Raw genomic sequence first — 57,671 nt, 5'->3', positions numbered from 1 at the left:
CGGCGAAGCTGGCTATGGCAACGACAAAGAAAAACCAGGCGACATTGTCGAACCCTCTATCAGCTGCGAATAATGCTACAAAAGACATGATGGAGCCAGCGGCCACTCCAACGAGCATAATCAGCAGTGAAGGGAACAGTACCTTCTTTTCGATCAGCTTGACAGTTGCAATCGGAAGTTCGGAGTTGTCGCTGCCAGGCAACGGTTTAGGCTTTCTGGATACAAAAACCGCCATCAGAAGCGCTAGCAGAAGGATACACATACCACCCATGAACAAGCTCTGATAATTGTATGTAAACAGAAGGCTCGTTCCGATCAATGGACCGATGGATATGGCTACGGTCTCCCCTACCCCAAAATACCCCATGCCTTCTCCCCGGCGATCCCTTGGTATGTTTTCCGTGGCAATCGTTGCGAAATATGTCGTTGCCAGACCAAACCCGAATCCATGGATAACACGGAATACGAGAATCATCCAAATACCTGACGATAGGTAGTATGCGCCTGTCATCAATGCACAGATGCTTATACCGATAATCAACAGATATTTTTTGTCTATTCGGGTCGCTAACACGGACGTGAAGGGTCGAATCAAAATGGCAGAAAACATAAACATTCCGGTAACAAGCCCAATCTGCGAAGCTTCTCCACCCAAGCTTGAGACGAATAGGGGCAAGGTGGGAAGCAACATTTCAAAAGCCATAAACAATAATGCGTTGGCTAACATGATAAATATAAATGATCTTCCCCAGAGTTGCTGAGGTGTATGGCTGACTGTCGAAGTACTCATGGTTTTCCTCCGTAAATGTTAATTTCTGTCGCGCGACATGTTGAACTGATTTTACCTGACGATAGTCAGATTGTAAAGAGGTGTGTTTATATCGTTGGTTCGCATATCCCAACATTTTCCAGTATATTACTCGAATAGATTAATTCAAGTGAGCACTACCTCAGAGAGGTGATATGGAATGACGATGGATGTGCTTGTCCGTAACAATGTAAAGGTGGTCGGTTCAGGTAGCCAAACGATTGTATTTGCTCATGGTTTTGGATGCGATCAGGACATGTGGCGTTACATTGTTCCAGGATTTATAGAGAACTACCGTGTGGTTTTGTTTGATTATGTTGGATCTGGCGAATCTCAAATTAACTATTATGATGCTGAAAAATATAGCAACCTCCAAGGATATGCCCAGGATGTGCTGGAAATTATGGAAGCACTCGAACTGAGGGACGCCATATTTGACGGACATTCTGTCAGCAGTATGATTGGCATGTTAGCATCCATTCAGGACGCTAAATACTTCAAACAAATCGTCATGCTGGGGCCTTCCCCGCGTTATGTGAATGATCTTCCGTATTATTATGGAGGTTTCGATCGACATGATATTGATGAATTGCTTGAGATGATGCAGATGAATTTTATTGGCTGGGCGAGTTATCTGGCACCCATCGTGATGAAGAATCCGGAACGGAAAGATCTGACGGAGGAAATGGAAAAAAGCTTCTGCTCCAGAGACCCGCATATTGCGAGACAATTTGCCGAAGTAACGTTTTTATCCGATTGTCGTATTGATCTGGAGCAGGCTTCCGTGCCAACACTGATTCTTCAGTGCTCTGATGACAGCATTGCCCCGGTTGAAGTAGGAGATTACTTACACGCTCATCTGAAGAACAGCAGGTTGCAACAGATGACGGCGAAGGGACATTATCCGCATCTAAGTCAACCGGAAGAAACGATCCGAATGATTAAGGATTATTTGTCGAGCGCATAAAGCTTGGAAGAGAGGCAGTTATTCGATGGACATACAATTAGATCTGGCCCCCTGTGGGTACTTCTCGATCTCTGATTTGGGCATCCAATCGGGGATCTGGTGCAGGGTAATCTGGCGGGTTTGCTGCAAGCGGTATCTAGGAGTACGGATGTGGTGGCTCGTTATGGGGGAGAGGAGTTCGTCTTTATTCTTGCCGATTGTGATCAGGAGCAAGCGTTGCTCACAGCAGAGAGATATCGTTCAGAGGTAGCTTCTGCCGATTGGGGCGAGTATAACATTACGGTTAGTATTGGTGCGGCTACTGTAATGCAGGAAGATACAGACCAGTCCATGTTTCAAAAAGCGGACACTGCCCTGTATGCCTCCAAAACCGGAGGTAGAAATCGGGTAACACATGCCGCCGAGCTTGTAAGGCGCTAGGTACAGCGGATAGAAGACAAAATGTTGGAGCTAGAGGTGAACTGGAAGTGAATGATAGAAACGGTGAGAACGGCAAAATGGCAAAGAACCTGCGTAGTGTAAGCAGGTTCTTTGTTGTGAGTTGGAGGATGATTATAAATGGGCCAACTCACCAGAATCACGGGTCTCACGTTCCTTTATTAACGTGGTGCAAGATAGCCATATCCTTCTGCGGGTGAGCCAGCCTGGGGACGAAAATTTTCGTTAGCCTCATCCAAAAACTGTGGATTGGTGTACAACGAATGTGTATCGTTGCCAGATCCCTCGGTATAGACGGTGAAGCCGGAATAGGCTGTATTTTTCCATACCCATAGTGCATCTTCTTTCATTGCAGGGGAGTAGTACACATTTTGATCAAACACATTTCCCGAATTGCTGGTGTATTCGTTATAGATCAGAACATCCGAGGTGCCGGATACCACAATGTTGTGTTGGAAATTATTGTTCTTCGTCAGAGCCTGAATGAATAGCTGTCCGTTGCCTGCATCCAGAAGGTCGTTATGAGCCAACGTATTATACATAATCGTACTATTCTCGGTTGAGCCGCGCTCCTTGTCATACCCTCCCATGGCAATGCCCGTCAGTCGATTGCGAAAAATCAGGTTATCCTGCAACGTAATGCTGCTCGTCTTACGTCCAGCATGCTCGGAAGCAATCTCAATGCCAATATCGTTGTGGTGTACCCGATTGTGGTCGATGATGTGATCTTTACCCCCATCCACATAGATACCTCCAGCTGCATTGCTGTTATTGGGAAGATCGGTTCCATAAGAAGGATTATGATTGGAAGAAATATGGTATACTTCGTTCCCTCGAACGATACCGTTACGAGCTTGATCGTAAGTGTCATCCTCGGAAGTACCTTCATAACCGATCAGATCGATGCCAATATTGTCATTGTCATGAATCCTGTTGTCCATAATGGCAAACGTATCGACATTCCCGTTCACCGCGAGTGATTCGCTTGAGCCGAGAACGAGGTCATACAATTCATTATCCTTGATCATGATGTCACGTAATGAACGGGGATGCTCTGTGCCATAGATGGCGATTCCATGAGCATCCCTGCCCAATAAATCAGGTCCAGCAGGTTGTGCATGATTCGCAATGGAGTGTACTGTATTTCCCAGTATTTGAATGTGCTCCCCTGCGCCGTGAACATAGATTCCCACAGGTACCTGACCTGTTTCTTGGGTGGTGAAGTTACGGATTTCGAGATTTTGAACCGTGATATAGCTGACATTGTCTAGTTCAATCAGACCTTGAATGCCCCGTACAGACTGACCTTTACCATCGACAACAACCTTTTCATGAGGGTAGCTGGAAAATACGGTAGGATCATCGGAGGAATTGCCGCTCCGGGTTATTTTGACTTTTTGTTTGTACACACCTTCACGTAAATAAACGGTACTTCCCGGCTTGGCGTGATCGGATGCATACTGCAACGTTCTCCAGGGTGATTGAATGGTTCCTTTATGCTTATCGTTCCCGTCGGGTGATATGTAGTAGATTTCTTGATGGTTAGACTGCTGGACAGGAACAGGTGTAATCATGGACGACGTTTGATCCTGACAACCCGTTGCGAGCAGCATTAGAATTGGGATCATACGTGAAACTGCACGAAGCAAAGTGTTTCCTCCCTTACATTTAGCTTTGAAGTTAGATTATAACAGATTTGAATGGTGAAACAGGCCATGATATGCTCATAGAAAATCAGAAACAGCGTAGATCAGAGGAGATTGAACGTGCAAACATTATCTGTAGATGAATTAGTTGATCGTGAGAACCATGCTTGGGAAGAAGTAAAAGAACTATTGGATAACGGATCAAATCCATATTCACACGTTCCAGCAGCATCCAGGAAGGCTGGAGAAGATACACTTTACCGCCTTCAGGTGAGTACACGATCCTATCTGGGGACAGTTGCCTATGAGACAGGAGGCACTCTACTGGATCATGGCTGGATTACATTGCTTGGCTCTGGTGGTAACGGAATTTATGGTAGCCTCGCTTCCTGGAACGGATTTCATGAGACGTTGGTGGCACAACCGCTTAAAGGTATGTTGGTCGTTGCATATGATGCGGCGGGTGGTTTCTTTGCACTGAATACGGGAAGAAATGATCAGGACGGACATATATACTATTTTGCACCGGATACATTGGAATGGGAATCGACCGAACTGGCCTATTCAGGTTTCATCAACTGGCTGGCGAATGGCGATCTGGAGCAGTTCTATCAGACATTTCGTTGGACAGGTTGGCAGAATGATATGGGCGAGCTTCAGACAGGCCAAGTTTATGCTTATTATCCGCCACTGTGGACGCAGGAAGGTGGAGGGGAGAGCAGCCGTAAAGCGCCGGTTACCATACTGGAAGCCTGGAAGGCAGCATTGGACGGGAAATAGTCATCTTGCATCAACAGAATGGGAGTGAAGCAGGTGAGTAAGGCTAATGCAGCAGCAAATATTCAGAAGTACTACGGGATTATGCTTCCACAGGAATATCTGGATTTTCAGCAGGCGGTCAGCGATATGTCTTTCGATCTAATGCAAGGTGAAACGGTGCTGGATTGGGAGATTCGTTTCTCTGCACTCGATGATCAGTTCATAACGAATAATATTAATCTGGTGGACGATGTGAACCCTGATCCACTCCGAATCATTCCGATTGCCTGGAGTGTCAGCAGTGGCAACAACTATATGCTGGATTACAGAAAAAATGTGGATTATCCTTCTGTCCTTGTCATGGACCATGAAGAAGCGATGGTGCGCGAAGATGCGGAGAGTGAATCAGAGACGCTGGAAGAGGCGCAACGACTGCTTGATGAAAATGTAAAGGAAGTCACTGCCAATTTCACCGAGTTCATTGCACTTCTGAAAGCCAGACCCTCGCTTTCAGAGCAGTTATCATCTGATGATGGGTGCTAAGCGTAAGAAGTAATAAAAGTAATAAAAAAAACAGGCTTCCTTTGTGAGGACGCCTGTTTTTTTATTATACCATGCAAGGCTTTGGAGTCACTTAAATTTTTCTTAGGAAACGGTGGCTTGTTTGCCGCGATGGCGAACCCACTTGATTACGTCCATCAAAATTACAGCGGCCAGAGCAAGTCCGCCTGCGATCAGGAACTCATTCCAGCCAAACGTATCCGGAATGGCGAAGATGCCACGAACACCAGGCAACAATGTAATTCCATAGAGACATAAGCAGAGCAGTACTGATCCAAGCACAAATTTATTGGTGAAGAAACCAACCTGGAGAATCGTCTGTGTATTGGAACGTGCGGCAAAGGTCTGAAGCGTACGAGCCAGAATCAGTGTAGTAAAGGCCATAGCCACGCTGATTTCAGGTGAAATGCCGAGTCCAATATATTGGGACACAATGACCGCTATACCGATCAATAGACCCCGGGTGATAACAGCCTGTAATGTACCGCCTGCAAAGATACCTTCGTTGATGTCACGTGGTTTTCTCCGCATGACATCCGGTTCGGCTTTCTCCGTACCGAGTGCAATGGCGGGCAGGGAGTCGTTCACCAGATTGATGAAGAGCAACTGAAGCGCAGTAAATGGGTTAACCCAGCCTACGACCAGAGCAAACAGAATGGCGGTGATGGCGCCAAGGTTACCGGCAAACAGGTATGCAATGGCTTTTTTGATATTATCAAATACCATCCGACCTACACTCACCGCATTCACGATAGATACAAAATTATCATCCGTGAGGATCATGGCAGCTGCATCTTTGGCGACATCTGTTCCGCTCCCCATTGCAACGCCGATGTCAGCCTGTTTCAATGCAGGTGCATCGTTAACACCGTCTCCAGTCATGGCAGCTACTTTACCTTTGCGCTGCCAAGCGCGGACAATGCGGATTTTATTTTCAGGAGACACCCTCGCATACACCGAGATCTGCTCCAGCTGTTGATCCAGCTCTTCATCCGACATTTTGTCCAACTCGGCTCCGGTAATCGCCAGATCATCGGGACCGGCAAGTCCGATATCCACACCGATGGCCTGAGCCGTCGTTTTGTGATCCCCGGTAATCATGATGGTGCGAATACCTGCTTTTTTGGACTCTTCAATCGAGCCATATACCGCTTCGCGCGGCGGGTCAATCATCGCTGTCAGGCCAACAAGTGTCAGATCATGCTCGTCCTCAATGGTGACCTGGTTTTTGTCATCAAATTTTTTGTACGCATAGGCCAGTACCCGGAATGCCCGTTTGGAGAAGGCTTCGTTTTTTTCTTCAAACTGAGTGCGGATCTCCGGGGTTAATGGTTGAACTTCACCGTTTATAAATACATGACTACAGCGACTGAACAGGACATCTGGACCTCCTTTGGTCAACAACGCCGTCTGTCCCTCAAAGGTATGCACCGTACTCATCAGCTTTCGATCCGAATCAAAGGGAAGCTCGGCTTCACGCGGGAACTGGTCGCGGATCTCATTGTAATCCTTGTTGACCCGATTACTAAAGGCAATGAGTGCAACCTCAGTGGGATCACCAAGTTCCTTGCCTTCCTGGTTAATATTCGAATCATTGCAGAGCACTGCAATATGTAACAATCGGCGTTCCTCTTCAGACCACTGATCCGGATCATCCGGAAATTCGTCTTTGGTACCATGGGGAATGTAATAGTCCACCACCGTCATCTTGTTTTGAGTGAGGGTTCCTGTTTTGTCGGTACAGATGATACTTGCAGAACCCAGAGCTTCCACGGCTGGAAGACGTCTGATGATGGCGTGCTGCTTGGCCATTTTATTCGTTCCCAGAGACAATACAATCGTCACAATGGAGGAGAGGGCTTCGGGAATGGCAGCGACAGCTACGGCTACAGCGAACATCAACGCATTTACGATCGATGGGCCGATATTTTCCGTTCCTTCGGTTAACCAGACCCGACCTGCTTCAATGGCAAAAATCAGGATCGATAGACCAAGGATGAAAAACCCCAGTTTTTTGCTGAATGATTCCAATTTGCGCTGTAACGGTGTTTCTTTGGCTTCAGCATTTTCGATTAATTCGGCAATCTTGCCGATTTCGGTTTTTAATGCAGTACCTGTAATAACAAGGGTACCTCGGCCATATACGACCAGTGAACCACTGAATGCCATATTACGGCGATCTCCGATGGGCACTTCTTCCGGAATAAGTTTGGCGTGCTTTTCTGCTGCTTCGGATTCTCCGGTTAACATGCCTTCGTTGATTCTCAGGCTTCCTGATTCCAGAATACGCCCGTCCGCTGGCACATAATCTCCCGCATCGAGCAGAACGATATCGCCGGGGACCAATTCCCTGGCCGGAATGGTTTGTTTCTCGCCATCGCGAATGACCTTAGCTTCGGGTGCAGACATTTGTTTCAGGGCATCCAGAGAACTCTCGGCTTTCTTGGTCTGCACGACACTAATGACCGCATTTAATAGAATGACCAGGAATATGATCAGCGATTCAATCAGGTGTCCAAGGACAATTTGCACAGCGGCTGCAATCAGTAAAACGATAACCATGGGATCTTTGAAATTTTCAATGAACAGCTTCCAGATGGGTGTTGCATCTTTTCCCTTTAACTCGTTATAGCCTTCAGTCTCAAGTCTCTTCGCAGCTTCGGAGGTGGTGAGTCCATTGGTGGAACTCTGTACTTCCTTAAGTATCTCCTCTGCACTGTGTCTGTAATGTTGCAATTGACCAGCTCCTTGGATATTTAGATTTCGGATATTAGATTTCTCTGTGTATATAACCTCGCAGACGCATAAGAATCAGTGAATTTCATCATTTTTATGAACTCCATAGGTAGAATCTCCGCGTCTGGTGAATCTCATTCGTTTGCTATGAATACGTATTGTATGATATCCCGTTGCACTTTTTAGAAATGGAAAGAGATGGATGGAAGAATTTTGGGAAATGTGTGTTAAATCACACTTGGCCCCTTAAGGGTCTGCTACGCTATTCCTAACGAACAGAGTTTAATCCAGGTTTGGAGGGAAATGATATGTTTTGTTATCAGTGTGAACAGACGCCTAGTGGCGGTTGTACCGTAGTTGGGGTATGCGGCAAAAATGAAACGATCGCCAGCTTGCAGGATACCATGATTTTTGCTCTGAAAGGAATCGCTGCTTATGCGACACACGCACGGCAGTTGGGATATCACGATCCAGAGGTGGATCGGATTACACATGAGGCACTATACATGACGTTAACAAATTCGAATTTTAATGTACAGGAACATCTGGAAATGGCGATGAAAGTGGGAAATGCAGCGATTCGTATTATGGATGTGCTCGATCGTGCGCATACCGACCGTTTTGGTATTCCACAGCCAATTACCGTTAGTCAGAACCAGATCGAGGGACAGTGCATCGTGGTGACAGGACATAATCTGTATGCACTGGAGGAGCTGTTGCGCCAAACAGAAGGCAAGGGCATCAACATCTATACCCACTCGGAAATGTTGCCTGCTCATGGTTATCCAGCACTGAAGAAATACACCCATCTGAAGGGCAACATCGGCAAAGCCTGGTACGATCAGCGTAGACTGTTCGAACAGTTCCCAGGAGCTATTCTCGCTACAACGAACTGTGTTATGCCAATCAAAGGGACCTATGCAGATCGCTTCTTCTCGTACGAAGTGGCGGGTCTGGAGGGCGTTGCCAAGATCACGAACGATGACTTCTCGCCTCTGATTGAGCGTGCGTTGTCACTGCCTGCGGCCGATATTCAGTCCGAGCAAGTGTTAACGACAGGATATCATCATGAGACGGTGATTGGACTTGCACCCGAAATTATCCAGGCGGTAAAAGACGGACATATCCGTCGTTTCTTCGTCATTGCAGGCTGTGACGCACCGGGCAAAGGGGGCAACTACTATCGTGAATTGGCTACATCGTTACCAAATGACACGGTTATTCTGACCACATCCTGCGGTAAATTCCGCTTCAATGATGTGGATTATGGCACGGTCGGAGATACGGGCATTCCACGTTATATCGACTTGGGTCAGTGCAACAACTCGGGTTCTACCGTGAAAATTGCGATGGCCTTAGCGGATGCTTTTGGCTGTACCGTGAATGAATTACCTGTCAGCATCGTCCTGTCCTGGTTTGAACAAAAAGCAGTCGCCATCCTGCTCGGCCTGTTCAGTCTCGGTATTCAGGATATCCGTATTGGGCCCAAACCGCCAGAGTTCATATCGGCTGGTGTACTGGATGTACTCGTGGATATGTTTGGCCTGAAGTTGATTACAACGGCAGAAGAAGACATGAACGCCATGCTGGCATTGTCGTAAGATGGGGATCAAGTGAGACTTACGGCTAACCGGGTACAATAGATGTTAATTGAAGTGCGTCATCAGAGTGCGGAGAAAATGATTCATAATAATAAGATGAAAAAGAGCCTGTCCCAAAAGGGATGTTCTCTCGCTCCAAGCGCTAACGAACCTACCGCATTCTAATAGGTGGATAATCAAGGATTGCAACGCTTAATGAATCTCAGTAACGTTATTCCGTAATAACATGGCGTCAGAACCTATATAATTGACCCCATCGACGAAGTAACATCTCTGTGATTCGTTAAATCTCAGACCTGTGCAAATCGGAGCGAATAGCGTGTGCCAGGTTCATTAGAATAAAATAAGACTAACAGGGGTGTCCTCCGTCATGCTTATGACTTATGGGATGCCCCTTTGCTTTTTCCTTTTACTAGGTCATTATACCTTGCACAAAAAACATGAAATAAAAGGAGAAATCGTTTTTTTATCCTATTGAAGTTTTTTCGTGGGAATGGCTATATAGATAAGGACACATCACAAAACTCGGGTTTACCGCAGCATAAGGAGAAGGTACATATGAAAGACAGGTTCATCGAACAACGATTAAAGCTCGCAGGTGGAAAGGAGAATATTCGTCATGTGCAGCATGACATGAGTATAACAACGCTGACATTACATGACCATAGCTATATGGAACTGTCCGTTCCAACGGAAACGAACCTCGATACTGATATTTGCATAACCGATGGCAAGTATTGTATGAAGTTTATAGATGAAGACGCCTTTATTTACAATACGCTACTTGGTATGGGTGTGGAGCAACAGAACGGAAATTCGATGCAGGAAACAACGATTAGAGGTAAAAAAACATACTCCATCCTGTATTTTATTTCCGATGTGTTCAGGCCATTGATGCCAGTCCTTCTGGGGGCAGCAATCCTAAAAATCATACTCGGCATGATTACAGTGATTAGCTCGCTCAGCTCGGAAGATGCTTCGCTGATCAACAGTCAAACCTGGATGATCTGGAAGTCGATCGGCGACAGCGCATTTTATCTGCTGCCCATCCTAATCGCCATCAGCACAGCTTATCGCTTAAAAGGCAATCTATATGTGGCAACTGCCATTGGCGGATTGATGTTATATCCACAAATGATCACGTTAATGTCCAGTGGAGAAGACGTACATTTTATGGGTGTACCCCTCGTGTCACAGGCGCCCTTTTTTTCAGCAGCGCTTTGGGTGATTGCAGCAATAGGAGCAGCTTCCTGGCTGGAAAGGCGGGTTGAGCGAATCAGCCCCGGAGCGCTAAAAGGAATCCTTGCTCCGGCGTTAACGTTGATGATCATTGTGCCAATTGTACTGCTGGTGCTTGGTCCAGTGGGTACTTGGGTTGACGAGCATCTGCCTGGTGTCATCGATTCGCTGCTGAATCATGCTCCAGTGGTCTTGATCATGCTGCTAGGAGCGATCATGTCGCTACTTATGATCACGGGGTTACATTACTGGCTGTTGCCAATCCTGATTAACGAGCTTATGACGAATGGGTTCACCATTGTGCTTCCGGCCATGCTTGTTGCCTTTGTTGCTCAGTCGGGTGCTGCACTCGCTACAGGTCTGCGAAGCGAGCAGCCGGAGTTCAGGAAACTGGCATTCTGGGCAAGCGGGACGGCGCTATTTGGTGTGACAGAGCCTGCAATGTTCGCAGTCAATATGAGAAGGAGAGCGTCTTTTTATGCAGCCATGTTGGGTGGTGCGGTTGGAGGTTTGTATTTCGGTCTCCTGTCCGTCAAGGTATTTGTCATAAGCACTTCCGTCAGCCTGTTGGACATTCCGTTCTACATAGAAGAGGGAACCTTCAATATGTTGCATACATGTATTGGGGTATGCATTGCTTTTGTGGTGTCAGGGGTACTTGCATACTGGATGGCGGGAAGAACAGCCAGCCGCAAAAGCGTCTAAGCTCCAAGTAATGGACTATTCAGTCGTATTTCGAGATTCGAAAATGTGCTGAAATGGAACGAACAATCGCGAGTGAACACCACTGCCGCGAAATAATTCCCGATTTCGCAACCATTATGTTTCTTACTGAGGAACCAAAACAGACGATGAGAAGAAGCAAGCGGATCACACATATGTGAACTTCTTGCTTCTTTTATTTGCTTCACACTCCATAAACATATGAAAGGAATGCAGAATGGTACAATGATAGAAAATACAATGATAGAAAGTATAGTGTTAGAAAGCACATGGAAAGGATAAACCTATGGCGAACAATGCAGCATGGATGGCGCAATGGACATCAACCGAACCTTTAACCCAGGCATGGATGACTACAGGCAAGGTGCATTATTTTTCAAGCCCCTCCTTCATCCTCCTTATGGATGGGAAAGCCATTTGGAAATTAAATGGGCATCACGTCGAAGTTTCTTATGGACAGCTCCTTGCGGTTGAAAAAAATGTCGTGATTGAAGTGATGGAGGGAGGGCTTCAGGATCTGGCAGGGTGGCATATTCAGTTCCAAACGTTCGCAATGCCTCAGAACCAACAGGAGATGGTACAGCATCATTGGCATGTTCCCCACGGCACTGGATATCAGAAGGTACAACTGACGGGTGGGGCCTTAGCCAGCCTTAACCAGCATTTAAGCGGGAATGTGTCTCAGAATCCACATGCAGCATGGGTTCGCAGACAACATTTGATCCATGAATTGTTGGACGATCTGTACCAGGCTCAGCCGGATGAGGTGCATACGACAGAAGAGGGTCTTCGTCGATCCGTTCATTACATGCAACAGCATCATGATCAGGTAATCACTCGCAAGCAGTTGGCTCAGATTTCAGGTATGAGTCCATGGCATTATTCCCGCAAGTTCAGTGAATATTATGGAAAACCACCCCTCGATTTTCTGGCCCATTACCGAATCTATCGCGCACAGGAAGAGCTGGTGCTAACGTCTGCCACTTCGCAGGATATTGCCAAAAAACTCGGATATGAAGATGCACATTATTTCAGTCGTCGCTTCAAACAACTGACAGGGGTATCGCCCAGAGACTATGCACAGACGCTGCCAAAACGCAGAATAATATGCCTCTCTCCGCTCTTTGCGGAAGTCATGATTCACTTGGGAATCATCCCTCAGGCTGTGATCGTAACCTCCCTGCTGCTGCCTGAGCACCAATATGAGCTATTTCAAGCCCATCAGGTACAGATGCTGGAGGCTTCACCCTATGAAATGGATGTCGAGGCGATTCGACACATGCAGCCTGAGATCCTGATTGGCAACGTGTGGTCTGAAGAATACAGGCAGCAGTTGCGCACAATTGCGCCATGGATTGGCGGAATGAGTATGGAAATCGGAAGTGTGCTGCACCAATGTTCAATCTGGTTTCACAAGCAAGAAGAGGAGAGACAGCTTCAACTCCGGATGACAAACGAAGTGATGACTGCACGTCAGCAGTTGCAGGGTGTGATTGAATCTGGTGCAACCTTCATGGTATTGCGAGTGGAACCTTTCGGGTATCGATATTTGGGGGGCGAGTCTGGTGGGGCATCCCGATTACTGTATGGACAGCTTGGATTATCCCTTCCCGATGCGCTGATCGGCGGTAAAGCATGGTTTAACCCTTGTTCGCTCGAATTGCTGATGCAGGCCAATCCAGATTACCTGTTTGTGGAAAGGCGCGTAATGCAGCATTTTCATGTGGAAGATAGCATGAACAATCTGATGGGTAGCAGTGTATGGAATGAATTAAAGGCAGTCCAGAGCCATCGAGTGTTCGAAATTGATACTCCTCTATGGGTGGAAGGTCGTGGAATGCTAGGGCACGCGATGATCCTGAACGAAATTGTGAATCTTGTAAATGGTACAGATGAACGGTAGAGCACAATAATCCAACCGAATACGCACGATCCACTATGGAAGATACCCTTCCGATTTGATAGTATTTGATAATAATTATCATTATCAATATCGCAAAAGGGAGAGTACATCATGTCACGAAGATTTACCCGTTTGAATGTTATGCTGCTGGTACTTAGTCTGGTGCTAGCGGCTTTTTCCAGTGGTTCAGAGAAAGAAGCAGACGCAATATCAGAAGATACAGGGACGAATGCAACGAAGGTGGTTCGGGATCTGTTTGGAGACGTTACCATTCCTGTAAAACCTCAAAATATGCTTGTCATGGATTCCATCTATGCCGAATATTTGATCGAAATGGGGGTTAAGCCCCAGATGGTTGCGTTTGTACCGGAGATTGAGCCGGAGTATCGTGCCCCCTATTTTGAAGAACATACAGTACAAATGGTTCAATCGGAGCAGTATCAATACAATTATGAGCAACTGCTTGCGCTGTCCCCGGATATGATTGTTACGATGGGCGCTGGTATGGAGCAATCCGTATATGATGAACTTTCCAAAATTGCTCCGACGGTGGCATTGGATGCCAACGCTGAAATGGACGAAGCAATGCCAAAATTGGCAGCGATCTTCGACAAGCAGGCAGAGTCCGCCCAAGCTCTTGCTGAATTCAACGAGAAAGCCAAACAAGCCAGAGAACAAATCGCACAGGCCATTGGGAATAAAACCGTGCTTGTTCTGCGCGTGGAGCACAATCGTTACCGTTTCATGGGTCCCAAAGGTGGGAGCAGTAGTGTGTTTTTAGCGTGTCCTGATCTCGGGCGGCGGTGATTCGGCGGTTGACTGGGCGAATGAAATGGCTGATTTGGCGCAGGAAGTTATTGTGGTACACCGACGTCATGAATTTGCCGGACATGAGTTGCCTGTTGCCCAGATGAAAGCTTTTGCTCAAGTCATGACACCTTACAGCATATCTCGCTTATACGGTGCAGGAGACAAAATAGACCTGGTTGAACTCGTCCATGTAGAGAACGGGGAGATCAAGCAAGTAGAAGTGGATGAAGTCGTCGTAAGCCATGGCTACGATCGTGATTTTGGCAATCTTGTACAGTGGGGACTGGAGCGGGAAGATTACGGTGTATCCGTTGATCCAAGAATGCGCACAAGCATTCCAGGCGTATTTGGAGCTGGCGATTTTATCACCTATGAGAGTAAAGTTCGGCTGATCGCCGGAGCTTTTAGCGATGCCGTCCTAGCAGTGAACAGCGCTAAGCTGTATCTGGAACCGACCGCTTCGGGTATGGCAGGGGTATCGTCCCATAATGCCCGTTTTTTTGAGAAGAACAAGGCTATTTCAAACCAGTAAAACTGCATACGCAGAAGAGTTAACATGTTATAACAAGAAACCCGATCTGTGTCGAGAATGTCTCGAACATGCATCGGGCTTTTTTTCAGTGAATAGCGCAGTAAGGAAATGAAATACAAGTTGAAGTAATGTTATAATCTAATCAATAAAATATGACAGATCCGTATGGGAGGTAGCAGATGAAAAAAATGAACAAATTCATATCTTCTCCTCTTGAGTTTGAGGTTTTGGAGCATGATCGAGTGATTGCTAAGGTTAAACTGGATTATAGCAATCAGACGGTTGACGTATGGCAAGATAAAAGTGTTTTGCCTGTTTTTCTTCCTTTTCCAAACAAGCCCAAGGTGACCGTAGGGGATGTATTGGATTATTTTGAATCAAGATGTTTCCCTCGCACCAGGCACCATGCTGATAAAATTTTGCAATCATTGGGTCTGAATGATTATGTAGCTTCGGAGATCGTAAAACAAACACATGGCGTATTATATGATGATTATGTCTGGATTCGATTTTCTAATGAGGAGTTGTCTTGTGCTGATGTCCATCCCCGTTATGCAGGTGAGCAAGGATTCTCGTAAGACTTTTGTCAGTAGCAGCAAGGGTGATCAATTAAAATGGAAAATTGAAAATAAGTGGGGAAAAGCTAATAAATTTGGTTATGAAGGGCTGGCGGAGTGGGTAGCATTCGAGTTAATTAATCAATCTAATATTCCATCACGACTTATAGTTCCTTATACACAATGTGTTCTGATTGAGGATAACGTTGAATATCCGGGTTGTTATTCAGAAGATTTTCTGCAACCGGGAGAGAGTATCATTACTTTGCATCGTATTTTGGAGAGTTATGGCGTTAAATTTGATGATTTACAGGAAGGAAAGAGCACACGGGATTCAGTGCTTTTAGTTGTTGAGTTTCTCAAGGATGCATTGAAATTAGATACGCTAGAGTACTTCTCAATAATGTTACCACTGGATGCTATTCTGCTGAATGAAGACCGACACTTGAATAATATTGCATTTATACACGGTCCTAACGGATATAGACTTTGTCCACTATTTGATCATGGTCTAAGCCTTTTGTCAGATACAACAGACTATCCGCTAAGCATGCCAACAAGTATTGCGTTGCGTAAAATTAAGGCAAAGCCATTTAGTAGTGATTTTTCAAAACAAGCACGTGCGCTGGAAACAAATCTTCAATTCGATCGATCTTCAGTTATACAATTCATTGAACAACATGATCAAGATCTGGGGAGAGTTGCACAAATTTTAAGATCCCAGATTCGAAAATATGAACACTTATTTATGTGATTTAACAATCCAAATTGTAATTGACATAGATGTACACTTGTAGATAACAACGTCGATATATTCACACAACATACAAACAGCGTGTACCGTCTACTTCTAGTGTGCGCTGTTTGCATGTTCTCTTTTTTTGGGAACTAATCTTTGGCTCTGTTGAAGAAGCCAAAGATTATGGTAGCTGAATGGAATTTAGAAGAAGTATTGACGCGATGTTCCCCTGTGGTTCCTGATGTAATTCAATATATACAAAAAAACTGAAATGGTGGGGAGTTTGACAGTGAACTAGAGAAGAATGAGATGTAAATTAATCGTTTAATATAGACAACTTTTCCCAGAATGGGCACTATAATTTTCTGAATTATAGTTGATTGTCTATGCCCCCCCGTGATGATTACACATAGTATGTGGAGAAATATCACGGAGGTGAGTTCAATGTTAAATCGTCATGGGAAACGTATTTGTAGACGTAAATTCAAAAAACATTTGCATTGTGGTGTTAGGGTTAAGGTGGTAAAGGTTAAACCTAAAGTTGTTGTTCATGCACCGCAAGGCTCTCCAGGGATTCCTGGCCCACCAGGACCGATCGGTCCCAAAGGGGCGACTGGCGCTCAAGGGATACCCGGGCCAGTCGGACTGCAAGGAATTCCTGGTATACCAGGACCAGTCGGTCCAGCAGGCGCGATCGGAGCAGTGGGCCCTGTGGGTGCAGTCGGTCCAGCTGGCCCAATCGGACCAGTGGGTCCCGCAGGCCCTGCAGGAATAGTCGGTGCAACTGGCCCAGCCGGGGCTGGAATATCCGATTTCCTGAGTGTTTTCCGAGCAGATCCCGGCCCAGGTACTGACACAGTTCCAGGAAACTCACCCATAACTTTAACCGGGGTTTTGGCTAATGTTGGAGGTGCATTCACCTTTGTGCCACCATCTTCAACGATAACAATCAATGAAACAGGAAGTTACTTTATCTCTTTCACCATTCATAATCAGGGCGATGCTGATTTTAACCTCACAGTGAATGGAACGCCCATAACACCAGTACCTTTCACGGGTAATGGAGGAGGACCCATATCTGCTGAAGTTATTATTACCGTCACAACAGTTCCGACGACGATTCAGCTGGTAAATGCGAATGCAACTCCTGCACAGTTGCATAACAATTTAAATACGACTGTGACAATACTAAAACTGACTCCTTAATTCCGATTCTCAATATAGTTTATGTCAGCATGAAAATAAAAGTTTATGTCTTTTATCCAGTCAATAAGTCTATTTATTCAAAAAGATAGTCTGAATTATCGGGGGCTGGAGAGCGGCGGGGCGATGAAGCTAAAAGACATCACCGCTGCTCTCTCCTTTTCCGAAGCCAAGCCCCAAAGTTTGGTAAGAGAATCACGGTGCTGGTAGCTACCGAAGTATAAAGGTCACTGAGATTAGGACCGTCGTCACGTTCAAGCTGGACAAGATACTTATGCAAGAGGAAGCTTTGGATAAAACAGGGACAGTCTAAAAAAACATAATGAATGTTTTACTCTGAGGCATGACAGCAAAGGAGTGGTGCAATTGAAGAAAATGATTAAAATGCAAAACGGCTCGATGCTGGAAGTGGGTCTAACCGGAAATCCCGATCGCAAAGTCATTATGCTGCCCATAGTCAAAAAGTCTGTAATCGGACAGGAAGCCGAAACCTTGAAATTATGGGGAGTTGATCCTGAATTGGGCGCAAAATTTATCGACGGACTTTCGGATGAATTTCAGATCCTGCATTTTGATTATGAAGGTCACTATATGGCACATCCTTATCCGGATCATTTTACGCCCGAATATATAGCTCAGGATTTGTTGCGAATTGCAGATCAAATGAATGTGAATCAATTCAGTTATTATGGATACTCTTGGCTGGCGCTTGTCGGGTTGCAGGTCGCCATTCGAACCAATCGACTCGAAAGTCTCATTATGGGCGGATTCCCGCCATACGAAGGACCGTATGAGGAAATGCGGGTTGTTACCACAAAGACATATGAAGAAGGATTGAAGCAACATGGGAAGTTGGAACATGAACAAGAAGGACAAGGCTCGAAGAACTCGGAGCAACTATGCCCGGAAGAGGTCAACTGGGACAACATTCAAATCAAAATTGATCCGGCTCAAACCAAACAATTTGTCAGCATGTACCAAAGTTTATTGGATTTTGATGACGAACTCATTCAAGATCAGTTGAGTATCCCGAGGTTAGCTTTTGCAGGTGAGAAAGATACAATAGTATATGGTGAAAAGTTTGGAAATGTGACCGTGGATATTGCTGGAAGGTTGCAAAAGAACAAGGAGATCCTTGAAAGCTTCGGATGGAACGTTGAATTGATCAAGGGAGAGAACATGGACCACACACAAGCGATGCAGCCCCATACTGTTCTTCCTCTCATCAAACCATGGTTTATGATGCATTTAAGTTAAGTGGATCATCGACTGAAACGAAATTGAAGTAACTCGCTAATCGTCTAATGCTCTTTGCTTACGTTGCTGATAATCCTGGATGGATTCATATAATAATTGTTCATTGAAGTCCGGCCACATCACATCCGTAAACCATAGCTCGGCATAGGCAGCTTGCCACAATAGAAAATTGCTCAATCGCTTCTCTCCACTTGTTCGAATCAGCAGATCTGGGGCAGGATTTTGTCCGGTATACAAAAACGTTTCGAATTCTGCCTCGGAGATTTCCGAGGTTTCTTTGTTGTCTTCAATGTACGATTTGATGGCTTGTACAACATCATTTTTTCCTCCATAATTCATCGCAAAGTAAACAGCCATCCCGCTGTTCGCTTGGGTTAGTTCCACCACTTTGCGCATTGCTTCTTGTGTTTCTTCTGGGAATTTCGAGATATCACCAATAAAATTCACTTTGATATTATTCTGATTCAGTTCCTGAACCGTTGCATCCTGTACAAATTCGACCACCAGACTAATGATGTAGTCGACCTCTTCCTTGGGTCTTTTCCAGTTTTCCGTAGAGAAGGCGTACAGCGTGAGAGAGGCGATCCCGTTTTTATGGCACATGCTTATCGTTTCCCGCATCGTCTGCATTCCTGCATAATGTCCGGCACTCCTAGGCAACCCTCTTCGCGTAGCCCATCTTCCATTTCCATCCATCATTATGGCAATATGTTTCGGGACCAATCCGTTCCAGTCGATGGAATGTGTAGTATTATGTTTTTCTTTATGTACACGGTACCATTTCAATGAAAACTCCTCCTGCTCCTCAAGTTAGACTAGGTTAGACACATCGTTGCTACAACCGTTCAAAAAGAGACTTGACATACATATATGTGAATATATGGTGAATTCCATGCGGTTTAACCCCATGATGATTCATTCTCCATTATAATAAACCAAAACGGACGAGGAGATAAATTCCAGATGAAAAAACAAATATGGATCATTGCCAGTTTTGTAGCTGTAATTGTGTTGGGAGCCTATTTGATTGCTGAAAATGTGGGGAGAGAGGAAGCGGGTCACGCCGAAGCGCCCAATATCAAAAAATGGGTAGAAGATATCAGCACAGGCAAAGAGACACCGGAATCTGCCTCCATTAATTCCACCCAGTTAATGGTCACAGATGGAGGTAACGTAACGACAGCCTACGACTTGCCTGAAAATGAGTTTTTTCTTTCCATTGCTCCCTATGTGGAGCAGACTCATCCTTGTGCCATCCATAGCCTGACCGGATGCCAGGGCGAAATGAAAAACAAGAAGTTTATAGTGACGATCCATGACTCCGAAGGGAATACGCTCATGAAAGATGCTGAGATGAAGGCCGGTTCCAATGGTTTTATGGATTTTTGGTTAGCTAGAGACAAGTCATACCTCATTCGTGTGGTGCACGATGGTAAGGTTGCAGAGACACAGCTATCTACATATGAAAAAGATGATACATGTATCACAACGATGCAGTTGAGTTAAAAATAAAAGAATGGAGTATGGCGAATTATACGGTGGCCATCCTCTCTTGAATAACAGTTAAGGGGGCCCGTGTTGAACACGGGTTCTTTCATTTTCTTCTGTTCATAGAGTGACGGATGAAATTTTTAAGTGAACATAATAACTCTTTTGAATTGACAAATTTGCATTCCTACGGGATAATCCAATAGTGATAATGATAATTGTTATCATATAAATACATATAAACAGGGGAGAAAAGAGATATGAAAAAAGGGTTGAACGGACTTCTAATCATGCTGGCGTTTGTACTGGTTCTGGCAGGATGCGGTAAAGCCAATAGTACTACAGATACAAATAAGAATACTGATTCAGGTAGTGCTCCGGCTGAAGAGACAGCTGGTCCTGTGACGGTAAAACACAAACGCGGGGAGCTTAAGCTGGACAAGCCGGCAGAGCGTGTTGTTACATTGGAATGGACATATACCGAAGATGTGGTTGCACTGGGCGTTCAACCTGTAGGTAATGCAGATAACGCTAACTATAAACTCTATGTCACATCCGAAGCAGCGTTAGATGACAGTGTGACAGATATTGGAACGCGTAGTGAGCCGAATCTGGAGGCCATTGCTGCGTTGAAGCCAGACCTCATCATTGCTAATGCAGATAATAATAATGCGGTCTACGATCAGCTTAATGCGATTGCACCAACGATTGAATTCGACCCGTATGATGGCGATGGCTATAATTATGACAAAATGACAGAGATATTTAATAACATCGCAACGGCTCTTGGTAAAGAGGACAAAGCGAAGCAAGTACTGGATGAACTTGATCAGCATTATGTAGAAGCCAAAGAAAAACTGGCTGCTGCGGGGAAAGAAAATTTCCACTTTGCTCTGACACAGGCATTCACGTATCAAAATGCGGCCAGTCTGCGTATGTTTACCGATAACTCGGTTGTAATCGGCACACTGGGCAAAATCGGCATGGTTAACGATTGGCAGCCTGACAAGCTGGAAGGGTATGGTTTCTCCACTGTGGGAATTGAATCATTATCCGATGTAAAGGACAGCAACTTCATTTATATTACGCAGCCAGACGATGACGTTTTTGGCACAGCCATGAAAGATAACTCGGTTTGGAAAGGACTCAACTTTGTGAAGGAAAACCGCACATACCAACTGGACAGCACTACATGGACATTTGGTGGACCGATCTCCTCCAAAGTGTTGGTTGATGGGGTTGTTGAGGCGATTACCAAATGAGTTCGGTTCAGGGAACTAGGCCAGCTATGAACTGGCGCACAATAAGCATATATGGGGGCGGTCTAACCGCTCTCATCGTGCTTTTTTTTGTAAGCCTTTGTTATGGAGAGGCAGCCATTTCATTACACACCGTATGGGACGCACTTACGGGCAGACAGAATACATTAGAGCATAATATGATCTGGGATTTGCGTATGCCACGTACGGTTATCGGCATTATTGCGGGAGGGGCGCTCGCTGTTGCGGGAGCATTGCTGCAGACCATTACCCGTAATCCGCTTGCTGCGTCAGACACGCTGGGTATTAATGCAGGAGCATACTTTATCGTGGTGCTGGGAGCCATTCTCTTTCCGGGTGTGCTCAGTCAGTCGCCTTTTTTATTCGCAGCTCTTGGCGGTTTGCTTGCGGCATTTGCAGCTTATTTCATGGGCGGAGGCCGCACATCAAGCCCGGTTCGACTTGCGTTGTCCGGTATGATTATATCGATGGTGCTTGGTTCATTTACAAGCGCATTACATATTTTTTTCTCCATGGAAACGCAAGGACTGTTTCTTTGGGGTTCCGGAACACTTGTCCAGAATGACTGGAGCGGTGTAACTTATGCTTGGCCTTGGGTGGTTGGCATCACCATTCTCGCGCTAATCTTGTCCAGACAGTGGGATATGCTGGAGCTGGATGAATCAACGGCGTCCTCATTGGGACAAAAGGTTGGACTGGCTCGTGCCGGTGGGTTAATTATCGCAGTATTACTGGCTGCGGTGATCGTCAGTGTAATCGGGCCGATTGGCTTCGTGGGACTGGTAGCGCCTCATCTGGTGCGATTAAGTGGCGTACGTTCCAACCGATTACTGTTACCCGGCGTTTTTATATGGGGAGCGGCTCTTCTGGTTGGTGCAGATGTACTCGCCAAAATGGTGCATAACTCCAGCATGGAGCTGCCGACAGGCGCTGTAATGGCAATCATTGGTGCGCCGTGGCTGATCTGGCTTGTACTCACACGTATGAAAGCAGCGAACGGGTCTGGCATGTCCACTTCAATGAGCACAGGCGCGCCTTTACGTCGTTTTGCATTCGGCCCGATGGCTGTATTATTTTCGATCATAACTGTGGTGCTGATCTTGCTCAGTACAATGTTTGGCGGCATGCGAATTCCGCTGGCGGATCTGTTGCCGAGTCTATTCCAATCGGATGGACTGTTCTCCGCGTTGATTCAGCTTCGAATTCCGCGTACGCTTGTTGCCGCAGGTGCGGGGGCTGCACTGGCGATCAGCGGTGTGCTCATCCAGATGGCGGTACGCAATCCGCTGGCAGATGCTTCAATCGTTGGTGTGTCCTCTGGCGCAGGACTTGGAGCCATGATGGTCATCATTCTATGGCCGGGTCTTCCGGGATATTTGCTGCCCATAGCGGCAATTATCGGTGCAGCCATCGCCGCAGTGATTGTTTTCTCTCTCTCATGGAAGAAAGGGCTGAACCCGTCTGCGGTTGTCCTGCTGGGGATTGCGATGTCTGCCATTGCTGGAGCAGGTATTCAGATTCTGATTGTACGTGGTGCAGTATACGGCAGCAGCGGATATATTTGGTTGACCGGAAGTACCTATGCCCGTACCTGGGATCAGGTAAAGACTATCGGTATCTTTTTAGTTATACTGGTTCCGGTGGCTTGGTGGCTGGCTCGCAGATTCGAACTGTTGGTATTCGACGACAATAGTGCATCAGGACTTGGACTGGGGGTACGTCGTACCCGATTACTGGCCATGACCACGGGAGTGTTACTGGCAGCAGGAGCAGTCGCTTGTGTAGGGACTGTCGGTTTTATCGGTCTGATTGCACCACATATGGTTCGCCTACTGACGGGGAATAAGTTAAGACGTTCGATGTTTTTATCTGCATTGGCCGGCGCCGTCATGCTGGTGCTGGCCGATACGATCGGCAGAACGGTCATGGCACCTACAGAGATCCCATCAGGAATACTCATTGCGATCATTGGAACGCCGTATTTCCTCTATCTGATGTATCGTTCCAACTGGCGCAGGTCGATGAAATAAAAGCGTAGTTCTTAGACACAGAACATGATTTGGAATGAGAAAAGCCCGCTTATATGGCGGGCTTTTCTTCACTTATTTTATTTGTCGATCTAGGCGATTTTTGACACTAGGACTCGATCTGGAACTGATTTAATTCATCCTGAAGTTTTTTGGACAACTGGCTCAGTTGTTGAGATAATTCAGCAACCTGTTCGATGCTATCCAATTGTTCTTGTGTGCTGGCACTGACTTCTTCGGTGGAGGCTGAATTTTCCTCGGTGGTGGATGAAATAATCTCAAGTGCCTGTACAATTTCATCTTTATGCTTGTGAACATTGGAGGTGTTGTTGCTGATCTGAATCATGCGTAATCTTAACTCTTCCAAATCCCTGTTAATACTGAAAAATACCTGTTTGGTATCTTCGACGGACTTGGCATTTCCTTCAGCAATTTCCAGGCCGTGTGCAGTATGCTCAACAGATACCGTCGTTTTATCCTCAATCTCGCGAACCTTCTTGCTGATTTCCTGTGTTGCCAGCGCAGTCTGCTCTGCCAGTTTGCGGACCTCTCCTGCAACAACGGCGAAGCCTCGTCCTTGTTCCCCTGCACGTGCAGCTTCAATGGAAGCATTAAGTGCGAGCAGATTGGTTTGCGTAGCAATTTGGTGAACGGTATCCACAATGCCGGAGATTTCATTACGACTCAGATCAATATCATGAATAATCGATGACATCGCCTGTGTGGAATGTTGGTTTTCCTCAGCCCATTTGGATAACTGATCCAATACGTCAAGTCCTCGTGCGCTTTGTTCTGCTGAAGCCTGTACCTTGGTCTCCATCGCTTTGGAGTCACTTGAGATTTCGTCGATTTGGCCCGAAAGTGATCCGGTTTTTTGTAAAATGTTATCTGACTCGATGGATTGATAATTGGTTGCATTCGCAATTTCATTGATCGCTGTCGCGGTATCATTCATCGTTATAGCTGTTCTGGAAGAGATGGATTGCAGATCCTTGGAGGACTGATTCAAGACCTGGGCGGTGCCTCCCACCATCTGGAGCATGCCCTGAATTTTTTGCACCATGTTGGACATTCCCTGTGATATCTGTCCAATCTCATTGTTGGATGTGGTATCAAACTGAACGGTCAGATCGCCATGCTCAACCCGTTTGATTTTCTCCAGCAGTTTTGGTATAGATTTGAGCAGATAACGCAGCGTGATATAACTAATTACAACGAGCATGATCGCAGCTACAACAAAGCCACCAATGGTAATCCAGGTAAAGGCTCTCAATTCCTCGAGCACTTCATGCTCAGAAATGGTTAAACCTACAGCCCATCCCGTATCTTTGCTGGTGGCATACCCGATATAACGATTTTCCCCATTATCGTTAATCAGCTGTACACCGGATTCACCAGCAATCATTTTCTGTCCGATTTCCCCGAGATCACCCGGGCTATCCGTAATTTTTTCCTTCAGCACTTTATCCTGATCCGGATGATACAGAATATCTCCGGTTTTGGATGCGAGGATGGAGTACCCTGTACTTCCGAGCGTGTAGCTTTGCATAATGGCAGGAATGTCCTTAAACGCAATATCAGCCACAACAAACCCGATTAATTCCCCGCTGTCATCCTTAATTGGATAGAAGATACCCATCAGCACATTTCCCGAAGCAATATCTGCATACGGATCGGAGTAATACAAGCCGTCTGCTGCGACTGCCGGTTTGTAATATGGACGATCCTGAATATCAAACGCGGAATCAGATGATACACCGTCATTCTGGAACCAGAACCCTTTGCCGGATACACCTGCCACCCACGCGTCTGCAAAGGAAGGCTCGGCCGCAACAATGGCTGCCAGTGTGGCTTGCGTTTCTGCGGCATATTCTGACGTTTTTACTGTCTCGGGCTCCGTTGTTTCAATATATTGTTTGAATAGATTATTCGTAGACATCTGTTTGACAAGTGAACCTTTTTCCTTAAACAGTGCATCGAATTCACTGACGATGGCTTGTGTCTTGGTCTGAAGCATAGATTCCTGCTGCTTGATAAGGATACTGCGAGTACTGGAAAACATAAACGTTCCCAGAATAGAAAAGACGACAACGATAATGACTAACAACACCATGGACAAAGTGTTAGCGATGCTTGATGATCTGGATCTCTTCTTTTTAGCAAGCTGTGACATGTGCCATCTCCCCCGAAATTCGTAATGAATGAGCTGATTAGCTCTTATGTAATATGTCGGAATTTGGGCTGCATTTCGATAGATGGAGAGGAGAGTTAAGGCACGAAAAAAGAGAGCCTAATGGCTCCCTCTATAACCGTTGAATAAATTTGGTGATTATACGATGGTTCGTTTGTGTAAATCGCTAATTGAGGATACCCGAGTCTTCCACAAACTTCAAAGCCTGGTGGAGCATCTCAAGATCCTGAACTAACGCCAATCGAACATACCCTTCGCCTGAAGGTCCAAAGGCACTTCCGGGGGTTACGATAACCCCTGCTTGGGTGACCAGATCCATGGCAAACTGTTCCGACGTATCATAATGAGCAGGAATTCGCGTCCAGATGAACATCGTAGCTTCGGGTTTCGCGATCTTCCATCCCAAGCGACTCAGGCCCTCGCACAGAATGTTTCTGCGCTCCTCGTAGATGGCCCTCACCCGATCGACCTCCGTCTGATCTCCGGTAATTGCCGCAATGGCAGCCTTTTGGAGTGGCAGGAACATGCCATAGTCCATATTGGACTTTAATTTTTTTAGCATGGATACCATATCCGGGTTACCCACGCAAAAGCCGATCCGCGCCCCAGCCAACCCATAGGTTTTTGACAAGGAATTGAATTCTACGCCCACATCCATCGCCCCGGGAAACGAAAGAAAGCTTCCACACGCTTGTCCATCAAACACAAGCTCACTATAGGCATTGTCATGGAGAACGATAATATCATATTTCTTGGCAAATGCAATCAAATCGACGTAGAACTGCTCCGGTGCCATCGCTGTCGTGGGATTGTTGGGATAAGACACCAGCATGAATTTGGCCCGGTGTGCGATATCCTCCGGGATGTCCTGAAGTTGAATGACATATCCATGCTCTTCCTTTTGCGACATGTAGTACAATTCAGCTCCCGCCAGTAAGGGTCCATCCGCGAAAATTGGATAACAGGGATCGGGAACAAGCACGACATCCCCTTCATCCACAATGGACAGGGATATATGTGCCAATCCCTCCTGGGAACCAAGCAATGAGCAGATTTCGGTCATGGGGTTCAGCTGCACCTGGTACCTTGTTTGGTACCACTCGCTGACAGCCTGCAACAGCTCGCTCTGATCATTGATGGCGTAAATATAGTTCCGGGTGTCCATTGCTGCTTCAACTAGAGCGTCAATAATATGTTGTGCCGGAGGAATATTAGGTGTGCCTACACTAAGATCAATGACAGGTTCGCCATTCTCCAGTCGTTGTCGCTTCATCTCAAGCAAACGGGTGAAAATTCCCTCTTTAAAATAATTCATGCGTTTGGCAGATTTCATAGTGATACAGCCTCCGTAACTGATTCTCCAGTAGTCTCTTTCTATCATAAATGGAGGAAGGACAAATGAGAAGAGAACGAGAGGATCTTCATCGACACCACATCCAAAAATTTGAGGATAATGCAGAAAAATTAGTTGTATATTGAATAAAGTATGATATGATGTCTGTAAATAAAGGAAAAACTGCTATATATAGAAAAAAATTACATAAAACACTCCTTACTTCGGATTAAAAACGTTCTTAGTCTATCGTATTGAAAGCGTTTCCATAGGACAACCGGAGTAATTATATGACTTGGTCTGATTTCTGTCTTTTGTTTTATTCAAGGGTTGGTGTCTGAGTCATGGTGAACCTTGCAAAACAGGTTGCGAGTGGCTCGGCTTAAACCATATATGCTAACGCTTTTCCAGGAGGCAATCTGCACAGAAAAGAGGTGAGTGATTCAGATTCATGTCTTTAACACAAATTCAATTCAAATTGGAGGAAAAGTGAATGATTCGAAAACGATTGGTATTCTTGTTAGCATTTGTTCTGTTATTTAGTGGTTTGCCTATGGGATTCACCCATGCTGCCAATCAGCCTCTCGCAAAGCTTCCTGGAAACGCGAACCCACTCATGGATCATAAATTGGGAGCTGACCCCAGTGTGCTGGTACACAACGGCCGAGTTTACATTTACATGTCAAGTGATGCCTATGCCTACAACAGTAATGGTACGGTTAAAGAGAATGACTTTAGCATGCTGAACAAAGTTCAAGTCATATCCTCTGCCGACATGGTGAATTGGACAGACCATGGGGCCATTCCGGTGGCAGGCAACAATAATGCCAATAACGGTAAAGGTATTGCCAAATGGGCGTGGGGCTCCTGGGCTCCAGCCGCTACCAAAAAAAATATAGCAGGAAAGGATAAATTCTTCCTTTATTTTGCAAATAGTGCATCAGGCATTGGTGTGCTTACAGCGGATTCACCCATTGGACCTTGGAGCGACCCACTTGGCAAGGCGCTGGTAACACACGGTACGCCAGGCATGTCCGGCGTGACATGGCTTTTTGACCCGGCTGTGCTGGTTGATGATAACGGGACAGGATACCTGTATGTCGGTGGAGGCATTCCGAATAATTCCGATCCGGCGTCCATCGCGAATCCCAAAACGGCCCGTGTTCTCAAACTGGGAGACAACATGACGAGTGTTGTTGGAAGTGCGGTCATGATTGATGCACCCTATTTGTTCGAGGACTCGGGGATTCATAAGTACAATGGTAAATATTATTACTCGTACTGCATTAACTTTTCCGGTACACACCCGCCTGCTTATCCGGCAGGAGAGATTGGTTACATGGTAAGTGACAATCCGATGGGTCCGTTTACGTACAAAGGTCATTTTTTGAAAAATCCGTATGCCTTCTTCGGTGTTGGTGGGAACAATCACCATGCTGTATTTAATTTCAACAACCAGTGGTACACCGTGTACCATGCCCAAACGGTGAGTAAAGCTCAGCATGGTGATGGCAAAGGATACCGTTCGCCGAATATCAACAGGCTGGTGCATAATGCCGATGGTACGATTCAGGAGGTGCAGGGCAATATGGCGGGCGTCTCGCAGATCGCCAATCTGAACCCGTATAACAGGGTGGAGGCTGAGACAATTGGATGGCAAGCGGGAATCACAACCGAGGCGACTCAGGCTAGCGGTGGACCGTTCAGCAACCAGAATGTTACGAATATTCATAATGGCGACTGGATCGCTTTGGGTAACGTGGACTTTGGTTCTGCAGTCGCTAGTACCTTCAAAGCCAATGTCGCTTCAACCGTAGGCGGCAAAATCGAAATTCGTCTCGACAGCGCGACAGGTCCGCTTGTGGGCACGCTTAATGTAACTTCAACGGGTGGTGCACAAACCTGGAAGGAAGTTCAAACCACCGTGAATAATGCCACAGGTGTACACCGATTGTATCTGGTATTCACGGGCACAGGTGGCGCTAACCTGTTCAATCTGGATTACTGGCAGTTTGGCAACAACACATCCAGCAATCCGGTGACCAAGGTTGAAGCTGAGAGTATGACGCTTAGTGGTTCATATGCGGGAACGATCAGTTCCCCTTTTAACGGGGTAGCCTTATATGCCAATCAGGATGCTGTGGCGTATAATCAGTATTTTGGCAACCCAACCCATCAATTCTCGGTGCGTGGAGCCTCCAATAACAGCAGTACAGCGAGAGTGGATCTGGTGATTGGCGGCGTAACACATGGTTCCTTTTATTTCACCGGAACTCAGCCTACGGTTCAAACCTTGTCCAACATCACCCATGCAACTGGACCGCAGGAGGTCAAACTGGTTGTAACCACAGATAATGGGACATGGGATGCGTATGTGGATTATATGGAGTATTCCTTGTGATCAATGGTTAGATCCGAAAGATCAGCGCGGCATTTGTTGCAATGATTCCATGAAATGATCAGGAGGCAATGCAAATGTTGAGAAGGATAGGCATGTTTTTACTGGTTCTCCCGCTGCTTGTGATGGCGATTCCAGTTGCTCCTGCTTCAGCGGCTACGACGTTCAGCAATCCGGTGATCCATGCCGATGTACCAGACAGTGACGTAATTCGGGTAGGCAACGCGTATTATATGACGAGCACCACGATGCATATGAGTCCAGGTGTGCCCATCATGAAATCATACGATCTTGTGAATTGGGAAATCGTGAATTATGTGTATGATACGTACGCAAATACCGACTCTCATAACCTGAACAACGGAAAGAATGAATATGGAAGAGGCTCTTGGGCAAGCAGCCTGAGATATAACAATGGTATCTATTACGTTGCCTTTGGCTCGCTCTCTACGGGCAAAACCTATATCTATAAAACTAGTAATATAGAGACAGGCCCTTGGACAATATCCACATTGGGCAGTTATTATCACGATGCTTCACTGCTTTTTGACAACGGACGGACCTTTCTGGTGCATGGTACTGATAAGATCAGCATCGTTGAGCTTAATGCGGAGGCGACAGTTGTCAAAGCGGGCGGCCTGAATCAGGTCCTTATTGCCAACGCCAGCAATGTGGCCGGTTCGAATTTCATTGTGAAGGCTGAAGGGGCCCACATTCAGAAGATCAATGGAAAGTATTATGTTTTCCTGATTGCCTGGCCTACAGGAGAAGGGCGTGTCCAGATTGCCTATCGCGCGGACAGTTTGACAGGTAATTATACAGGCCGCGTTGTTTTAAGGGATTCTGGCATTGCTCAGGGAGGCATTGTAGACACGGCTTCAGGTTCCTGGTACGGAATGTTGTTCAGAGACAGCGGGGCAGTCGGACGTATTCCTTATCTCGTTCCGGTAACATGGTCGGATAACTGGCCTGTTTTTGGAGTGAATGGCAAGGTTCCGCTGACGATGAATGTTCCTGTGGATGGCTATCCGGCCAAAAAGATCTACGGTTCTGATGAATTTAATACCGGCTCGGGCACAGGCTCGGGTTCAGTACAACCGTTATTAGTTAACGGCGGTTTCGAAGATGCCAGCCTGAGTCCATGGACCAGCAACAATACAGCATCGATCGCAGCAACCTCTTCAGAGTATGCTGGGGGTTCCAAAAGCCTGCTTGTCAGTGGCCGACAACAGACGGCTGCGGGTGTGAAACAAGTGATTACCGGCAAAGTAACGGCGGGTGGCGTATATACTTTCTCGGCCATAGTGAAATATACTACGGGACCTGCAACCAAAACGTTTAATTTCAGTATTCAGAATGGGCCGAGCTACACAGGCATTTCCATCATGGGCAGCGCGACGCTGACCAAGGGACAATGGGGCATGATTCAGGGAACGTACACCGTTCCGGCCAATGCGGACCTGTCGCAGACCTTTGTATTCCTTGAGACGCCTTACAGCGCGAACCCGGATGCAAGCAATGATCTCATGAATTTTTATGTAGATGATGTTTCCTTCTCAACGACTGCTTCTGCTGGAGGGACAAGCGCAAGTCTTGCGAAATTCTGGCAGTGGAATCACAATCCAGACCCGGTAAATTGGTCGCTGACCCAACGTCCCGGTTTCATGAGACTCACAACAGGCAAAACAAGTTCCAGCATTCTGGCGGCCCGCAATACGCTGACCCAAAGAACGTTTGGACCGAAAAGCACAGGTACGGTAGCGATGGAAACGGCTGGCATGAAGGACGGCGACTATGCCGGTCTTGCCGCTTTTCAAGCCAGGTACGGCTTCGTCGGCGTGAAGATGTCAGGGAATGCCAAATCCATCGTCATGGCCAATGCCGGCTCTGGAACGATGACCGAGGTGGCAAGCGTGCCGCTGAATCAAAACAAAGTATATTTCCGTGTGATCTGCGATTTTACGAATCAGACGGACAAAGCCTACTTCGCTTATAGTCTGAATGGCACCAACTGGACATCGATCGGCAACACGCTACAGATGTCTTATACGCTGCCACACTTTATGGGCTACCGCTTTGCATTGTTCAACTATGCGACCAAGTCCACCGGAGGGTTTGTTGATTTCGATTATTTTCATGTAGAGTAGATGAAACGCTAAGCTCCTTCTTCTTGAAATGAACTGAACCCTCGCATGAAGCCGTGCGGGGGTTCAGTTCATTTTCCGAGGAGCGGGCTCTCCTCATTTTCTTTTGTGTGAATTTATATGGTTTTTCGTACAAATACCCTTAAAATAGATGAGTAAGAAACTTCTGGCGCGAGCTCGCTCACCATATGCGTCAAATTCAGCCTCAACGATTGTCGACAATCAACTCTATGTTTACTGGAGGAAAAGGAATGAAACGTGCTTATCTTTTATTAGTAGTTTTATTTACCCTTAGCGCTTGCGAACAGACTAATACTAGTACAAACGAAGATGACACTGCTGTTGTTGCGGGAGATATTCATGCGAAGGATGCTAAAAACACACAAATTCCGACGGGTACAAAAGGAGACTTATCAAACGATGCGTCCGATTTTTTAGCTGAAGATAAAGGTGATCTATCTACTGTGGATTTTAAAAGGGCTTATCAAATGTGTGCCCAAGCTCTGTCCGAGTATTACAAGGCGATTTGGAACGGCACGGATATTGATTTGGATACCTACATCGACAATGAAAACCTTAAACAATATACGCAAAAAAAAATTACATCTCAATATGATTTATTCCTCAAGAACAATCTCACTCATAATCGGGTGACAGGCGTTGATATCGGTGCTGGAAAAGTAGAGTATATTGAAGGGGATAATAGTTTTTTTTATTTTAAATTAGATGCACGTGTTAAAAAGGATGTAGGTAACTTTGCTGAACCTACTGAATTTCTTGTACAAAGTTTGAATGGAAAGTTAGTTATTGTTGATTGGTATACTAGTGGGAAAGATAGCTATGATTCCACTGTGCGTGGAGAAAATCAGGCTATTGATAATCCTGAGATCTGGAAGAATAGGGAATGGGCGAAAAAATCAACTGATTGACAACAATTCGTTCTTTTTGATTTACAATTATAGGGAATCTAGAGGTGGATTAATATCAGAAAAATGGAGGGTGACCAATAATGAACGAGCCCTGGGCCGCTTCGATGAGTGGAGTTCCTTGGAGCGAGGATAAAATGGACAATGCTATCAATCAACTGCGGAATCGGGCGACGATTAGCTTTGTTGTCGGGCTGGACGAGTTGCATGATCTGAGGAAACTGGATGAACATGTGTTTGCCAAACGACCGGATTTAATTTTGTTTATATCCAACACAGACGCGAAGGGGCGTTATAGCGGAGAATTACTGGAGACAATCGCTGGTTTAAAGCATGTCGTCGCTTTGCAGCTGGATCTCAAGCAGCCACAGGATTTGAATGTACTTAGTGTGTTGCAAAAGATGGAGTTTCTGAACATTCGCTCACCCAAAAAGCAAAATCTGGACTTCATCCGAAATTATAAATACTTAAATTACCTTGCACTTAGCGGGAAATTTTCCGATCTTTCTCCCATCGAGGACTGCATTCGACTGAGTACCCTTGTCCTGAACTGTGTTATAGATCAGCTTGATTTTGTTGTGGATCTGCCGTTGATCGAGTATTTGGCTATCGATAATTGTATATTGAATGATCCAATTGAAGTACTAGCTGAATCGAATATCCGTATGCTAAGGTTGTCGTCCGTAAAGAATCTGACCGAGATCGAAGCATTAGGGACATTACATAATCTGGTCTTTCTGCATCTGTCATTGCCCAAAATCGAGCGGCTGTGTGACTTCTCACAGATGAAGAATCTGCGGCAGCTTGAACTGGATTTCTTGAAATCATTGCAAGAGATGGAGAGCCTGTGGACTGCGAACGGATTGGAAGTGCTGGGACTGAAAGAGATACATAAGGGGATAAAGGCAGAAGCTTTTGAGCGGTTGACCGAAATGCAAAATTTGCGACAGGTGGATTTTCGTTTTATTGATCACAGCAAAGGCCGTATTGCTGCCATGCGCAAACGAATGGTTGAAGCAGGGAAAGAACATCTTCTCTATGAGAATATTCCTGAAGAACAGCGAATCCCTTCAATGGCCCTTGTGCATCTGTCTAAAATTCTAATGTAGACAAGACTATACACAAATGCCCGCTTCCGAGCGGGCGTTTGTGTATTTATCAATCTTCGGTTCTTGCCCTATCACGCCTGTCTAACCATGGCTGGAGGAGATGAACGGGTCACCACCCGCATGACGCTTGCGGTATTCTCCTGGGGTCAGCCCATATCGACGCTTGAACATGCGGATGAATGAGTTCACATTCTGATAGCCCACCTGTGTGGCGATATCCTGAATCCGCAGATCCACATTCACAAGCAGCTCCTTGGCCCGCTCAATCCGCAGATTATTCAGATATTCGCTAAAGTTGATGTTGGTTTTTTCCTTGAAAATACTGGAGAGGTACCCCGGTGTTAAATTCAACTTGTCTGCGACGAGATTCAGATTAATATCTTCTCCATAGTGATGATCGAGGTAGTCCAGGACAAATCCGATGACCGGATCTCGCGTTTCCGACTGACTGCGTACTGCCGCAAGTACCGGTTGGACCAGTTCCTGAAGCCATTCCCTGTATTGCTGCACAGAATGAAAACCGGTGAATGCCTCTCCTGGAGGGGAAGAGTGAAGTGCGGCATCGATATGCGTCAGATTCAGCTTCATCACCGTTTTTCCGATTTGTTCTGCCGCACCGAGAGCAAAGGTGCGGAAGTCCTCTGCGGCTGCATCCTTGTGCTGCAACTGCACAAGCTGGCGGTCCAGCCAAGCGAATACGGCCCCCTCATTACCTGATTGCAGCAGATTGTGTAGCTCCTCCCCGTAGGTGACCTTCACATGGAAGGCATTCGATGAAGAAGCACGCGGCTCCACAATAACCTGCGTTTCCCCATTCAGCCTGCGCTCTTTCAACAGCATGGACAGATTGCTGTACGCATCGGTAAATGGGATTTCCCCGGAATATACCGGACTTACCGCAATGGTGAGGTAGAGGGATTCTTCGGCAGCCAGCAACTCCTTCAGTGTATCCAGCGCCTGTAGAATACCACTCTGCGGACCGGGATCGAACAACAGCAGGAGCAGCTGGTCCTGTTCAGGCTGGAGGGCAACGCTGTTGTTTTTGCTGCTGGTGAACAGGCTCTGAATCAGCTTCCACAATAACAGCGTATATTGCCCAAATTCATCAGGCAGAGATGTGAAGCCGATCTTGAATAGAATGGAGACGTAGGGCTGCTCGGGTTGCCGAACCTCCTCAAGATCCGCCAGATAGGAGCTGAGCGGGATGTTTTTCACTTTATGGGTATAGGCATACTGGCGTATCAGAGAGTTCTTCTGCGCAAGATCACTTTGAATGTAGCGGTTATTCTCCAGAATGGAGCTGAGGTGTTCACCGATTATGGCGAATTCCTTTACACTGCTTAATTGTTCTGGCCCGCTGTCCGACTTTCGGTCAAGAGCGGCAATGAGGCGCTGAAGCGGCTGGTTTAATCGTAGGCTGAAAAACAGGGAGGAGAGCACGCTGACCAGAATAGCAGCGCCGAGCAGGGCCGCCAGCAGCAGCTGCATACCGCGCATTTCCGCGGCAATTACTGCGGCCTGGGTGACCCGGACATAGGTAAACCCGGTTTGCTTACCTTTTTCATAAAAGTAATACTGATCCCCGATGCGTTCATGTCTGCTTCCATCTGCTGGAAGCTGTAGGTTCTGCACATCTTCCTCTTTTGTGGTGAAAAGCAGGTGTCCCTCGTTATTCAGAATGTAGAACGGATTATTGCCGGCATCGCCATATGTTTCCTGCATACGTTGCGGGTTCAGCATAACAATGCCATACACATCCTCGTAAGGAATGGCTTTCATCATGACTGGCATCAGCTGACCGAGAGAGCGGGAAGAATGAAGGGTATTTTCCGTAAAAGCTGCGGCAGGCATCACCTTGAGGAACTGGTTATTCATCGTTTGGTTTCTCCAGTAATCCGGTGGATATTCTTTACTATAATAATATTTCCCGAACATATCACTGGCACTGCTAAGCCCTTCTTTTTCCAATACATAATCTTCTTGCTTGAAATAAAGAATGAAGTTGTCTATATGCAAAAAAGGATTTGCATACAGTGTGGACAGGTCTGACTTGACCTCTGCGGGAATATCGTACCGGCGGTTCTCCTTAATGTGGCTCATAATGCCCAGGTTGGCTGTCCAGGTATCCGATTGAGTGAGGGCCAGAATCATATTCTGGGTCAGCCGGAAGTGATTCTCATATCCTTCAACGGTCTGTGCAAGGCCCAGTTCATTTTGTCTGACCATCTCCTGATAGAATTTGTTGCTTAAGTACAGATGGGAGAACAGGTTAAATGAAGCCAAAATCAGGATGACACTGAGGAAGCTCAGCATTAGCTTGACAAACAGGCCATTTAGCGCAAATTTGCTTGTAAGCAGTTCCTTCATTATGACATTCCCCCTTGAATACCGCCTCAGGTCATTTGGTCTACTCCTATCATAGCGGCATAAAGCTGACACAAACAATATACACTTTTACTGATTTATACGCGAATATCTGGAAAATAGGCGTAAAGACGAAATGTTATATAACATGTAGATAGCGCTTTCTAATGAATTATCGCTATAATTCGGAGACGAACCCCAGATTTTCGGGGGAAGTAAGCTAACATTCAAGTCGATTTACAATCATTTAAGCAATGTACAATCATCTTAGCAAGAGGGGGCATGCGGATGGCTGGTGCTGGCTTCATGCAAAGCAAACTGCAAAAGGAAGTGAACCAACCGCTTCATCGGAAAGCGCGGATGATCCGAATCTGGAACAAAAACAAGGCGCTATGGCTGCTCTTCCTGCCATGCCTTCTGTATTATTTGATTTTCCGCTATGCACCGATGTTTGGTCTGGTCATCACCTTTAAGGATTACAATCTGTTTAAAGGCATATGGGCCAGCGATTGGGTAGGATTCAAATATTACCGGATGTTTCTGGAGAATCCCGATTTTTGGCCCCTGATGAAGAATACGTTTCTGCTCGGATTATATAAGCTGGTGTTTGGCTTCCCGGCCCCGATCCTGCTCGCGATTCTGTTGAATGAGGTACGCAAGGCAGCATTCAAGCGTTTTGTGCAGACGGTCAGTTATCTGCCACATTTCATCTCCAATGTAATTGTGGCGAGTATGGTCATTATGTTCCTGTCTCCTACCGGAGGACTAATTAACAATTTATTGGCAGGGATCGGCATCGGACCCATCAATTTTATGAATGAGCCCGCGCTGTTCCGTGGCATTTATGTTCTATCCGAAATTTGGCAGCATATCGGCTGGGAGACCATTATTTATCTGGCCGCGCTGACGGCGATCGACCCGCAGCTGTATGAGGCCGCAGATATGGACGGAGCAAGCCGATTACGAAAAATCTGGCATGTCACCCTGCCCGGCATATCTCCTGCCATCGTCATAACGCTAATTCTGAATATTGGCAAAGTGCTGGAGATCGGGTTTGAGAAGGTCTTCCTGATGCAGAATCCGGCAATCTACGATACGGCGGATATTATCAGCACGTACGTCTACAGGGTGGGCATGGTACAAGGGAACTTTAGTTATGGGGCTTCCATTGATTTATTCATGGGGGTTATCAGTCTGATCTTCATCTATACAGCCAACTGGCTCAGCCGCCGATTCAGTGAGACCAGTCTATGGTAGAAAGAGGTGTGGCATGAAATCACTTCGATTTTCCTGGTTTAACGTGATGGCCTCACTGATCCTGCTGCTCGTTGTGGTGGTCACCCTTTATCCGTTCCTTCATATGCTGGCCGTCTCCCTCAGCAGCAATGTGAACGTCATGCAAAACAATATTTCCTTCTGGCCCAAGGGCTTCAATCTGAGCATGTACAAACTGGTGCTGGGAGATCCGCAAATCTGGACGGCTTACCGAAATACAATCCTTTACACCGTGCTTGGCACATTGATCTCGCTGGTGGTCACCTCAACGGGAGCCTACGCATTGTCCAGAAAGGATATGGCGCTACGCAATAGCTTCACCGTATTGATTGTCATTACGATGTTCTTCAGCGGCGGGATGATTCCAACCTTCCTGGTGGTCCGTTCACTGAATCTGGTGGACACCGTTTGGGGTATGGTTCTCCCTGGGGCAGTCAGCACCTGGAACCTGATTCTGATGCGCACATTTTTCTCAGGCATTCCCAAAGAGCTGGAGGAATCGGGTCGAATGGACGGCCTGAACGATATTGGCATCTTCATTCGGATTATTGTGCCGCTGTCCAAGGCTTCCTTTGCTACAATTGCCCTTTTTTATGCCGTGGGCATGTGGAACAACTTCATCTTCCCGCTCCTCTATCTAAGGTCTCCCGATTTGTTTCCACTCCAGGTACTGCTGCGGAATCTGGTGCTGGCCGGCAGTGCAAGCTCAGGCGACGTAACGTCGATTGGGGGAGATAACCGGGTGGTAGAGGAATCGCTCAAGTATGCAACCATTATGGTCTCAACGCTTCCAATACTGGTCATCTATCCATTTGTACAGAAGTATTTCGTCAAGGGAGCCATGGTTGGTGCGGTCAAAGGCTAAAGTTGGGCAAGAAATACACCGTAAATTCAGATTAAGGGAGAGACGCTTATGGGCAAATGGAAATCGGTAATACTTCCCCTGCTGATTGTAGTAGCAATGGTAGCGGGATGCAGTGGAGGAGGCAACGGTGCTGACTCGCAGAAGGATCCCAAGGGGAACCGTAGCGGTATTACCGATAACTCCACAGGTGAGGGAAAAACCTTTACGGCGCTGCTAGACAACAATGCAACGTTCCCCTATTCCAAGAGCTGGCCCATTTGGAGCTGGTTGAAGCAAAAGACTGGCGTTACGCTGGAGGTGCAGACCCCTTCCGGCAAGCTGGATGAGAGCCTGAACCTGGCGATTGCCTCCAAGACGCTGCCTGATCTGATGTATATGCCCAATCGCAAAGATTCGAACAAGTTTGGACAGCAGGGGGCATTGGTGGATCTGATGGAGCATATGGACAATATGCCGAATCTGAAGGCATGGATGAAGCAATATCCCGAGGAAGCGAAGGCTGCCCTGTCCGCCGACGGAAAAATGTATATGTTTCCCAATCAGGGCTTTGGCGAGACAAATCGCATGATCTGGATGTACCGTAAGGATGTTTTTGACAAGGAAGGCATTCAGGCTCCAACAACCTATAAAGAACTGCACACGGCGCTGAAGACGCTGAAAGAGAAATACCCGGACAGTTACCCGCTCTCGATCCGCTACGGCCAGATCCCGGATGAGATGAATGCCAATATGACGGTGAACTACGGAACCAGTGAGGGTGCCTACTATGATTTTGACCAGAAGCAATGGCGCTATGGACCGACCGAAGACAACTACAAGACCATGGTGGGGATGTGGAAAAGCTTTTACGATGAAGGGTTGGTTCCACCCGACTTCTTATCATTGCAAACCAAGCAGTGGCAGGATATGGTCTCTACCGGCAAATCATTCGTGACCATTGATTATATTAGCCGGATTGATTTTTTTAACAATGCCATGCAGCAGGAGAATCCCGAGTTCAACATGCAGTTTATGGCCCCTCCGGCCGGGATTACTGGCGGCAAACAGCTGAATCCGTATTTTCATTATATGGAAGGCGGATTGACGGTGGCCTCTACCTCCAAGCACACGGATGATGTGATGAAGTACATGGACTTTTTTTATTCCAAGGAAGGGCGTACGCTTAGTAGCTGGGGTGTGGAAGGCGAGACCTTTGTAAAGGAAGGGGAAACGAACAAGTTCAAGCCGGAGTATAACGATGTTATTGAAATGCGCAAGCAGACAGGGCTTCAGACCAGCGGGACCTATACCTGGATAGATTTTAACGCCCATTTGTCGCTGTTCTCGGATGACCTGAAGCATGCCTATGAAGAAGCGGTCAAGTATGATCCTTCTGCAATGCAGCCAAGACCTGCTTTTACAGAAGGGGAAAATGAAATCATATCCATTACCGGGCAGGCGATCAAGAAGCACCGTGACAAGAGCTTTGCCAAATTTATCACCGGTTCCCGGAGTCTGGCGGATTGGGAGAAATATGTCGAGGAGATCAACAATCTCGGGGTAGATCAGCTGCTGAGCACCTATAAGGAAGCGTATGACCGTGTTCAGAATGTTCAGTTGAGCGCGAAATGAGCGAATGTACGTAAGGTACGGCACGGGAATCCTAGACCATTACAGAATGGCAAAAGGAGGCTTCGCTTATGAAAAGGCAGCATCTGCGTGTGTACTCCGGATACAGATTGGGATTGTTTCTGTTGATATGGTTGGTGACGGTAGGAATAGCTTTCCCTGGCAAGGCAGAAGCAGCGGGTTCAATCTCGCTGGTCGCACCTGCGGGTGGATATGTGGCGGATGGAGGGGTGGTGGAGATCGGGGGAAGCTATAACGATCTGTATGATATCCGGCTGTTTGTGGATGGAACGGCCCAGTTCGAAGTGGTATTGAATGATCCGGATGGGGATGACAGCGGTACCTGGTCTTATATGCTGGATACCTCAGGCTATAATGGGACAGTGGAGCTGGTCGTTCGTGGACTGGATACGTCCACCCGTTACGGAGTGTGGGGCGCGCCTGCTATTCTTATCGTTAATAACCCGGCAGGTGCTGTACCTGTAGTAACCATTACCGATCCGTCTGAGGGTGTGTCTCTTAGCGGTCAGGTGGAGGTGTCTGTCGAAACCAGCTCACCACTTCCGATCATGCGGGTGGAGGTTCGGGTGAATCGGGGGTCTTGGGAGGAGGCTGTTCAGCAAGGTTCTGCTTATATATACACCTGGGACACGGGGGGACTTGGCGACCGTACGGTCAGTTTGGAGGCCCGAGCAGCCAGTGCGCCGGAGCGATATGGTTATAGTCCAACGGTGTACGCTCAGGTTGGAAACGGGACACATGAACCTGCCGTCCCCCTTCCCGTTCAGGAGCGGGCGATGTGGATCTGGGAACCGGAGAGCTATAACCTGCTGCTGAACCCTGGATCGCGTCAGGTGCTGGAGTCATTCATTACGGATACGCAGACATTCGGTCAAACGCCGGTCCAGACGCTCTATCTCGCAGTGGGCGGTTATGCCGGGTACAATGCGCTGGAAGCGGAGGAAGTGCAGTTGCGTTCTTTCGTGAGCTGGGCGCATAGCAAAAACTTGCAGGTGCATGCGTTAATTGCAGGTGGCACTACGCCGGCCTATATGGGCGCTTACGAGAAATATCACCATCATGCTGTACAGGAAATGGAGCAGGTGATTAATTATAATCTTGCTGCTGGGGATACGGAGAAGTTTGACGGCATCAATGTGGATATTGAGCCGTATATCTCTCCCGACTTCAAAGATCCAAGCCACTTCCTGCAAAAAGAATACCTGGATGGTCTGCAAAAGATGATTGATCGCCGGGATATCGCGGGCATCCGGCTTCCGTTCGGGCCTGCTGTGCCCAAGTGGTATGACACGTCAGACCAAGCGGTGAATATTGTGTGGAACGGCTCCAGCAAGTGGCTGTCCGAGCATGTTCAGGATATCTCCGACTATATCTCTATTATGGACTACCGGGATACGGCGGATGGCTCCGCCGGAATTATTGCCGGGGCTGCGGGAGAACTGGCTTACGCGGATCAGATCGGCAAACCGAATTCCGTGGTGATTGGTGTGGAAACGCTGGATATTGCCAATAGCGGCGACCCGGAGAGCATTACTTTCTGGGAGGAGGGGCGCACCCATATGGAAGCTGAGCTGGATAAGGTGTATGCAGCTTACGGACAGAGCAGCGCCTTCGGCGGCATTGCCGTCCATCACTATGATTCGTACCGGGCAATTCCTTCTTATTGGGGATCAGGCGGTGTATTTTGGACAGCACCGGATGATCAGGAAGCCCCTTCAGCCCTTTCCGGGGTCCCGTCCGTTGAAGCGACGGATTATCAGACTGTACAGCTGAATTATGGAATGGCTTCGGATAACATGGAAGTGGAACGCTATGTGATATATCGGAGTACCGTGCAGGGTTTCACGCCTGCTGCTGCGGATATCGTTGGACTCGCCCGTGCACTAAAGTATCAGGACAAGGGACTGCTGCCGGATACGACGTACTACTACCGTGTTGCGGCCCGTGATTTGCGCGGCAATATCGGGCCACTCACGGATGAAGTGTCGGCGACCACCAGTAGTACCACATTGAAGCCTATGATTGTAACGGACATGAATCTGGCCTATGGCGGATCAGGGGTATCCGTCACCGTGAAGGTCAGAGATTACGATACAGACATGATACTGGCAGGAGCGAAAGTCGAGGGACGATTCACGTATACGGCGGGACGTTATACCAGCGGGATTACCGGAGCGGACGGAAGTGTAACGTTTGGCTCGGAAGCGGTGGAACCGGGCAGGCAGGTTGGTTTTGAGCCGCGCAGAATCCGTTATAACGGTTATTATTATGCGGCAGGGCATGATCTTCCGCAACCAACACTGCTGATGCTGGATGTCGGTAATTGAACGAGCGGGCGAGAAACAGCCTGTAGGAGGAGGAAGTCTATGAATGTGGGTGATTTGGTGGAGCCGTTGGAGACGCACATCGTTGAGCGCATGTCTGTAAAGGTCTATGGGGATCGAGATCAGATGGGGGCAGCGGCTACCGCTGCGGTTGGGGCCAGATTAAGACAGCTGCTTCAGGATTCAGAGCGCCAGGTTCGTATGGTGTTTGCTGCGGCGCCTTCGCAAAACGAATTGTATGAAGGTCTGGTACGGGAGCAAAGCATTGACTGGTCGCGGGTCTGTGCTTTTCATATGGATGAATATATGGGTCTGGCGGATACGGCTCCACAGCGCTTTGGTCGATACTTAACGGAACGTTTGTTCAGTCGGGTGCAGCCTGGGCGAGTGGAGCTATTGGATGGGCTACATGATGTGGAACAGGAGTGCCAGAGATATGGAGATCTGTTGCGTGCGGCTCCCATTGATATGGTCTGTCTCGGAATCGGAGAAAATGGGCACATTGCCTTCAATGATCCACCTGTTGCCGATTTTGAAGATTCGAGGCTCGTCAAAGCGGTTAAGCTGGACGAAACCTGCCGCCGTCAGCAGGTGAACGATGGATGTTTTGCCCGACTGGATGACGTGCCTGCGGAGGCGTTGACTTTGACTGTGCCAACGCTGATGGCTGGAAGGGAGCTATTCGTGATTGTGCCAGGGGCATCCAAGCGGAATGCGCTCGCGGCAGCTTTACATGATCCGATCAGTACGGCATGTCCCGCCACGATCCTGCGTACACATCCCGGAATCACCATGTTCACGGACCGGGAAGCCTACGGCCTGTGAGCACGCCAATGATTGGCAGGCACTACCGGACCGGGATGCCCATTGAGGTTGCAATCAGAGAGGGGCGCATCATTGGGGTTACTGAGCTTGTAGTGCCTTCTCCTATGGATGGCTTGCCCTGGATTGCACCCGGTCTGGTGGATTTGCAGGTGAACGGCGGCTGGGGGCTGGATCTGAATACAGCTCCGCTGTGTCCAAATACGGTGCTGAAGCTGACCCGGATGCTTCAAAGCCGGGGCGTTACAAGCTATTGTCCGACGTTGATTACAAACAGTCCGACCCGGCTGACGAAGGCAGTTTCTGCTATTGCGGAAGCTGTTCGGCTGAACCCGGATATGGCCGGGGGAATTGTGGGCATTCATCTGGAAGGACCATTTCTATCGCCGGAGGACGGCCCGCGCGGCGCGCACCCGCAGAAGCATATTGTTCCTCCGGATTGGGAGGCCCTCAACCGTTGGCAGGAAGCTGCTGAAGGGCTGATTCGTATCATTACCCTTTCCCCGGAGTGGCCTGGCGCAGCTTCATTTATCGCCCGATGCTGTGAATCCGGCATTCTTGTCTCCATTGGACATACGGCAGCAACGCCAGAGCAGATCAGGGAAGCGGTCACGGCAGGAGCCGTCATGTCCACACACCTTGGCAACGGTACACACCTTACGCTTCCACGCCATCCCAACTACCTGTGGGAACAGCTGGCGGCCGATGAGTTATATGGGTGCATGATTGCGGACGGTTATCATCTTCCAAATGCTGTGCTGGCCGTGATTCTTCGGATGAAGAGGAATCGTGCCATTCTGGTCAGCGATGCCGTCTCATTAAGCGGTATGCCACCAGGTTCCTATCACCTGCATATCGGCGGAGATGTGGTATTGACGGCGGAAGGTCGGCTGCATCTTGCTGGCCAGCCGCAGCTGTTGGCTGGCTCGGCCATGATGCTGCCAGATCAGGTGGGGTATCTCGTGCAAGCGGGGCTTGCAGGGCTTGCCGATGCCTGGGATTGTGCTTCGTTGCATCCAGCCGGGCTGTTTGGGCTTGAACAGGCAGCGGGTCTTGAGGTCGGAGCGCCTGCGGATGTGGTTAGCTTCCATATGGAGGGTGGAAAATTGAATGTGTTGCAGTGCTGGAATAATGGCCAGATAAGGCTGCAGAGCTACGAATAGGAGGAGATCGATGCAGAGCTTGATACCGCAACCAAAGCAGTTTGTAGCAACGGAAGGTGGCGCCTTGAGACTGAATGATGAGGCAAGAATCAGCCTTTACATGGAGCAGGATGATCCGAGATTGGAGATTCATTGCCGCCGCTCATTTCCAGACATGGAATATACCTGCTCTAGGGTAGACAGAGGTTATTTGCTAGTAATCGAACGTCTGTCAGGGAAAGAAATGCAGCAGATAGTCGATGAGATCCATGCAGTCTATGCAGTTCATGAAGCCCAAGAAGCTCAAGAAGCTCAAGAAGCTCAAGAAGCTCAAGAAGGTCAAGAAGGTCAAGAAGGTCAAGAAGGTCAAGAAGCCCAAACCGTTCATGAAACTCTTGAAGCTAGGGGAGTACAACAGAAGGGTCTGGTCGTCTCTGATGTTAGTTCTTTCATCGGAAAAGACGATGCAGACCCGGCCGGGCTTGATGGACGACCACAAGGGTATCGACTAGATGTATCGGCCCAGAGGGCTGAGGTCTACGCGCTGGATGCGGCGGGTATATTTTACGGATTGCAAACATTGATACAACTGCGTGGATCAGATGGAGACATCCCGGCGGTATCCATAACCGACTGGCCGGATACGGCTGTGCGGGCCATGAATTTGGATTTGCGCCAGACGTTCTCAAAGCCTGAACTGCTGATTAAATATTTGGCGGAATTTGCACGATATAAAACGAATGCAGTTCTGATTGAATATGAAGATAAATTTCCATTCCAGGCGCATCCTGAGTTCGCTCATCCGAAGCATGCGTTAAGCCTTTCACAGCTGGAAGAATTCAAGCGTAACGCCCATGAGCATTTTATAGAGATTATTCCGCTCCAGCAGAGCTTTGGACACCTGGAATATGTATTGCGTCACGAAGCTTGGCGGCACCTTCGCGAAACAGAGCAGTCCACCGGGGAAATCTGCCCTTCCCACCCGGAATCCTTTGGGTTAATTACTACGCTGCTAGGAGAGATGATCGACGCCCACCCGGACTCGCGTTATATTCATCTTGGCTGTGACGAGGTCTATAGCCTATGCGAATGCAAACGCTGCAAAATCGAATTTGGAGGCGTACGGGAGCGAGCTTTTATCGCCTTTTTGAACCGGCTGATCGCCTTTACGGCAGAACGGGGGAAACAGCCCATTTTCTGGCATGACATGCTGGATAAATGTCCACCAGAGGAACTGGCTAAGCTGGATCAGCGGAGTGTAGCCATGATCTGGATCTACAACGGTCGCAATATCGAAGCGGAGGTTACTTCGCACGCCAATAAATTCAGGGCGTTTGGTATTGAGATTATGGGAGCGCCAGCCGTCCGCAGCTTTGACTGGGCGGAGCATCAGAATTATCCGGTGCTGTTGAACCGGACGGATAATTTGCTCCAGTGGGCAGACACAGCCGACAAGTTGGATCTGGACTGCGTGGTTGCCACCAACTGGACGGGACCATTCAGTCTCGGTGTTCCGTATGGTATTTTCGAAACGACCTGGTACCCCATGCTGCTGCATACGGATCTGGCCTGGAACCGCAAGGCGGATGCTGCAAGCTTTATCGACCGCTTCCTGGAACGGTTTCACGGCATTGATCCTGTTATCGGACATAACCTTCTCGGCAATTACAGGTTGGAGGACTATTACGATGTGATCTGGAAACTGATCGACGAAGTGCGCGAGCATAGGGAAGAAGCGGAACTGATTGCGATCATGCATGATTTTGAGGTGGCGACAGATCGTTCGCGGGCGATTCATAAATATGCTTATCGGTGGGAGCTGTACCCTGGCGACGATGCGGAGTGGCGCTCACTCCAGAACAATTATACGAGAAACCGCCGTGGGCGCGAGGTTGTGCTGCCCCGGATGAGGGCTGCGGTGGGGCGTTACCAGCCCTCTGATATGGCGGATCATTTTGTGAAATCTAGGTTTTATCTGCATGATTATCTGGAGCGCACGCTTTATCATGAACTGGGGTTGAATGCAATCGATCCAGAAGCGGATCTGACGGCAATGAGCCTGGAAGACAAAATAGCCATGATGTGTGTAATAGGCACACCATCAACTGGGGCCGAGCCGGAGTTTCGCGGCAGAATGGCACAGCACCGATTCGGGGGAATCGGGATCTTTCCCCACAATGTCGAGAGTGAGCAGCAGACGCTTGCGCTGCTGGGGGAAGTACAGAACATAGCCAGAGATCATGGAAGCTCTTTGCCTTATTACGTTTCGGTAGATGAAGAAGGTGGCACACTGTCCAAATTCAAAACCTTCTTCCCCTATATTCCTGGCAACCGTGCAGTCGGATTAAGTGAAGACCCGGACGCCGCCCGTTTGCTCGGTAAACTTATCGGCAGTCAACTGCACTCGCTTGGCATTCCGATGAACTGGGCACCTGTGCTGGATGTGAACACAAATAAGGATAATCCGGTTGTGGGTGTTCGCTCCCTTGGAGAGGACCCGCAGCTGGTGGCCCGATTTGGCCGCGCTTATATTCAAGGAATGCATGAAGCGGGTGTCGCTGTGACGGCAAAACATTTTCCCGGACACGGGCAAGTGAGCGGAGACTCTCATATTGTTCTGCCGGAATGTGAGCTTACGCTTGAACAGTTGATGGAAGGTCCATTGCTTCCCTTCGTGGAGGCCATTGAGGCTGGAGCGGATTCAATCATGATGGGGCATCTGGTGTTTCCGAACATTACGGAATCTGACGGACTTCCGGCCTCACTAAGCCCTTATTTTGTCTCTGAACTGCTGCGGAAGCAGTTGAGCTTTGCGGGGGTGATCTGCACCGATGATATCGAAATGGGGGCAATTCGCAAACACTTCATCCCGGATGAGATCGGTGTGCTGGCCGTTCAGGCGGGGAATGATATGATCCTGATGTGCCATACACCAGAGTTTCAAAGCCGGGTAATCGCGGGTATTATGGCGGCTGTGCGCGATGGTCGCATCCATGAGGCACGTATTGATGAATCGGTTCTTCGTATCCGGCAGTTATATGACAAATTCCAGCAGTACCGAGCGGCCGCACAGCCGATTCCCAGAGAGCATTGGGATGAGTCGGCACTGAGGCTGGCTCGTATGACCGTGAAAGTCACCCGGGACCCGCAGGGCCTGCTGCCACTCAAGAATTCGCTGAAATATTTGCTGATATTACCGCAGCAGGAGCAGCTGACCCAGGCCGATAATAGTGGTTTTGCCGAGATTAGGCTGGCCTCCTTGTTGAAGGATGAGGGGGTGGCTGTGGAGACGCGCTACTGCGCAATGAAGCCTGATGCGGAGGCAATCGCATCACTGGTACAAGAGGCGGCGGGTGCGGATATCGTGATTCAGGGAACGCTTAATGCCCATCTGTTCACAGGTCAACTGGCGCTGGCGAAGGCATTGGCTGCGCTTAAACCGCTGTTGAATCTGGTGCTGCGCAATCCCTACGATGACGACGTTCTGCCGCAGACAGCCGGAAGCATACTGCTGTGTTCGACCTCCGATTTTTCTCTGCGGGCACTGGTGGAACGCATGATAGTCCCGCAGTGACTTGTCAGTAATGAGCTGCTGAACAGGGCAATGAACATAATCAAAAGCTCAAAAAGCTCAAAAAGCTCAAAAAGCTCAAAAAGCTCTTATACACTTGCCACCCTTCTTTCATTGGAAGATCTAGCCTGAAATTTCATGATAAAAAGCCCGCTACTGTGCGGGCTTTTTGCTGATTTTATTCTTATTTTTTTTCCAGATCAGCATGAGAATTTTCTATGATCTCGGTGAACTTCCGATTAAGCGTTCAAATCCGTTATGGCTGGAATATTAATTTCTTTAACGCAGGCTGCTTTGGACAGACTGACGATGCATTTTACGATAGAAACGATATCCTGAAGAGGGATGCGTGTACCATTATATTCGGAAAGAGCGCGGTCGATGCCATCTTCAAACGGAATTTCGGCTGCAAGCTCTCCCGGGTTGATACACGTAACCGCTATCCTGTCGTTTCTTGTATGTTCTCTTAAGGCTTCTGTGATCCCTCGAATGGCAAATTTGGAGGCTACAAAAGAAACCTGGGTACTGTTTGCATTACTCAGACCCGCAGTCGAGCCAATGAGAATTATTTTGCCTGCTGTGGAATTCCTGAGTTGGGGCAATAAAGCTTGAATGCATACTATAGCAGATGTTATATTCACATGAATCAGACGACTGATGTCAGTAGGATCGTCATTATCGAACGTGTAGTGGTCCTCGAACCCCTCTTTTTCCCAAATGCCCACATTGTAAATGAGAACATCCAGTGTTTCGCTCTGAAGCGCCTCACTGACCCGTTTGGATGCATGGAGATCAGAAAGATCTGCCTGTATCCATATGCGTTCTACGTCATCGTTCAGCTTCAAGTTATCAGGTTTTGTGCGAGACACTACCCAGACCTTATCGCCTTGCTCAGGCACTCCTCTGACAAATGCATCTCCTAATCCTTTGCTGGCACCAAATACGAGATAGTTTTTCAATGCAAGGTCTCCCTTTTGTGATATTTGTTAAAATTCAGTATAATTGACAATAATTATCAATTATACTTCCTCTAGTCATGAGGAAGCAACCCTGTTGAAAAGAGGATCAAACACATCATAGGGGTTAGGAGAATATTTAAATAAGGGTTATCAGGAGTTTTAGATGCAGGAGTACCCGTTACTCATATAAAAAAGTACCCATAGCCCAAACACCTTCTTTTCAAAGTGTCAGTTTATGGGTACCAGCTCAAAAAGCAGGCTCTTTATTTTCCAATAGTATAATTTCTTCTCCTTGTTGTTGCCTTAATGCTATATTTTCCCGCCCCCATGTGCACATCACATCCACAATCTTATTGGCGGTAACTCCATACTCCGTAAGGCTGTATTCGACTTTGGGCGGCATTTGTTGGTAGACATGTCTTCTGACAAGGCCATCGTTTTCAAGCTCGCGTAATTGCTGGATCAGGACCTTTTGCGAGATACCGTTAATACTGCGTTGTAATTCGCCTGTCCTTTTCACGCCGGACATTAGTAAACATATGATTAGCGCTTTCCATTTGCCGCCAATTATTTCGAGTGTCGCTTCGATTCCCAGGTTATATTGTTTCATGACATATCACCTCGTTCATGTTACATCTTGTTGATGTGGTATAAATGTTCATTTTCTCACAATATGGCTGATGAAGTCCATACACACTTTGAGGTAACCATCTTACTTTCGGGTGTGTATTTTCTTTTACGCAGGCTTATATGATAATGGCCATATTCGAAAAAGAAGTCTGTAGTTGAACCGAGAAAGGAATGTTAATCATGAAAACACTCGTCATTCTGGCACATCCCAATATTGAGGTTTCAAGAGTAAATCAGCGATGGAAAGAGGAACTAGAGATACACTCGAGCGATATTACAATTCATGAGATTTATAAAGCGTATCCTGATTGGAACATCGATGTGTCCAGAGAACAGAAGTTGCTGGAAGCATATGATCATATTATTTTGCAGTTCCCGTTATATTGGTACAGCTATCCGCCTTTGCTGAAAAAGTGGTTAGATGATGTTTTTACTTACGGATGGGCGTATGGATCAACAGGAAATAAACTGCATGGGAAAAAGCTGGGCTTGGCGATGTCCATTGGTGATAAGAAGGAAAATTACACGCGGGAGGGTTCAGTGTCCTTTACCGTAGATGAGGTGGTCACGCCTTTCAAAGCCAGCATAAATCATGTTGGTGCCGTAGCGTTACCGTATTTTGCAGTCTTTGGTGCCTCATTTCAAGCTACCGATGAAGAAATTAACCAAAGTGCACAAGATTATATCCGTTATATCTATGAGTATCGTTATAACGTCTGATTATCATAACGCCTATGTTACAATAGGGTGAAAAAGGAGGAGTCATTATTGAATAAACCCAAAATTGTGATTATTGGCGCAGGGATTGTTGGGGCGTCCATGGCTTATCATTTGGCCAAACGAAATCAAGATGTAACTGTTATTGAACGGCACTCCGCTGCGGCGCGTGAAGTCACGGAAAAATCTTTTGCCTGGATACATACGACTCATAGGGTGGCTCCCGAATACTGGCATTTGTACGATGCAGCTTTGGAAGAATATCATGCGCTTCAGCAAGAGCTTGCGGAATTGAAAATTCATTGGCATGGCGCGTTGACTTGGGACATTCCGCCCCTAAGGGAGCAACACCACTTTCAAAAATTAAACCGGGAGCAGCTTATGGCATTGGAGCCGAATCTGAAGGAATATCCCGATGAAGCGATATTTGTCAGCGAAGAAGGTGCGGTTGACCCTATAGGGGTAACGGAGCTGTTGCTCGGCAAAGCGCGGGAGTACGGAGCAAAGGTTCAGTTCGGCACCAACGTTACCCAGCTGCAGCAAGAGGATTCCCGCCTGGTCGGCGTCCATACGTCCAAGGGTTTTCTGGAGTCGGATGTCGTGGTATTGGCTGCAGGTACAGGCATCCCCGAACTTTGTAACCCATTAGGTTTTCACGTGCCGGTAACGTTGTCGCCTTCCATTCTGATTCAGATGAAAACTGCGAATAAACAGATACACACATTAATTTCAAATGCGCAATTTGAAGCACGTCAACTGACGGATCATACGCTGCTGGCTGCGGAAGATTATATTGACGATTCGGAGGAAAACGGACCAGACGCGGTCGGTAAGCGAGCGTTCGCCACGTTGCGTCACAGTTTGAAGGACGGAAATCAACTGGAATTGGAAAGCATAAAGGTCGGGATGAGACCCATGCCTGAAGACGGCTATCCGATTGTGGGCTTCCAAGATCACATAAAGGGGCTTTATCTGGCGGTAATGCATTCTGCGATTACGCTAGCGCCGCTGATTGCGCATCTGGCTGCAAGTGAAATAATCGATGGGGAATCAAGAAGTGAATTAGACCCTTGTCGACTCTCCCGATTTTAGGACCACTCGAGGGATATTCTCAAAGTTTCTCCCGCGTCCAAAATCAACATTACCGTTTTGTTAGTACGTTCACCCCATTCGTTGACTTCGTGTTGACCTCGATAGTCCTGAGCACAACGCAAAAGAGTACATCCCCACATGAGGATGTACTCCAAATTACATACTGTATATCTGCTTAAACCTTTTATTCTTCCCCAGTCACAATAGAATTCTTACTGTAAGAAATCCAGTCGCTCCAGCTTCCGGTGTTTGGAGAGGGTATCTTGCATGAGTATCCCTATTTTGCTCACATCAATATGGAATTCATATAGCGGAAAAACAGGGAGTCCACATGAGAAGCCAAACAAGCTTCTAATCCTAATTCGCATATTGTGCTTCAACCTCCTCGCTTGCAGGTGGCAGCTCCATGCCTTCCTTCCAGAGCAGCGTCGCATTCTCCTTGGGCCCGTAATAAATGGCCTTAATGGTGATTTCAGGGTTCTTCCGGTTGGCATTTAATTGATCGAGATCCACGAAGTTGTTGATATTGCCAAGACTGATCTCAGCGAATTTCTTGGATTTGATCAAAGGCCGGACTGGTGTCATATAGAAATTTCCGTCATCCTCCAAGGTGTAATTCACCTGATCCACCCGGTAACCGTCGGTCATATTAACATGATACGCGATTCTTCCGTCATGGAGCCGGCTGACTTGGGTGACTTCAATGACACTGGCCGGAACATCATTAATATTCCATTGGAATAATCCGACATAGCCGAGAAATATGGCTCCGCTCACGGCTGTCGCGAGCACCAGGCCTTTCACAAAAGACGCTGTTTTCGAGCGCCGCCAATATTCCTTGAAGCTGGCCAGCCCTGTGCTTGCCTGTCTATTTTTCTCCATCACCTCAAAAGGCAGGCTGCTGCTCTGATGAAGCTTGTGCAAGGCTGCTTTACACGCTTCGCAGGTAGCCAGGTGAGCTTCGACGGCCTCTTTGGTGTTAGCACTGCATACCTCATCGTAATACAGCGGCAGCAAATCCCGAACGACCTCGCAGGATAGTTTGTTCATGGCTTTTCCTCCAGTAATAAGTCTTGAATGATGTTCCTTGCACGGTGAAAGGTCACTCTGGCCCAGCTTTCCGTTCTTCCAAAGATCAGGCTGATATGGTCAAAAGACAGCTCGCCAAACACCCGCAGCGTAAACACTTCCTTGTAAGGCTCCTTAAGGTTGTGCAATAGCTTATGGATGCGCAAAGCTTCTGTTTTGTCGATCAGCTGTTGTGCCATCGTGAGGCTGGTGCCAGACCTGGTGTCAGGCGGGGGTCCCGGTTCAAAACGTTTTTGTTTGTCCATGTAAGTGAAATAAGTATTTTTGGCGATTTGACATAGCCAGACGCTGATTTTACAGTTACCTTTGAACTGGTCAATATTCTTCAAGGCTTTTACAAACGTTTCTTGAGTGATTTTTTCCGCAATCTGTTGATTTCTGCTTAAAGACAACGCAAATAAGTATACCTCCTGAAAATATTGCTCATAGATTTGTTCCACATCGGCCACTTGTTCACCACCTTATGTATATAAGACCCGTTCATGGGGATTTCGTTACAAACAAATTAGAGAGACATAAGCTTAGCCATTGCAACCTTTCTTCCTAGTGTCTATACGATCCGGTAATTGAGAAGGAATGGAAAGAGGATGGCCGGTCAATTATAGAATTTGCCCGAGTGACTGCAGCCGTCTTGATTGCCGAAATCGGCGTAGACATGGAGTTATCTCCCTCAACGAAGTATGACTTAACCCATAAAGGGATCAGTTATTTACCTATAAGGGTGGTGGCGTATATTGCCCAAATTAAGGTATTTTCACGATTTCTTCAACGCAACTGGAGGCACAAGTTTGCCGTGAGTCCCCAATAGAACACTGAATGATAACTCAAGTAGACAGCCGGCTAATTAGTCGGCTGTCTTTTCGTTAAGCTATACCAGCTAATAGCTTGTCAAGATTACCAGTAAAGGGATTCTAAATCATGTGGTATAGTTAAAATGAGCATGCCAAATAACCCTCCAATTCCGTTGTTTCTTGGAAGGTTATGCCAATGGAATCTTTTAAATTGGACGAAACTCCTTTTTATTTTTCAGGATTGCATAGAGCCAATGGACGAGCTTATTTGCACATGCGATTAGAGCTACTTTATGTGGTTTTCCTTCTGCTCTCTTGCGATCATAGAACGCTTTGATTCGCATATTTCCAGAGCGTATAAGCCCACACTGAACAGCCATTACCAGTGCGTAACGCAACTGCCTGGAACCGCGTTTCGTGATTCGGTTTCGAGTTGCTGTAAATTTACCGGAAGCAAAGACGCTCGGATCAATGCCTGCAAAGGCGACTAGCCTTTTAGGATGATCAAATCGGTCGACTTCTCCAATTTCAGATAAAATTGTTGCAGCAATTTTATGCCCAATACCGGGAATCGACTGAATTAATTCATACTCTTCAATTTCTTCAGCCAGAGCATCCATGTTCTGTTCCAGTTCAGCAAGGTGCTCTTGGTACTGAAGAATAAGGGTAATAAGAACTTTCAAATTGATTAAGTGGCTCGCATACATGGTTTGCTGAAATGGGTTTTGCTTTGCCGCGTCTAGCAACCGCTGAATCCGTTGGTTAATCCAGCCCTCTGAACGCCCCCGTTTCGAAGAAAGTAATTCTTTCACCTTAGCTTTGAGTGTAATTTCATCCGTCTGCAAAACTGAATATGAGGTTGGGAATTCACTTAAAAACCGTAGTGAAATACGAGAATACATAGCTCCAAAGACGCCTTTGTAAGCGGGGAAAACCTGATCTAAAACGGCTTGGAATTGCAGCTTTGTCTGTACACACATCTTTGAAAGAGACTCATATTGTCTTGTAAGATATCGCAGATTAAGAAGTTGCACACCTCTTTTCTTAAAAGGTTCAAATTCTTCCTTGTAGTACAATTCTCCTAATAGGTAAGCGTCCGCAGCATCCGTCTTAACTTTACGAAGTTGAGACTTTCTAAGCCGACTTGAAATGAGCGGATTAATGACAATGTAAATATAGTGATGTTCTTCTAGAAACTGAACAACGGGGCTTTGATAATGGCCTGTTGCTTCTAGAATAAGCAGAGGACGTAGTTTGGATGCATTCTCAATATCATTCAAAACTTGATGGAGATTTGCTAGGCCATCGCGAGTGTGCTCAAAGTGGAATGTCCCTCTGAAGGGCTTTCCGCGCGCTAAAAAGGCTTGTCCATGACTTTCTTCTTTTGAAGCATCTAGACCGACAACTGGATTCATTTCATCTCTCCCTGTAAGTTTAGATTTACCGGCATCCCCTAAGGTTCTTCTTGTCGCTCCATAGCATCGCTTGTTATACGGGATCTTACGTCCCAACCAGCCTCAATCATGGTCATGACAAGTAGGGGCGAACACTATAGCGCTCGGGATCAAGTCCCACGGGCAGGTACGTTCGACCAGGCTACCTTAATCCTCTATGCAAATGAAAAAAGGATCAACCAGAAAGAACTGGTTGATCTCATAATACGAACGGGCAGGATAGTTGAATTAAACAAGGGTATAATATCCCCAAAACACTGGAGGGAACGCCTTGTTTAAACGGTTTGTTTCTTTGATTTTTATCTGTACTTTGTCCGTTGGAATCAACGTTGAACCACTCATCGCTACAGCTAATACTAAGCTTTTTTCTTTAAATGTTGACCTGGATAAATTACGAAATGCTGCCGATTTCAAACTACTTGCACCATCCCACTCGGACCAAAGGTATAAGATGGAAATCAAAGAGCCCTATCCATTTGTACCTAGTCAACCCGTTTCAAAAGTTAGACTTCATTTCTTTGATGAGTCTGGACAGACGTATTTGTTTGCAATTGAAGAACACAAGGCGGTTGGCTATAAAATAGAACGAGAAGTCACTAACATTGATATTCGAAATCAAACAAGTACAACAAGAACTTTTGTTGAGGATTTTAAATTTAGTGAACGTGGAGAGAAAATTAACATAAACGGAAGTGAAGGGCGATTTGAACCATGGGCTAACCACATACTAGGAGGATACCTACGATGGGTCCAGGATGGTACTTTTATTGAGATCGACAGCAAAGTTCTTACTAAAGAGGAAATGGTCGATTTGGCAAAATCAACGTTCAACTAAGGGCAGGATGATTTATATTTCTTTTGTTGGGGAGTAAATCCGTATTAACTCATTAATTGGGATAAGATATAGTATCGAGAGTAAGTTTTATCAATTCGGGCAAAAATAGGAAATTAAATTTGGAAAACTTCTCTTTTTTTTAAATGGATTTCATCTGTATCATTTGATTAAAATCAGATGGGAGAGTGACGAGAGATGAACAGTAGAGAAGAGTTTTCGAACCGGGTCGATTCATATTTGAAGTACCGCCCGAGCTATCCGAAAGAGGCTGTTAATTATTTGTACGACTTCGTCGGTTTGCGTTCGAACAGTAAAATATCAGATATCGGTTCAGGTACAGGGATCATTTCAAAGCTACTTCTGGAACGCGGAAGCTATGTGATCGCGGTCGAGCCAAATCAGGCGATGCGGGAAGCCGCAGAGCAAATGTTAGAAAGCAATCCGAACTTTCGGAGTATATCAGGTTCTGCAGAATCTACTGGATTACCTGGTCAGTCAGTTGAGTTTATTGTCTGCGCTCAGGCATTTCATTGGTTTGATCGCTTAGCAGCGCAAACCGAGTTCCGCAGAATACTACAGCCTGGTGGGAAAGTAATACTAATCTGGAATTCCCGTCTTACAAACGGTACTTCATTTCGTGAAGAGTACGATCAACTGCTTCATACATACGGAATCGACTACGAAAAAGTCAATCATAAAAATATTTCTCCGGCTACGCTTCTCTCTTTTTTCAAGGAAGATACGATGCATAACGTACGATTCAGAATGAGTCAGGAGTTCGATTTCGAGGGCTTGAAAGGCCGGTTGCTATCATCTTCCTACAGCCCTGTACAGGGGCATCCAAATTACAATCCAATGATGACAGAACTGCGGAATCTATTTGATAGGAATAATCAAGATGGTATTGTTCAATTCGATTATGAAACTGAGATTTTTTGGGGAGAAGTATAGTTCCAGCTTCAATTAAAAACGTTTAATTGAATAGCTAATTGGGTTGTTGGCCATTTAAGGATTTCCGTAAAGGAATCAAGAGTGTTCATTACAACAAAGAGTGTAAAGTAGCAAGAAAAGATGATTATCGTCTGTATAGAACAAAAATGAAACGACTGATGCGTAGTAAGGAATACGAGCTTCTACACGGTTATAAACGAACGAGTGGTTGGCTTACTTGGTAAATATTAAATAGAAGAGGTAGCCTTGAATGAACTCATCCTATTGTTAGAAGTGACTAGCAGTATGGGCAGTTCATGAGGGGCTGCTTTTTTTCATTGAAGTAACGGGCAGCATTCCTATTATGAAGAAATACGAGGTTTGAGAAACAAAAAGACTCCTTGATATGATGTTAATGGGTCCACGACGCCTGGCCAGCTAACGGATCCAAAAACAAATCAAGGAGACTACAAAATGAATTCTACTCAAAATGATCGAATTAATCAAATCACTTCGTCTACCTTAATTGTCGGTGTAGATATCGCTAAATTTAAACACGTCGCTCGAGCACAAGACTATCGCGGAGTCGAGTTTGGGAAGCCCATCACGTTTGAAAACAACCGTGAAGGCTTCGAAATGTTCGTTAGTTGGCTCAGAAAGCTTGCGACGGAGCAAGGGTTCCAGGACGTCATCGTTGGCATGGAACCGACCGGTCACTACTGGTTGAACCTGGCCCATTTTCTAAGAGAACAGCACGTTACATGCGCTGTGGTTAATCCGCTCCACGTGAAGAAAAGCAAAGAATTGGACGACAATTCGCCGACCAAGAACGACATCAAAGATGCTAAAGTCATCGCACAGCTCGTCAAAGACGGAAGATACGCCGTACCTAACCTTCCTCAGGGCATCTATGCCGAACTAAGGGAAGCGATGAAAATTCGCGATCACCTGTCGACTGACTTGCGCGTGGTGCAAGGCCGCGTCCATAACTGGTTGGATCGGTATTTTCCAGAGTTCCTCACCGTTTTTAAGGATTGGGAATGCAAGTCCGCACGTCAAATGCTCAGTCTTTGTTTATTGCCGCATGAGCTGGTTTCTGAGTCTGAGGAAGCCTTGCTGAGTCATCTCAGAAAAGTTGCCAAGCGAGGTCTCGGCATCGAACGTATGAGAAGTCTGAAAGCAGCGGCAAGCCGTTCCGTTGGTATACGAGAAGGTACAGCACTAGCAAAACTCGAGCTTAGGCTGTTGTTAACACAGTGCGAGCTGCTTGAAGGAAAGTTTGAAGAGCTTGAGGCAAGGCTGGATGAGCTCTTGGAGCAAGTCATGTGAAGCAACTACTGGCCATAAAAGGAATTGGCCGGGACAGTATAGCCGGGTTCCTCGCTGAAATTGGCGACATTGAACGTTATCGGCATCCCAAACAGATCATTAAGCTCGCGGGATTGAACCTCAAAGAAAACACGTCCGGTAAACACAAGGGACAAACGAAGATCACGAAGAGAGGTCGTAAGCGGCTACGGGCGCTGCTATTTCGCGTCATGATGCCGCTGGTGGCTAAGAACCGAGCGTTTAAGGCGTTGCATCAGTACTACACTAAACGGCCAGACAATCCGTTGAAAAAGATGCAGTCGCTTATTGCGCTTTGCGGCAAGCTGATTCGAATTCTCTTTGGGGTTTTGAAAAAAGGTCATCGGTACAGTGAAGAAAAGATGCTGCAGGATATCCCTCAATTCACAGCGGTGTCGCTAGCAGCTTAGATCCAATGTTTTCATAGAGAAAGAACGTATTAACAAAGGTACAGACAATT

The 57,671-nt window shown here is 46.9% G+C and carries 43 protein-coding genes and 1 pseudogene (1 of these 44 only partly in view); 32 read left to right on the top strand and 12 right to left on the bottom strand.

Annotation, left to right across the window (positions count from 1 at the left end; translation table 11 throughout):
- A protein-coding gene (locus ACR32F_RS24030; protein WP_440111474.1) for an MFS transporter crosses the window boundary here: on the bottom strand, positions 1–790 show its 5' portion. The gene continues 425 nt to the left of window position 1, outside the view; only the first 790 of its 1,215 coding nucleotides appear in the window; its start codon is at positions 788–790; its stop codon lies off the left edge, out of view.
- Positions 791–968: 178 nt separating this feature from the next.
- Here ACR32F_RS24030 and ACR32F_RS24025 point away from each other — a divergent pair, with 178 nt between their 5' ends.
- Together ACR32F_RS24025 and ACR32F_RS24020 are read left to right on the top strand one after the other, a co-directional pair.
- A complete protein-coding gene (locus ACR32F_RS24025; RefSeq protein ID WP_440111472.1) occupies positions 969–1,775 on the top strand; it encodes an alpha/beta fold hydrolase in 807 nt (268 codons plus the stop codon).
- An 87-nt stretch (positions 1,776–1,862) separates the two neighbouring features.
- Complete coding sequence (locus ACR32F_RS24020; RefSeq protein WP_440120000.1) at positions 1,863–2,195, top strand: GGDEF domain-containing protein; 333 nt, start codon at positions 1,863–1,865, stop codon at positions 2,193–2,195.
- Between the two features lie 179 nt (positions 2,196–2,374).
- Here ACR32F_RS24020 and ACR32F_RS24015 read toward each other — a convergent pair whose 3' ends face one another.
- Positions 2,375–3,862 carry a DUF5123 domain-containing protein gene (locus ACR32F_RS24015; protein WP_440111470.1) on the bottom strand — a complete coding sequence of 496 codons (1,488 nt, stop codon included), beginning with the start codon at positions 3,860–3,862 and terminating at the stop codon, positions 2,375–2,377.
- Positions 3,863–3,979: 117 nt separating this feature from the next.
- Here ACR32F_RS24015 and ACR32F_RS24010 point away from each other — a divergent pair, with 117 nt between their 5' ends.
- The gene (locus ACR32F_RS24010) at positions 3,980–4,639 is read left to right on the top strand and encodes a DUF2625 family protein (RefSeq protein ID WP_440111468.1); all 660 of its coding nucleotides are present in this window, start codon (positions 3,980–3,982) and stop codon (positions 4,637–4,639) included.
- Positions 4,640–4,672: 33 nt separating this feature from the next.
- Complete coding sequence (locus ACR32F_RS24005) at positions 4,673–5,161, top strand: SMI1/KNR4 family protein (protein WP_440111466.1); 489 nt, start codon at positions 4,673–4,675, stop codon at positions 5,159–5,161.
- A 102-nt stretch (positions 5,162–5,263) separates the two neighbouring features.
- On the opposite strand, the gene ACR32F_RS24000 is transcribed toward ACR32F_RS24005, so the two are convergent.
- Positions 5,264–7,915 carry a cation-translocating P-type ATPase gene (locus ACR32F_RS24000; protein WP_440111464.1) on the bottom strand — a complete coding sequence of 884 codons (2,652 nt, stop codon included), beginning with the start codon at positions 7,913–7,915 and terminating at the stop codon, positions 5,264–5,266.
- Positions 7,916–8,223: 308 nt separating this feature from the next.
- Between ACR32F_RS24000 and hcp the strand changes: the two genes are divergently transcribed.
- The 9 genes from hcp (at position 8,224) to ACR32F_RS23955 (ending at position 18,479) form a co-directional block, all read left to right on the top strand.
- On the top strand, positions 8,224–9,516 hold the full coding sequence (hcp, locus tag ACR32F_RS23995) for a hydroxylamine reductase (protein WP_440111462.1): 1,293 nt from the start codon (positions 8,224–8,226) through the stop codon (positions 9,514–9,516).
- A gap of 558 nt (positions 9,517–10,074) precedes the next feature.
- The gene (locus tag ACR32F_RS23990; RefSeq protein WP_440111460.1) at positions 10,075–11,460 is read left to right on the top strand and encodes a PTS transporter subunit EIIC; all 1,386 of its coding nucleotides are present in this window, start codon (positions 10,075–10,077) and stop codon (positions 11,458–11,460) included.
- A gap of 304 nt (positions 11,461–11,764) precedes the next feature.
- On the top strand, positions 11,765–13,381 hold the full coding sequence (locus ACR32F_RS23985) for a helix-turn-helix domain-containing protein (protein WP_440111458.1): 1,617 nt from the start codon (positions 11,765–11,767) through the stop codon (positions 13,379–13,381).
- Positions 13,382–13,492: 111 nt separating this feature from the next.
- Positions 13,493–14,188, top strand: a complete 696-nt coding sequence (locus tag ACR32F_RS23980; RefSeq protein WP_440111456.1) for an ABC transporter substrate-binding protein — start codon at positions 13,493–13,495, stop codon at positions 14,186–14,188.
- Positions 14,169–14,723, top strand: a complete 555-nt coding sequence (locus ACR32F_RS23975; protein WP_440119999.1) for an NAD(P)/FAD-dependent oxidoreductase — start codon at positions 14,169–14,171, stop codon at positions 14,721–14,723. The genes ACR32F_RS23980 and ACR32F_RS23975 overlap by 20 nt, the downstream gene beginning before the upstream one ends.
- Positions 14,724–14,902: 179 nt before the next feature.
- The gene (locus ACR32F_RS23970) at positions 14,903–15,301 is read left to right on the top strand and encodes a hypothetical protein (RefSeq protein WP_440111454.1); all 399 of its coding nucleotides are present in this window, start codon (positions 14,903–14,905) and stop codon (positions 15,299–15,301) included.
- Positions 15,255–16,034, top strand: coding sequence for a hypothetical protein (locus ACR32F_RS23965; protein ID WP_440111452.1), 780 nt, complete (start codon positions 15,255–15,257; stop codon positions 16,032–16,034). Before ACR32F_RS23970 ends, ACR32F_RS23965 begins: the two co-directional genes overlap by 47 nt.
- Positions 16,035–16,463: 429 nt before the next feature.
- A complete protein-coding gene (locus ACR32F_RS23960; RefSeq protein WP_440111450.1) occupies positions 16,464–17,225 on the top strand; it encodes a collagen-like protein in 762 nt (253 codons plus the stop codon).
- Positions 17,226–17,597: 372 nt separating this feature from the next.
- A complete protein-coding gene (locus ACR32F_RS23955; RefSeq protein ID WP_440119998.1) occupies positions 17,598–18,479 on the top strand; it encodes an alpha/beta fold hydrolase in 882 nt (293 codons plus the stop codon).
- Between the two features lie 36 nt (positions 18,480–18,515).
- Here the strand turns inward: ACR32F_RS23955 and ACR32F_RS23950 are convergent, their stop codons facing one another.
- On the bottom strand, positions 18,516–19,265 hold the full coding sequence (locus tag ACR32F_RS23950) for an isoprenyl transferase (protein ID WP_440111448.1): 750 nt from the start codon (positions 19,263–19,265) through the stop codon (positions 18,516–18,518).
- Positions 19,266–19,442: 177 nt separating this feature from the next.
- Between ACR32F_RS23950 and ACR32F_RS23945 the strand changes: the two genes are divergently transcribed.
- The 3 genes from ACR32F_RS23945 (at position 19,443) to ACR32F_RS23935 (ending at position 23,277) form a co-directional block, all read left to right on the top strand.
- Positions 19,443–19,985 (top strand): CueP family metal-binding protein, encoded by a 543-nt coding sequence (locus ACR32F_RS23945; protein WP_440111446.1) that lies wholly within the window; start codon positions 19,443–19,445, stop codon positions 19,983–19,985.
- 242 nt (positions 19,986–20,227) lie between these two features.
- The gene (locus ACR32F_RS23940; RefSeq protein ID WP_440111444.1) at positions 20,228–21,229 is read left to right on the top strand and encodes an ABC transporter substrate-binding protein; all 1,002 of its coding nucleotides are present in this window, start codon (positions 20,228–20,230) and stop codon (positions 21,227–21,229) included.
- Complete coding sequence (locus tag ACR32F_RS23935; protein WP_440111441.1) at positions 21,226–23,277, top strand: iron ABC transporter permease; 2,052 nt, start codon at positions 21,226–21,228, stop codon at positions 23,275–23,277. Before ACR32F_RS23940 ends, ACR32F_RS23935 begins: the two co-directional genes overlap by 4 nt.
- 106 nt (positions 23,278–23,383) lie before the next feature.
- On the opposite strand, the gene ACR32F_RS23930 is transcribed toward ACR32F_RS23935, so the two are convergent.
- Positions 23,384–25,447 (bottom strand): methyl-accepting chemotaxis protein, encoded by a 2,064-nt coding sequence (locus ACR32F_RS23930; protein WP_440111439.1) that lies wholly within the window; start codon positions 25,445–25,447, stop codon positions 23,384–23,386.
- Between the two features lie 184 nt (positions 25,448–25,631).
- Entirely contained in the window at positions 25,632–26,798 is a 1,167-nt protein-coding gene (locus tag ACR32F_RS23925) for an aminotransferase class I/II-fold pyridoxal phosphate-dependent enzyme (RefSeq protein ID WP_440111437.1), read from the bottom strand.
- Positions 26,799–27,291: 493 nt separating this feature from the next.
- Here ACR32F_RS23925 and ACR32F_RS23920 point away from each other — a divergent pair, with 493 nt between their 5' ends.
- From ACR32F_RS23920 to ACR32F_RS23905, 4 genes are all read left to right on the top strand, one after another.
- Positions 27,292–29,199, top strand: a complete 1,908-nt coding sequence (locus ACR32F_RS23920) for a carbohydrate-binding protein (RefSeq protein ID WP_440111436.1) — start codon at positions 27,292–27,294, stop codon at positions 29,197–29,199.
- A 74-nt stretch (positions 29,200–29,273) separates the two neighbouring features.
- Positions 29,274–31,343, top strand: a complete 2,070-nt coding sequence (locus ACR32F_RS23915) for a family 43 glycosylhydrolase (RefSeq protein ID WP_440111434.1) — start codon at positions 29,274–29,276, stop codon at positions 31,341–31,343.
- 248 nt (positions 31,344–31,591) lie between these two features.
- Positions 31,592–32,269 (top strand): hypothetical protein, encoded by a 678-nt coding sequence (locus tag ACR32F_RS23910; RefSeq protein WP_440111432.1) that lies wholly within the window; start codon positions 31,592–31,594, stop codon positions 32,267–32,269.
- Between the two features lie 80 nt (positions 32,270–32,349).
- Positions 32,350–33,375: a hypothetical protein gene (locus ACR32F_RS23905; protein ID WP_440111430.1), complete on the top strand. Its 1,026-nt coding sequence runs from the start codon at positions 32,350–32,352 to the stop codon at positions 33,373–33,375.
- Between the two features lie 81 nt (positions 33,376–33,456).
- Here ACR32F_RS23905 and ACR32F_RS23900 read toward each other — a convergent pair whose 3' ends face one another.
- Positions 33,457–35,742 carry a helix-turn-helix transcriptional regulator gene (locus ACR32F_RS23900; protein ID WP_440111428.1) on the bottom strand — a complete coding sequence of 762 codons (2,286 nt, stop codon included), beginning with the start codon at positions 35,740–35,742 and terminating at the stop codon, positions 33,457–33,459.
- A gap of 357 nt (positions 35,743–36,099) precedes the next feature.
- Here ACR32F_RS23900 and ACR32F_RS23895 point away from each other — a divergent pair, with 357 nt between their 5' ends.
- The 7 genes from ACR32F_RS23895 (at position 36,100) to ACR32F_RS23865 (ending at position 47,370) form a co-directional block, all read left to right on the top strand.
- Positions 36,100–36,996, top strand: a complete 897-nt coding sequence (locus ACR32F_RS23895; protein ID WP_440119997.1) for an ABC transporter permease — start codon at positions 36,100–36,102, stop codon at positions 36,994–36,996.
- A gap of 13 nt (positions 36,997–37,009) precedes the next feature.
- Complete coding sequence (locus tag ACR32F_RS23890; RefSeq protein WP_440111426.1) at positions 37,010–37,879, top strand: carbohydrate ABC transporter permease; 870 nt, start codon at positions 37,010–37,012, stop codon at positions 37,877–37,879.
- A gap of 48 nt (positions 37,880–37,927) precedes the next feature.
- Positions 37,928–39,490: an extracellular solute-binding protein gene (locus ACR32F_RS23885; RefSeq protein WP_440111424.1), complete on the top strand. Its 1,563-nt coding sequence runs from the start codon at positions 37,928–37,930 to the stop codon at positions 39,488–39,490.
- A gap of 68 nt (positions 39,491–39,558) precedes the next feature.
- Entirely contained in the window at positions 39,559–41,835 is a 2,277-nt protein-coding gene (locus ACR32F_RS23880; protein ID WP_440111422.1) for an Ig-like domain-containing protein, read from the top strand.
- Positions 41,836–41,874: 39 nt separating this feature from the next.
- Positions 41,875–42,657, top strand: coding sequence for a glucosamine-6-phosphate deaminase (locus ACR32F_RS23875; RefSeq protein WP_440111420.1), 783 nt, complete (start codon positions 41,875–41,877; stop codon positions 42,655–42,657).
- On the top strand, positions 42,654–43,817 hold the full coding sequence (locus tag ACR32F_RS23870) for an N-acetylglucosamine-6-phosphate deacetylase (protein WP_440111418.1): 1,164 nt from the start codon (positions 42,654–42,656) through the stop codon (positions 43,815–43,817). The genes ACR32F_RS23875 and ACR32F_RS23870 overlap by 4 nt, the downstream gene beginning before the upstream one ends.
- A 10-nt stretch (positions 43,818–43,827) precedes the next feature.
- The gene (locus ACR32F_RS23865; RefSeq protein WP_440111416.1) at positions 43,828–47,370 is read left to right on the top strand and encodes a glycoside hydrolase family 3 N-terminal domain-containing protein; all 3,543 of its coding nucleotides are present in this window, start codon (positions 43,828–43,830) and stop codon (positions 47,368–47,370) included.
- Positions 47,371–47,606: 236 nt separating this feature from the next.
- Here ACR32F_RS23865 and ACR32F_RS23860 read toward each other — a convergent pair whose 3' ends face one another.
- Together ACR32F_RS23860 and ACR32F_RS23855 are read right to left on the bottom strand one after the other, a co-directional pair.
- The gene (locus ACR32F_RS23860; protein ID WP_440111414.1) at positions 47,607–48,326 is read right to left on the bottom strand and encodes an SDR family NAD(P)-dependent oxidoreductase; all 720 of its coding nucleotides are present in this window, start codon (positions 48,324–48,326) and stop codon (positions 47,607–47,609) included.
- 247 nt (positions 48,327–48,573) lie between these two features.
- A complete protein-coding gene (locus tag ACR32F_RS23855) occupies positions 48,574–48,936 on the bottom strand; it encodes a winged helix-turn-helix transcriptional regulator (RefSeq protein WP_440111412.1) in 363 nt (120 codons plus the stop codon).
- Positions 48,937–49,136: 200 nt separating this feature from the next.
- Between ACR32F_RS23855 and ACR32F_RS23850 the strand changes: the two genes are divergently transcribed.
- Entirely contained in the window at positions 49,137–49,676 is a 540-nt protein-coding gene (locus ACR32F_RS23850) for an NAD(P)H-dependent oxidoreductase (RefSeq protein WP_440111410.1), read from the top strand.
- A gap of 48 nt (positions 49,677–49,724) precedes the next feature.
- Positions 49,725–50,765 (top strand): NAD(P)/FAD-dependent oxidoreductase, encoded by a 1,041-nt coding sequence (locus ACR32F_RS23845; protein WP_440111408.1) that lies wholly within the window; start codon positions 49,725–49,727, stop codon positions 50,763–50,765.
- Positions 50,766–51,122: 357 nt separating this feature from the next.
- Here the strand turns inward: ACR32F_RS23845 and ACR32F_RS23840 are convergent, their stop codons facing one another.
- The 3 genes from ACR32F_RS23840 to ACR32F_RS23830 form a co-directional block, all read right to left on the bottom strand.
- A complete protein-coding gene (locus ACR32F_RS23840) occupies positions 51,123–51,815 on the bottom strand; it encodes a zf-HC2 domain-containing protein (protein WP_440111406.1) in 693 nt (230 codons plus the stop codon).
- Positions 51,812–52,303, bottom strand: coding sequence for an RNA polymerase sigma factor (locus ACR32F_RS23835; protein ID WP_440111404.1), 492 nt, complete (start codon positions 52,301–52,303; stop codon positions 51,812–51,814). Before ACR32F_RS23835 ends, ACR32F_RS23840 begins: the two co-directional genes overlap by 4 nt.
- Before the next feature lie 548 nt (positions 52,304–52,851).
- A complete protein-coding gene (locus ACR32F_RS23830; protein ID WP_440111402.1) occupies positions 52,852–54,060 on the bottom strand; it encodes an IS110 family transposase in 1,209 nt (402 codons plus the stop codon).
- 310 nt (positions 54,061–54,370) lie between these two features.
- Here ACR32F_RS23830 and ACR32F_RS23825 point away from each other — a divergent pair, with 310 nt between their 5' ends.
- The 3 genes and pseudogenes from ACR32F_RS23825 to ACR32F_RS23815 all read left to right on the top strand — a co-directional run bounded on the left by ACR32F_RS23825 (position 54,371) and on the right by ACR32F_RS23815 (position 57,621).
- Positions 54,371–54,934, top strand: a complete 564-nt coding sequence (locus tag ACR32F_RS23825; protein WP_440111400.1) for a hypothetical protein — start codon at positions 54,371–54,373, stop codon at positions 54,932–54,934.
- A 195-nt stretch (positions 54,935–55,129) separates the two neighbouring features.
- Positions 55,130–55,885 (top strand): class I SAM-dependent methyltransferase, encoded by a 756-nt coding sequence (locus ACR32F_RS23820; RefSeq protein ID WP_440111398.1) that lies wholly within the window; start codon positions 55,130–55,132, stop codon positions 55,883–55,885.
- 453 nt (positions 55,886–56,338) lie between these two features.
- Positions 56,339–57,621, top strand: a pseudogene (locus tag ACR32F_RS23815) (IS110 family transposase).
- Positions 57,622–57,671: the final 50 nt, after the last annotated feature.

The organism is Paenibacillus hebaui (assembly GCF_051934385.1).
In the GTDB taxonomy this organism is placed as follows: Bacteria; Bacillota; Bacilli; order Paenibacillales; family Paenibacillaceae; genus Paenibacillus.
The sequence above is the reverse complement of the archived record's forward strand: the minus strand, read 5'-3'. Positions and strand labels throughout refer to the sequence as shown.

Excerpts from the sequence above, each read along its gene's own strand:
- ACR32F_RS23990 (WP_440111460.1), top strand. The coding sequence starts at position 10,075 with ATGAAAGACAGGTTCATCGAACAACGATTAAAGCTCGCAGGTGGAAAG.
- ACR32F_RS23935 (WP_440111441.1), top strand. The coding sequence starts at position 21,226 with ATGAGTTCGGTTCAGGGAACTAGGCCAGCTATGAACTGGCGCACAATA.
- ACR32F_RS24025 (WP_440111472.1), top strand. The coding sequence starts at position 969 with ATGACGATGGATGTGCTTGTCCGTAACAATGTAAAGGTGGTCGGTTCA.
- ACR32F_RS23885 (WP_440111424.1), top strand. The coding sequence starts at position 37,928 with ATGGGCAAATGGAAATCGGTAATACTTCCCCTGCTGATTGTAGTAGCA.
- ACR32F_RS23960 (WP_440111450.1), top strand. The coding sequence starts at position 16,464 with ATGTTAAATCGTCATGGGAAACGTATTTGTAGACGTAAATTCAAAAAA.
- ACR32F_RS23985 (WP_440111458.1), top strand. The coding sequence starts at position 11,765 with ATGGCGAACAATGCAGCATGGATGGCGCAATGGACATCAACCGAACCT.
- ACR32F_RS23850 (WP_440111410.1), top strand. The coding sequence starts at position 49,137 with ATGAAAACACTCGTCATTCTGGCACATCCCAATATTGAGGTTTCAAGA.
- ACR32F_RS23890 (WP_440111426.1), top strand. The coding sequence starts at position 37,010 with ATGAAATCACTTCGATTTTCCTGGTTTAACGTGATGGCCTCACTGATC.
- ACR32F_RS23905 (WP_440111430.1), top strand. The coding sequence starts at position 32,350 with ATGAACGAGCCCTGGGCCGCTTCGATGAGTGGAGTTCCTTGGAGCGAG.
- ACR32F_RS23880 (WP_440111422.1), top strand. The coding sequence starts at position 39,559 with ATGAAAAGGCAGCATCTGCGTGTGTACTCCGGATACAGATTGGGATTG.
- ACR32F_RS23895 (WP_440119997.1), top strand. The coding sequence starts at position 36,100 with ATGATCCGAATCTGGAACAAAAACAAGGCGCTATGGCTGCTCTTCCTG.
- ACR32F_RS23875 (WP_440111420.1), top strand. The coding sequence starts at position 41,875 with ATGAATGTGGGTGATTTGGTGGAGCCGTTGGAGACGCACATCGTTGAG.
- hcp (WP_440111462.1), top strand. The coding sequence starts at position 8,224 with ATGTTTTGTTATCAGTGTGAACAGACGCCTAGTGGCGGTTGTACCGTA.
- ACR32F_RS23910 (WP_440111432.1), top strand. The coding sequence starts at position 31,592 with ATGAAACGTGCTTATCTTTTATTAGTAGTTTTATTTACCCTTAGCGCT.
- ACR32F_RS23820 (WP_440111398.1), top strand. The coding sequence starts at position 55,130 with ATGAACAGTAGAGAAGAGTTTTCGAACCGGGTCGATTCATATTTGAAG.
- ACR32F_RS23955 (WP_440119998.1), top strand. The coding sequence starts at position 17,598 with ATGATTAAAATGCAAAACGGCTCGATGCTGGAAGTGGGTCTAACCGGA.
- ACR32F_RS23840 (WP_440111406.1), bottom strand. The coding sequence starts at position 51,815 with ATGAACAAACTATCCTGCGAGGTCGTTCGGGATTTGCTGCCGCTGTAT.
- ACR32F_RS23900 (WP_440111428.1), bottom strand. The coding sequence starts at position 35,742 with ATGAAGGAACTGCTTACAAGCAAATTTGCGCTAAATGGCCTGTTTGTC.
- ACR32F_RS23925 (WP_440111437.1), bottom strand. The coding sequence starts at position 26,798 with ATGAAATCTGCCAAACGCATGAATTATTTTAAAGAGGGAATTTTCACC.
- ACR32F_RS23915 (WP_440111434.1), top strand. The coding sequence starts at position 29,274 with ATGTTGAGAAGGATAGGCATGTTTTTACTGGTTCTCCCGCTGCTTGTG.
- ACR32F_RS23980 (WP_440111456.1), top strand. The coding sequence starts at position 13,493 with ATGTCACGAAGATTTACCCGTTTGAATGTTATGCTGCTGGTACTTAGT.
- ACR32F_RS23945 (WP_440111446.1), top strand. The coding sequence starts at position 19,443 with ATGAAAAAACAAATATGGATCATTGCCAGTTTTGTAGCTGTAATTGTG.
- ACR32F_RS23830 (WP_440111402.1), bottom strand. The coding sequence starts at position 54,060 with ATGAATCCAGTTGTCGGTCTAGATGCTTCAAAAGAAGAAAGTCATGGA.
- ACR32F_RS23930 (WP_440111439.1), bottom strand. The coding sequence starts at position 25,447 with ATGTCACAGCTTGCTAAAAAGAAGAGATCCAGATCATCAAGCATCGCT.
- ACR32F_RS23855 (WP_440111412.1), bottom strand. The coding sequence starts at position 48,936 with ATGAAACAATATAACCTGGGAATCGAAGCGACACTCGAAATAATTGGC.
- ACR32F_RS23970 (WP_440111454.1), top strand. The coding sequence starts at position 14,903 with ATGAAAAAAATGAACAAATTCATATCTTCTCCTCTTGAGTTTGAGGTT.
- ACR32F_RS23920 (WP_440111436.1), top strand. The coding sequence starts at position 27,292 with ATGATTCGAAAACGATTGGTATTCTTGTTAGCATTTGTTCTGTTATTT.
- ACR32F_RS23865 (WP_440111416.1), top strand. The coding sequence starts at position 43,828 with ATGCAGAGCTTGATACCGCAACCAAAGCAGTTTGTAGCAACGGAAGGT.
- ACR32F_RS23940 (WP_440111444.1), top strand. The coding sequence starts at position 20,228 with ATGAAAAAAGGGTTGAACGGACTTCTAATCATGCTGGCGTTTGTACTG.